Below are 49,989 nucleotides of genomic sequence, written 5' to 3'. Positions count from 1 at the left end.
ACAAGGACATCCTCGATCATTGCTGTGACGCGTGGAACAGGCTCACCGAGCAGCCCTGGACGATTATGTCCATCGGCTTGCGCGACTGGGCACACGGGTTCTGATCACCAGGACGTGGTATTAGACATGCGGTAATCCTGGATCGTGGCCGGAGCATTCGAGGGACAGTCGCGGAAGCCAATCCGCGTCCGCCCCCAGGGCGTTTGGCTCTTTGACATTATCTCGCGGGGGTGGACTTGGTGCTCGAAGGCACCTGCATCCTGCGACTGGTCAGAAGCTGCATGGTGGCGATCGTCACGATGCAAAGCCCAATCAGGACGTGCGCCCACATCGGCGTCTGCACCGATCCGAAACCAAGAAGGAATGGAGCGATCACTGTCCAGCAGCCCAGGATGATGTTGGACCATTCGGCCCAATCCCCATAGCGGTAGAGCGCGGCAGCGGAGCAGCACCCGATCAGCGTGCCGACGATCCCGGCATTCCAAGCGGCGGCAGGTAGCTCGGCGAGCATGAATCCTGCGCAGGCCAAACCTATGCCGAGAAGCAGGTTAGTCCACTCCAACCCCTTACTTGGTCCTTCATTTCTCATCTTGATCTTCTTATCTAGTCCGATACCGGACCACCTCTCCCCATCTGGGCCAGGGTGGCGGGTGTGAGAAGAATGCGGCAGTGCGGCACACCCGCCTATTCTACGCAGGCACCTGTTGGGCTATGCGAAGGCCTAGGGTGGCTAGACGCAGTGGTGGAGATGGGTATCCGAGCGCTAGGGGCGTACCCTGCTTTGGCATAGGAGAAACCGCCTTTTCGGTAGATAGCCGATCGCTGTCCGATATGGATAGATGATTATCAGAACGACGAAGCGCATGAGCGGCAGCCACTCCGATGCAATTGGGCACGGCGCAAGGAATTCCAAATGCCCCGCAATATTAATGGTGCACCCTAGTTGGCGTCGAACGAGGAACGTGCCTGTTTCTGGGCATCACGCGCTAGCGAACTCCATTCGCTCTTTACCCTCAGCAACACGTTCCGCGCCGAGTTGAAGTTCAACAATCGATGACCATGCGATTGGCTTGGGGTATTCCATCTGAAATGCCATTGGGAGGACCGGTAGTTGGTTTCCTACGGAGCACGGACGAGGCATGTGACTGAAGCCTGGCCAGCCTCCGCGGTTTGCCGGGTCCTGGTCGCCACGCTCGTCGTTGCGCTCGGCGCGTGTGTCGGACGGCCTGGTCCCGAAGTCCTGCAGCCTGCAGGAGCGGAGCGTGGTGACAGGAACGTTACCATCTTTGTCGCGACACTGCGAACGCCAGAGCCCGGATCGGGAACTGCATTCACCAGCGGTCACTCGCAGACACTTCGCTTCGCCCGGTACGTGATCTCGATCCCACCGACACATCGAACTGATGTGATCGAGTGGCCAAGTGACCCGCCTGATCGGGCCAATGATTTCGTCACCGTCGAAGCGGCACGTCTGTCGGAGGCCGAGTTCCGAGCCGTCATTGCCCGCGCAGAGGGCGACGGACGGTCCATTCGGCTTTTCGTTCACGGATACAATAACAGCTTTCAGGAAACAGTTTATCGGCTCGCCCAGATCACCGCGGATGCCCACGATAACCGGGTCGCAGTGCTGTTCGCCTGGCCGTCCAAGGGAAGGACACTTAGCTATAGTGCAGACAGAGCGGCGGCCGCAGCATCGACCGACGGCCTTGCGAGGACCATCGAAATCCTGGCTGCGCGGCCGCGGGTGCGGGTCGTGGTGCTTGCTCACAGCATGGGAGGATGGCTCACGATGGAGACGCTGGCCAAAATGAGCCGCGAGCGTCGTCGAGCGGTGTTCGACAGGTTTTCGAACGTCGTGTTGGCTGCTCCTGATATCGACGTCGTCGACATGGTTCGCCAGTTCGAGATCATCGGTCGACTTCCTCGTCCGCTCACGCTGCTGGTTTCGAGCGATGACAGCGCTTTGAACCTGTCTCGCATCATCACCGGTGGCCGGCGTGTCGGCGCCGACGATGTCCACGATCCGTGGGTTCAAGCTGCGGCTAAGCGATACGGCGCCCGCGTTGTCGACATCTCGGAGCTGACGACGTCCGACAGCTTCAAGCACGCGCGCTTCACCGCGATGGTAGCGCTCTACTCAAAATTTCAGGCGCAAATCGAAGACCCGTTGGGGAAGCGCTACGCTGGACCCGGCGTATTCGTGTTCAAGGCCGCTACCTCGACGTTAGAGCCGGTCGACCGATAAGCGGCCAATCCGATCAGCACACTTGAAGTTGGGTGAGGCAAGATGACTTCGTTGCAAGGAACAGAGAATGCATGCACTCCCACCCCCGCGCCCGGGGTGGACCAGCCTGCTGGGGCGCGGACCATGCTCTATGTCGGTCTTGCCCTGTGCCTGATCGCGCTGACAGTTGCCGTCCTACTCGCCATGGGCCGAACGGCGTTCTGCACCTGCGGAACGATCGAGCTCTGGCACGGGATGGTCAAGGATTCGGGCAATTCCCAGCACCTGACGGACTGGTACACCCCGTCCCACATCATCCACGGCTTCCTGTTCTATGGCGGCGCGTGGCTCGTCGGCCTCGCGCGAGGGCGGCCGCTGCCGCTGGATGTGGCGTTCCTGCTGGCTCTCGGCGTCGAATGCGCGTGGGAGGTCGCTGAGAACACGAACACCGTCATTGACCGCTACCGTGCGACGAATATCGCTCTCAACTATTATGGCGACAGCGTTATCAACTCGGTCACGGATGTCGGCGCCATGATCGTCGGATTCTGGTTTGCCCGGATCTGGCCTGTCTCGCTGACGGTGGTGGTCGCTCTGCTCATGGAGTTGATCGTCGGATACTGGATCCGGGATAACTTCATCCTCAATGTCATCATGCTGATCTGTCCCATTGAGGTCCTCAACCAGTGGCAAGCGGGGAGTTAGCGTGACGGGCCTAGTGAGGATTTCTCGCAGCTTTGTTTCGTCTAGCTGGAGATCTTGTGCAACCAACCGGTTATCAAACTGACCCACACTTCTTCATGCTCTCAAGCGGACAGCCGAGCAGGCCTAATCGCGTTTTCTCAGCTCGGCCAAAGCAGCAATCAAGCCGGATCGGCACTTCTCGCGCATGAGCGCCACAACATTGCTGGCGCTCTTCCCTCCAATTCTGTCGGTCAGGAAGCGTTTTAGACTGCCCTCTCTGGCACGGCATCGATCAAGCGCTTGCTCCGCTAGCCGCTCTTCCGTCTGACGCGTTTGGAGCTGCCCCCTGATAAAGGACGCGGCGCAAGCCTGCCATTGATCGTTCAGAACGCTCGCCTCTTCATAGACGATGAGAGGGTCAAACTCGTCAGCCTCGACAGAGGGACCAGCAATCAACAAGGTGACCAGGCATCCGGCAGCCAATGCGTTACGCCAGCCATTCATGCGAAAGATCTGACGCTTCTTAAGGATGCTCCGAAGATCAGAGGTTCGCCCATCGCCCGCAATAGGGATGTTCCCGAGCATGCTAAATCCCTAACACCTTGCGGGCGATGGGCGAACCTCTGCCCGCAATAGGGATGTTCCCGAGCATGCTAAATCCCTAACACCTGTCACGTGATGAGAGCGACACTGTCGACCACGGCAAGTGCCGTTGCCGGATAGGTCGCCCGCCCCATGGCCACAGCGATGCCAAAGATCTCGCCCGGCGTTACGAAGCGGACAACGACCTGTTGTCCGTCGGGCGTGACTTTCATGACCCGCAGGTGACCGTGAAGCAGGATGAAGAAGGAGCTGGCCTCCTCGTCCTGCTGGAAGACGCTCGAACCCTTTGGATAACGGATCGATTGCGCTTCCCGGAGAATCTCGCGGAGCGCATCCGTCTCTACTCCTGCGAAGATCGGGAGGTTGGCCACGAGTGACTTGTCCAGTTTCGACATTCTGCGAGTCCCATCTCCCACACAGGTGTCACGTCGATGGCTGCCCCCGGCGAGGAAGAATGTCGTGCCCTTCCGCCGCGCAAGGTTGTAGGGATCAACCCCGGACCATCATCGGACTTTCTCTCCAGTATCCTCTACAGGAACAACCGATTGCGGGAATTGATGTACCTCAAATGACATAGCCTTCCCGTGGCACTGATCCGGCAATGTCGAACCTTCCGAGGAAGAACGTCCGCGAGTTTGCGGCAGATCAAACAAGGCGCGACCGACGGGGATTATGACTTCTCCTCAAGAGTCGGTCCGGCTCGCAGGTATCACATCAGGAGAACAATCATGCGGAAGGTTATCGTGCTCGGCGCCCTCGTGGCAGCTCTCGGCTTCGCCGGCGCCGCCGGCGCCGCCGAGGTCGAGGTGAAGATGCTCAACAAGGGCACCGAGGGTGTCATGGTGTTCGAGCCGGCCTTCGTGAAGATTAACCCAGGCGACACGGTGAAGTTCGTTGCGGCCGATAAGGGCCACAACGTCGAAAGCATCGAGACGATGCTGCCGGAGGGTGGCAAGGCCTTCGTCGGAAAGATAAACGAAGAACTCGCGATCACCTTCGACAAGGCCGGTGTGTATGGCTACAAGTGCAAGCCGCACTATGGCATGGGCATGGTCGGCATGGTCGTCGTCGGCGAGCCGACGAATGCGGATCAGGCGAAGGCCGCCACCCACCCCGGTAAGGCCAAGCAGGCCTTCAGCAACCTCTTCGATAAGCTCGCTGCAACGAAGACCGCCGCGAAGTAACGGCGTGTCTGGAGAAGCCCTTGCGCCGCCGCGGAATGGTCACTGCGGCGGCGCCAAAATTCTCATTTTCATCGTGCCCGATGGCCACTCTCGACATTAGTTTCAAGCCCGAGCGGGCTCACCTGCGTACTCCGAAGCGCGGCACCATCACGGAACGGGTCGTTCCACAATCCGTCTCCGGCCGCTACCGACGCCTGAAGTGGATCGCGCTGATCGTCTGCTTGGCCGTCTACTATGCCTTGCCGTTCATTCGATGGGCCCGTGGCCCCGGTCAGCCTGACCAAGCAGTGCTTCTCGATCTGGAGCGTGGACGCCTCTACATTTTCTTCATCAAGATCTGGCCTCAGGAGGTCTACTACCTCACGGGCCTGCTAGTGTTGGCGACGCTGGTTCTCATCTGGCTCAATGCCGTCGCGGGGCGGATCTGGTGCGGCTACTTCTGCCCACAGACTGTCTGGACCGATCTCTTTCTGCTCGTCGAGCGTTGGGTCGAAGGCGACCGCAGGGAGCGGCTGAAGAAGAAAGGGGCACCGCTCACGTTAAGGCGCACTCTTGAGATAACACTCAAGCATGCGGTCTGGCTTCTGATTGCCATGCTGACCGGAGGAGCCTTCGTCCTCTATTTCATCGATGCGCCGACGCTTCTGGTCGACCTTGCAACAGGGCGCGCCTCCGCGATCGCCTATGCCTGGGTCGGCATACTGACCTGCACCACCTACACCTTGGCCGGCTTCGCGCGTGAGCAGGTCTGCACCTGGATGTGCCCCTGGCCGCGACTCCAGGGCGCGATCTGGGATCCCGAGGCGCTGACGGTCAACTATCGAGATCACAGGGGCGAACCCCGTGCCTCTGCCAAGAAGGCTCTTGAACTGAGGGCGAAAGGTGAGCCGGCGGGAGATTGCGTGGACTGCATGCAGTGCGTGAACGTCTGCCCGATCGGCATCGACATTCGAGAGGGCCCTAACTTCACCTGCATCAACTGCGGCCTGTGCGTCGATGCCTGCGACGGGGTGATGGTGAAGCTCGATCGCCCGCGCGGTCTTATCGACTACGAGGCTTGGACCAATATCGAGCGTGAGCGCAGGAACGAGTCTGTCCGACGGCGTGTGATCCGACCGAAGACCGTGTGTCTTGGGTTGTCCATCGTGGCGCTCGCCGGCGTCATGGGGGTGAGTTTGTCGATGCGGAGCGACACCAAGATCACTGTAATCCATGACCGAAACCCGATTGCCGTAAAGCTGTCGGACGGTCGTATCCGGAACGGCTACGCGGTGAGGCTTTACAACAAGGCGGATGTGGAACGCTCGTTTGACCTGACGGTATCCGGGCTGCGCGATGCATCCGTGGAGGTGGTCGGCGAGGACGGACCGGTGAGTGCGGCCTCCGATGCGACCCGTGAGTTGCGGGTGCTCGTCACGACCGCCGAGGTCGACAGGCAATCCATCACCTTCACGGCAATAGATGTCGAGACAAGACGCGCCGTGACAGCCCAGGACGTATTCATTCCAGCTGAAGGAGGTCGATGATGGCCCCGATCCCACGTCTGCGCGACTATACCGGACCCGCGCTCCTCTCCTACGGCTTTCGGCCGTTTTTTCTCCTCGGCTCCCTCTATGCTGGCCTCGCGATCTTGGCATGGCTGCCGATGTTCTATGGAGAGCTGGAGCTGTCGACCACCTTCGCACCACGCGACTGGCACATCCACGAGATGCTCTATGGGTATCTTCCGGCCGTGATCACGGGTTTCCTGCTGACAGCGGTTCCGAATTGGACCGGGCGCATGCCGCTTCAGGGACGGCCACTGCTCATTCTCGTGCTCGTCTGGGTGGCCGGGCGTGTCGCTGTCACCACCTCGGTCTGGATTGGCTGGGAGGCAGCGGCCGTTATCGACAATGCATTCCTACTGCTCGTCGCGGCCGCAATAGCCCGCGAGATCATCAAGGGAAAAAACTGGCGCAACCTCAAAGTTCTGATCGCACTCGGCATTCTCACGGTCGGCAACATCGCCTTCCACGCCGAGGCTCATCTTCTAGGGGCCGTGGATTACGGTCCCCGTCTCGGAATCGCAGCCACCATGATGCTCATCATGCTGGTCGGGGGCGCATCATCCCGAGCTTCACGCGCAACTGGCTCTCGCGGGAGAATCCTGGCCGTCTGCCAGCGCCGTTCGGACGGTTTGATTCGATCTCCATGATTGCAGCCGGCGTAGCTCTCCTGGCGTGGATCATCGTGCCGGAGGGGAGCGTGACCGGAGCGGCGCTGATCGCCGCAGGGCTGCTCCAGGCAGTGCGGATGGCGCGCTGGGGCGGAGAGCGGACATGGCGAGACCGGCTCGTTCTCATCCTCCATGTCGCTTACTTATTCGTGCCGCTCGGTTTCCTTCTGACGGGACTGGCTTCCTTAAGGCTTCTCCCGATTGCGGCCGGGATCCATGCCTGGACCGGGGGAGCCATGGGCGTAATGACGTTGGCCGTGATGTCCCGGGCAAGCCTGGGGCACACGGGCCGAGCGCTTGTCGCGTCTGCGCCTATGCAGGTGCTCTGCCTCGTGCTCGTCGTCAGCGCGCTCGCACGGGTTTGCGCGGCCATCCACCCTAGCTGGGGCGATACGCTGCTGCATGTCGCCGGAGGCGCATGGGCGGCCGCTTTCGTCGGCTTCGGGGTGATCTACTGGAACATCTTTACCCGCCCGCGCGTGACGTCGTGAAGCGGGCAGCGGGCAATGGGCTGGTCCGCGTCGCGCCGGTTTCGGTTGGACTGAGGCTTGTCCTGCTTTGGACGTTGTTTATGTCGGAAGGGATAGAACATGCAGTATCGTCGTTGTCTTCCACGATACCGGATTTGGATCCGCTGCTACTTCCATCTCGTGAGCGGTCACAATGTGATCGCCGACGATACCGGGGTTGACGTGGCCAACCTTCAAACTGCAGAAGCTGAAGCCCGCAAGGCCATCCAAGAGCTTCGCCGGGAGGGCGAAGAAGCTGACGAGATATGGGACGATTGGCAGCTTAACGTCGCCGATGCCGCGGGTCGCGTGTTGTTGTCCCTCCCGCTGAAGGCAGTACTCTAGTCACTCTGGATCGTTGCACCCCGTACCCACCACTTCGCTCTTGCCACTCATCTGTACCGCCTCAATGCTGTGGCGGAATGGAGAATCGCGGCGGGGATCATCGTTTGAGCCAGTTGAGCGGCCGAGTTGCCCTCAAAGCACCCGATGTCAGTTAATGTGACATCGCTTATGAGCCTTCGTTAACAACGCTCCCCGGCCATCATTGAACCGTGTCAGGTACAGTATCGCATAAGCAAGTCAGCAGCTCAGTAGTTGAGTACTATTCGATGACTGTATCGCTGCTATTCCTTGGAGCGACTGCTCCCGCGGTGAATGCGATACCGTGAGTGGTTCCGCGGCTCCACACCAAGTGCGCCGAAACTTGTACATCTCGGGTTGGGATTAATAATTCGAATTCTAGCGGAAGATTGAAAACTCCATCAAAAGAAACGGCCGCTCCTGCGTCTGAGAGGTCTTTCACAATACAGTCAAGGACCGAAGAGTTGTTGTTGAAGACAAGCTGTCCCTTCAGAAAGGTACGCCGGCGTCTGCTTGAACGACGCTCATTTCCGTCACTCATCAATCCCTCCAAATGTTGATCACAGTTTTGCGCAGGGATTGAAGCAATGACAAGTCACGGTTGTGGGGTGTCAACAACTTCTCCGAATACATTCTTCTCATCATTAATTTAGAAGAAGCTGTGAGCCTGCGGCCGCGACCGCGGCCCGTGATCTAGCCCCGAAGGCGCGGAACAGTGCTGCTATATGGATCTTGATCGTGCCTTCACTAAGCTTCAGAGCCCGTGCGATTTCCTTATTCGATTTGCCATGCATCAAAAGCCCAAGAACCTCTCTCTGGCGTGTCGGGAGACGGATGACCTGGTGCTTTCCCGCCGAGGTCTCATTTAGCGCTTCCTGCTCATCCGAAGGAGACGGGATCGCCGTGACCGACGATGGGATGTAGATTATCTCGTCCATGATCAGTTTCAGCGCCGCCGTCAGATCCGCGGGGCTGATGGTCTTCAGCACAAAACCGTGAACGCCAGCCTCAAGTGCTGCCAGAATGTCCTGTCTCTTGTCCGACGTCGATATGATTGCCAGCCGGAGAGCTGGGAAACGCTGACGCAATGCGGTTAAACAAGCAGGACTCTTGAGGCCGGGGAGGGTGCGTTCAAGTACCGCCATGGATATACTCGGTTCTTCTGAGAGATGTTTGACTGCCTCATCGAGAGAGGTTGCTTGTACGACTTTAGAGAATTCTAGCTGATCTGTGAGAATGCTCTGCATGGCTAGTCGGAAATACTCATTTCCATCAGCAATTATTGCTGTTCTGCTAACCTTACTCATTCGCCACCCCTTGTCAGACCTGCAAAGGCTGAGTTGTCGGGTAATGAGCCCTTACAAGGCGCATAGAGGATCAATGATGGTGCCGGATGGCTCCCCAAATAAAGCTTCTTGTTAACCTTGGAACCAGCGTAATCAAACCATCGCCAGACCATCCATCGTCCTACCCTTCGGGGTAAATCATAAGATTCAGCGGCTAAAATTTGCAATGAAATCTCACACTCTCTTAAGGAGTAGTCCCGGACCGGAGACCGATATCGGTTCTTGTTGCCGCAGCGCTGAGGATTTTTCGATGGCGTGGATGATTGTATCTCCGTGTGAGGAGTAGATCGATTGTTCCCTCGACCTGAACCCATATTCGGTCGCCGCAATGCGTCCAAGCCAGAGCGAGCGCGGGTCGGAGGGTGTCGACGGTGTCCGAGCAAGTTGCGGTCGCTTATGAAGGCAGACCCCCAATCTGGGAAAAGCCACTAGGGTTTCTTTGGTAATACCAAGCAAACGATGCGATCGCAGGAATACTAACCTAATGGTGCTGCAGATAAGCAGAGCAGCTTAACCATGTAAAAACTAAGTAGATTTACATATAGGCGACAGTTTGGTGCTATAGTATAGGAATATGCGGTTGGGCCGTTTGCCGGGTTTTGCTGTGTTCGATCGGGATCGGTATGGTATTTTCATATTGAGGTCGATGGGGCACGATCGAACCAGAATAATGCCAAGAATGGAGTGAAGTTCTTCGGTTAACGGTCGGACGATTTCTTTGTGGGGGCAGAGTTATGAGTTCGTCGGGGCGCGTCGGTCTGGTGGCGGATGATGATGCGTATTTCCGCATGGCAGTTGGGACAATTCTTAACCGCCAGTTCGGATTTGCAGATGTTGTCGAGGCGGCGTCGCTCGATGAGGCGCTGGACTGCTTGAGCGAAAACGCCAGCATTTCGACCGCTTTGTTTGACCTCTCCATGCCAGGAATGCGAACCCCTGCAAATCTGCGGGCGGTTCGAGAGTGTTTTCCTGATACCCGAATTGCCGTAATCTCGGGCTCAAGTTCGCGTAGGGACATCCTTTTGGCTCTCGAAGCAGGCGTCCATGGCTATATGCCCAAGAGTTTGAGCATCAAAGACCTGGCAGGGGCCCTTAAGACCGTTTTTGATGGCGGAATATATGTTCCCGCATCACTGGCCGATATTTCGTCCGTGCCAGTGCAGCCGATGGTCCAAGAGCCCTCCGAGACTGCGCTCCCTGATGACTCGAAAGCTGTTCCACCACTGACACCACGTCAGCAGGACGTGCTCGATCTTTTGATCCGAGGCAAGAGCAACAAGGAGATTGCGCTGGCCCTCGGCCTTGGAGAGGGCACCGTCAAGATCCACATGGCAGCCATCTTCCGCTACTTCGGTGTGAATAACCGCGCCGCAGCCGCTGTTGCAGGTGCGCGCCCTTATCCGAACCGCAAGCGCAATTTGCTCGGCGGCTGATAGTCGCAAGCGTTCCTGACCCCAGAGGATCACCATGCGAGCACGGTTGCGGCTTCGGTGGCTCGATCGGAACAGTCTCCTGTGGCGCTTTCTTCTGATCGGTATCGCCGCTCTCGCGCCTTTGAGCGCGGCCCTGGTCCAATTTGCCAGCAATGAGCGCAGGGTGGCTGTTACCGCGACCCGAGAGCGGACCGAACTTCTGGCGTCGTACGCACTGGATCGACAGAATCAGGTCGTTGACGAGGCTCGGGCCGCCTTGCGCTTTCTGAGCCACTCATCCGAGGTGCGCTCCTTGGGGGCAGAATGTGAGCAATTCCTGCAGCGCTATATTTCGCTGCATCACTGGATGAACTCGTTACGTCTGTCAAACCCGGACGGAAGCGAAGCTTGCAGTGCTCGGAGTACGGCGAGCACCTTCAATCCGGCTGGGCGGGAGTTCTTCGTCAAAGCCCTGCACGAGCGGCGATTCGTCCTCAGTGACTTGGCTGCCGATCAAGAGACAGGTGCTCTCCAGATGACAGCTGCAGCACCCGTGTTGGACGGCAATCAGACTGTCGGAATCCTGTCTGTTGGAATGACAGTAGACATTCTTGGGAACCACCATCCGGTTCCGCTCGGCTCGGTCCCTGAAACCACGGTACTTGTTGTAGATCGCAAAGGATATCTGATTGCGCATCAGCCTCCGAACCTGGATCTCGTAGGGGCTTATATCGGCGATAAGCCATTGATTCAGAAGGCTCTTGAGTCCTCCCAAGAGGATGCAGAGGTTCCGGATCTGTCGGGCATTTCGCGATACTTCGTCTTTCGCTCCCTGCCTGAGACCGATGCTGTCTTGGCTGTTGGCCTGAACCAGGCCTCCGTCGTCGGAGCTATTGATGAAACGCTGCGTTATCGGGTTGTCCTGATCACTCTCATCATCGGTGGATCCCTCCTGCTTGCGATGCTCGGGGTTGAATGGCTCATCCTTAAACCATTGCGGATGCTCGCGCGAACAGCCGAGGCTCTTGAGTATGGCGATATTGGCGGCCGCTCCCCCCACAGGGGGGTTGGTGAAGTCCGGCTTCTTGAGCGTGCGCTCAACCGCATGGCAAAAGCTGTCGCGGATCGCGAGCGTGATCTGATGGCGGCCAAGGATATTGCAGAAAAAGCTTTGAGCCAAGCCAACAGCGCTAGCATGGCCAAAACGAACTTTCTCGCATCCATGAGCCATGAGATCCGAACGCCTCTGAATGGCATTATCGGCTATACTGAGCAACTGCTCAGCGAACCGCTGAACCCGAAGCAGCGGCGATATACCGACCTCATTCAAGTCTCTGCTTCGGCCCTGCTCACAGTGGCGAATGACATTCTGGATTTCTCGAGCATAGAGACTGACCAGATCAAGCTGCAGCTTGAGCCGTTCCCACTGGTTGCGCTGGTGGACAATACGGTGTCCATCGTGAGCAGCGGCGCTGGTAAAGAGGGAGTTCCAATCAAAGTTGACCTGGATCCGCGAATTCCCAGGTTGCTCATAGGTGATGAGGCGAGACTTCGCCAGGTCCTGCTCAACTTGCTGAACAACGCCGTCAAGTTCACGCGCGAGGGGCATATTACAGCAGTTGCACGACATCTAGGCAGTACCGATCGCGGAGAGCGAATCCGCATTGCTGTTGTTGATACTGGGATCGGGATTGCACCAGAGCAGCACGAACGCCTTTTCAAGCGGTTTTCTCAAGTGGATCCATCCGTCCGGCGAGAATTTGGAGGAACAGGGCTGGGCTTGGCCATCAGCAAGCGTTTGGTGGAACTAATGGAGGGCGAGATCGGGGTTGAAAGCCAACTCGGGAAAGGTTCAACCTTCTGGATTGAACTCGTACTGCCGAGCACCACGTCGATACCGTTGGAGCGGTATGAGGGCGAGATGCCTGTCGCTGTGGCTCCCGCTCGCGTACTCGTCGCGGAGGATATCGAGATCAATCAGGATCTCATGAGGATCCTTCTTGAGGACGCAGGTCACCGGGTGGATCTTGTTTCAAGCGGCGATGAGGCGATCGCCGCCGTTCAAGCGAGAGCCTACGATTTGATCCTTATGGACATCCAGATGCCCGGCATGGATGGCATTACGGCAACCAGGATCATCCGCGACCTCGATCACCCCTATAGCCGGACCTTTATCGCCGCTATGACGGCCAATGTCCTGCCGCAGCAGGTCAGGAGCTTCCTGGAAGCCGGTTTCGATGATCATATCGGTAAGCCCATCAGACGGGATCAACTCATTCGCAAGCTGAGCGAGTGGCTGCCGCAGATCAGGGAAACTGGCCCAATAGCTGCGATGCAGCCCCAGACGGATGCCTTTGACGAAGGGAACTTCAAGGATTTCGTCGATATGATGGGTCAGGACCGCGTCGGGCTTTGGCTCACACGTCTGGAGGAACAGCTGATGAGCAGCTTCCTCAACGACATGGATTATGAGCCGAATTTTCGGCAGATCGCCGACAACTCCCATGCAATCACATCGCAAGCGGCCCTCCTGGGTTTCTCTCAGTTGGCGGAGCTCTGTACGAAGCTTGAGCAAGCCTGTCTCGCCGGCGAGGACGTGATGCCGCTGCTTGAGGCTGTCCGCTGCGAGGCGAGGAGGGCCTGTGAAACGATTGAATGGCTCAGCAAGGCCGTGGCCTGATGGCTGGCCTAGGCCATTCAGTTGAATGGAGCAGCGCGGCCAAATCAGACACCATATGGAGAAACCTCGGCAACCCTCCTGACAACACCTTGCACCGATGATGCTCGAAAAGAAATTTGTGAACCGTCTGTGCTCCTGGGCTGGCGACGTGAAGTCGGGCCTCGGTAGGCTGAAAGCCGACGACCGCGGGGCCGCCGCGGTGGTTATGGGACTTGTCTCGCCCATTCTGATCGGCGGGATGGCACTTGGTGCGGAGACAGGCTACTGGTACTATACGCAACGCAAGTTGCAGCACGCAGCCGATGTGGCAGCCCATGCTGCGGGCATACGCAAGCGCGTTGGCGACAGTCAGATGCGTCTTGAGACGGCAGCGCTGCAGGTTGCCACCATATCTGGCTTCGTTCCCGTCAAAGTCGCTGAAGGACAAACGCAAACCGTCACCAATTTCGCAGTCCACAATCCGCCGCAGAGCGGGGCCTATACGAAGCAGTCCACAGCAGTTGAGGTCAGTCTCTACGAAACACATCCGCGGATGCTCTCATCGATCTTCTCTGACGACCCGATCCGCATTGCGGCTCGCGCCGTCGCCAAGCTGGAAGGCGGATCGCCAGCCTGCGTCCTGGCGCTATCCGAGACCAAACAGAAGGCGATTGAAGTCTCCGGCAGTTCCTCGGCAACTCTGAAGGACTGTAGTGTTGCAGCGAACTCTGTCCAGCCCGATGCCTACTACATGCCCAACTCAACGGCCTATCTGTCCGCCGATTGTATCAGCACGGTTGGAGAGGCTGCCATCAAGAACCCCAGTCCGGATCTTCTCGATTTGAAGGTCTGCACCAGCGTCCAGGAGAATGCACCGAAGACGCTGGATCCCTACGCTGACGTCTTGGAGCCGAACTTGAGCACAGCTCCGGCGTGCGAAGCGAAAAACAAGTTCGACGGTCCGGTGACAATTGCTCCGGCGACCGGAAACATCATGCGATTCTGTAACGGTTTGACGCTCAAGGGGGCAATCACATTCAAAGAAGATGTGCTCTACATTATCGATGGAGGGGAACTCAAGATCACCGGGGGGGAGCTCCACGGAGATAGAGTCACGTTCTTCTTTGCCAATGACGCGACAGCCGATCTCGCGGGACGACCTCTCCTTGATCTCTCTGCACCTTCGACCGGTCCCTATGCTGGTCTCCTGTTCTTCAGCTCCCGGTGCGATCTGTCCCCAACCACCTGCGGCGAGGTGTTCAAGATCACAGGGAATGTCGGCTCGACAGTTCAAGGGGCTCTTTATCTGCCAGGCTCGGCGGTCGAGTTTCTTGGAAACTCCGAGTCGACGAACGATTGCCTGCAAGTGATAGCCGACAAGGTGACCTTTACTGGTAGCTCGACTATCAAAATGGGTTCAGCATGCAGTGCGGCAGGAACGCGGGATATTGTGATGGGACAAGTTGTCAAGCTGGTCGAGTAGCTGCTTGATGCCCTTTTTCTTGGCTTGCGCTTCATTTGGGTGCGGACAAACCACGATTCAATCGCCCCGACCGTGGACCTTCGTTCGTTTCGAACTGGGCGCGAGCAGACAGCGGTATTTGGGCTTTACTTTACGCCCATGATCTGAATGACGGCAGGCGTGATGATGATAGCGAAGAGGACCGGCAGGAAAAACATGATCATTGGCACGGTCAACTTGGGAGGCAAAGCGGCCGCTTTCTTCTCTGCGTCGCTCATGCGCATATCTCTATTCTCTTGAGCCAGCACACGGAGGGAATGGCTCAAGGGGGTGCCGTACTTCTCAGCTTGGATCAAGCTTGTAACGACACCTTTTACTCCATCTAGGCCGGTCCTCTCCGCCAAATTCTCATAAGCCTTGCGACGGTCCTGCAGATAAGACAGTTCTGCGGTCGTCAGGCTCAGTTCCTCGGCCAGCTCTGGGCATTGTGTGCCGATTTCCTCGGCAACCTTGCGCAGGGCGCTCTCAATGCTCATGCCGCATTCGACGCAGATCAACAGAAGATCGAGCGCATTCGGCCAAGAACGGCGAATAGCTTCCTGGCGTTTGGCAATTCTGTTCTTCAGATAAACCCATGGAGCATAATAGCCGATCCATGCGACAGCCACGGTGATACCGAGCTTAATGAAGAGCGGCTGCTGAAGGCGCAGAATCACGAATACGTAGACGGTCGCGAGAAGAAACATCCCCAAAGGCATTAGAGCTCGTGTGGCCAGAAATGTGACGACCGGCCCTTGTCCGCGGTAGCCAGCGAGGCGAAGCTTCCGAACCAATTCTCCATCTTCGAGCTGCTCTTTGAGATTGAATCGGTCAACAATTTCCTTGAAGAACTTCCTTGGCTCTTGTCTCAAGGAAAGTTGCCCTTTGGCATGGTTGAGTCTTGCCCGCTCGCGCAAGCGGATGCGCTCCCGTTCACTCGCAACCTGCGCCATACGAGCGCTGAGCTGATCTCGGGAGAAATAGGGCCAGGATACTACGAGCACCGAAGCGGCGACGGAGATTCCGGCAGAGACCATCAAGAGCAGGTCATGGTTCATTGAGAGGAGACCAAGATCCATTTCGCGTCTCAGAAGTCGAAGTTGATCATTTTGCGCATGACAAGGATGCCGATCATCATCCAGAAGGCGGATATACCCAGAACGATATTGCCGATGAGGGTTGAGAACAGCAGGCCGATATAGGCGGGTGCGGTAAGATAGATGGCGCCAGCGACGACAAAGGGCAGGGCACCGATGATCCCAGCCGATGTCTTGGCTTCCGAACTAACGGCCTTAATCTTTGCCTTCATCTTCTTCCGCTCTCGCAGAACTTTAGAGAGGTTGCCAAGTGCCTCCGAGAGGCTTCCACCGGTGCGGCTTTGGAGGGAAATAACAATGGAAAAGAAGCTGGCCTCCGACAGCGGCACACGCTGCGGCAGGCGCTGCACAGCCTGTTCCATGGGCAGTCCCATAGTCTGGTCTTCCAGAATGAGCTTGAATTCGCCTCGCACTGGCTCTTGAGCCTCCTGTGAAATGATTCTCAGGCAGTCACCGAGCGGTAGACCGGCCTTGACGCCACGCACGATAACATCGACTGCATTCGGGAATTCTGACGAGAAGGTCGCGAACCGGCGACTGCGTCGAAAGCTCACGTAGAGGTGGGGCAGTAGGAGGCCGCCGGCGAGCGCAAAGCCCAGGGCAGGTAGGATCCCCAGCCCCGACAGAGCAAGGGTAAGCAAGAGACACAAAGCTCCGGCTCCGACACTCAGGGCACAGTAAGTTCTGCTACTCCAGCTGAGACCGGCTTGGCGTATGCGTCCAAGAAGCGTTGGCTTTGCCGCCTTCTGGGCTTTTTGTGCGTCTTCGATCTCGCGCAGGGTGCTCTCAATGCTCTTCTTGCGCGAGTTGAACGACTGACTGGAGACCTCTCGTGGGTTCCCAAGAGCTACAATCGTCGCGAGGCGTTTGCGGCTCTCCGAGCGCCGCTCGATGTAAGAGTAGAAGAGGGAAATGATGATCCCGCCGGCGCAGAAGGTCGCCAACAAAGCGATCACGAGGGGGGTAAATTCCGGGGCCAGCATCCTTCACCACACTTCAGGAGAGAGCCTATTTGTTGGATGCCTCAGCCGCGTCGAGTGCTGTGGCGAGACGCTTCTCTTCTCCATAGTACCGCGCCCGGTCCCAGAACCGGGGCCGCCCGATGCCTGTGGAGCGATGCCGGCCCAGGATGTTGCCCTGTGCATCCTCGCCAAGAATATCGTAGAGAAAGAGATCCTGCGTGATGATCACATCTCCTTCGAGCCCGAGAACCTCGGTGATATGCGTGATGCGCCGTGAGCCGTCACGCAAACGTGCCGCTTGGATAATCACATCGACAGACGACACGATCATTTCCCGAATTGTCCTTGACGGAAGACTGAATCCACCCATCGTGATCATCGACTCCACGCGGGAGATGGCTTCTCTCGGTGAGTTTGCATGCAGTGTTCCCATGGAGCCGTCATGGCCGGTGTTCATGGCCTGCAGCAGGTCAAAGGCCTCAGGGCCACGCACTTCTCCGACGATGATACGCTCAGGACGCATACGCAGACAGTTCTTGACCAGATCGCGCATGGTAATCTGTCCTTCTCCCTCGATGTTCGGTGGGCGGGTCTCCAGCCGCACGACGTGCGGCTGCTGCAATTGAAGTTCGGCAGCGTCCTCGCAGGTCACTACACGCTCCCCAGGTTCGATATAGCGGGTCAGGCAATTCAGAAGCGTCGTCTTTCCGGAGCCCGTACCGCCCGACACAATGACGTTGCAGCGGACGCGGCCAATGATCTCGAGCACCGTAGCGCCCTCAGGCGAGATGGTGCCGAAATTCACGAGTTGGTTGAGCGTAAGCTTGTCCTTCTTGAACTTGCGGATCGTGAGCGTCGGACCATCAATGGCCAGGGGAGGGGCGATGACATTGACACGGGATCCGTCCGAGAGGCGAGCGTCGCAGATCGGACTTGATTCATCCACCCGCCGGCCGACTTGGCTGACAATCCGCTGACAGATGTGCAGGAGTTGAGCGTTGTCGCGAAACTGAATGTCCGTCTTCTGAACCTTGCCCGCCACTTCAATATAGACGGTGTCCGCTCCGTTAACCATAATGTCGGCAATATCATCTCGGGCCAGCAGAGGTTCAAGCGGGCCATAACCGAGAACATCGTTGCAGATGTCCTGGAGGAGGTCATCTTGCTCAACAATGGACAACACGAACTTCTTGGCAGTCACGATGTCCCGGACAATGTCCCCGATGGCTTCCCTGGCCTGGTCGATATCCAACTTGCCGAGCTGAGCAACATCGATAGCCTCGACGAGAGCGGCGAACACTTGAGCCTTGAGGGAGTAGTACTCTTCAGTTTTGCGCGATGCCGATGGGCGGAGGCTATATGCTGTTTCGGCGTTGGGAGCCGCAGTGTTGGATGGAGCCTGCAGGATTCTGGTGTTGGTCTTGTGAGAGGATATCTCAGCCTGGGGAACGACCAGAGGTACAGGTGCCCGTGTCACGTGCTCGTCCTGCAGAACTCTCTTGCCAAACATCACTGAAGTCCTCGCTTGCCCTATCCTCCGCTCTGCCGGAAGGCGCGGCCGCCCGACACCGCAAGATGCTCATTAAAGCCCGTTGTAACCACCGGTCCATTCGGCCGCATGGCTTAGATGACGGGTGGGTTCCATCGGCTAAACGGTCTAATTGCCTGCTCGCCGGCAGACATGGTTTGAATAGGCTGGTGACTGAACGGGAGTTTCAGATGGTGAGTGCGTCTTGGAGGGCCGTTATCGCGACCGTTCTGGTTGCTGCCGGAACCGCCTCCACACAGGCGCGTGCCGACGAATTGGCCGGCCGCATCTCGGCGCCTCGGGAAGGATCAAGCTCGCTGGTCAGTCCGGTTGCCTCTAGCCTGCGTGTCGTGATCGATTTTGCCAAACTGCTGTCGTTTGGGCAGCCCGCCCGCACGATCATCATCGGAAACCCGGCCATTGTCGATGGGACACTGAACGACGAATATACCCTGATTCTGACGGGAAAATCCATTGGAACGACGAACATGATCGTTCTTGACGGAGAGGGGCAGGAGATCCTCAACACGGCCGTGAGCGTCGTCGGGAACGCGCGTCAGCTGACGACAGTTCACCAGGGTGCCGCGCAGCAGATTTATCTCTGCGACGGTTCGTGCAGGCCGCTCTCGGCGCCAGCGGCCCCGACAACCAGCAAATGAACATCTAGCTTGTACCTGACTGAGGCAGATTTCTCAGGTGATCTTCGGAATACGTCGTGTGACGCCGAGGGTGAATTGTTTATCAAGCAGGTCCGGGATCAATGGCTTGAACAACATCCGTGCCGAGAGCACCTTGAAGTCGAGGCCACTCGGAACATCGACAAAGGTAATCTCGACGGTTGGGTGCACGTCACTCAAGGTCCCTGAACCTGATGCTGCTCCGGATGTCACGAACTCAGCGAGAACCTCGTCGGTCAATTGCTGGTCGGTGGCCTCGGGATGAGTTATGCCGATGCGGACTGCGCGATCCACTGCAAAAGACATCCTGTTGTAGAGATAAAGCCCTCTGCCAAATTCGATGATGCCGAGGATGAGGAGGAGCATAGGCAGCGCAATAAGCGCGAACTCGGCAGCGGTCGATCCGCTCTCGCAGTTGGACAAGCGCAGGAATGGACCTGATGTCCTGGTCAACGGACCTCCACCTCGAGAGTTGGACTGAACCTGAGATTCGGAATGAGCATGCCTGTATAGGTGCTGGAGCCGGAAAGAGAGTAGAAGGCCAAGGTGGCCGGAGCCGTTCCCGTGCAAATGGTCGAACAGAGCACCTTAGCGCCCTGGTTGCTCGGACAGACGCAGTAGCGCTCAATCGTGAACGTCAAAGGCGGTTTGCCTCCGCTTGGTGTAGAGCTGCCGATCGCGAACGTATCCCCTGCAACGGTCTCGAGAACCGTCTGAACTGTGCTGGCCCCCGGATCCATCATGGCGCTCTGGGCCCCGGCACGCAGGACGTGGTCGATCGTCATACGCTGGTGGGCGGCAAGGCCGATGTCAGCTGTCATTACGAAGCCGATCACAAAGAGCGGAACGATCAATGCAAACTCAATCGCCGACAGTCCACACTCATTCTCCATCAGGGCCGCAAGTCTGGCCCTGGATCGATCGAGTCTGCTGCTCTTCTGCGCGCTCATCATGTGGTCCAAAAGCCTCCGCTGCTTATCGCGCTACATCGTCTTTACCTTGCCGATCAAAGAACTTAATCCGAGCAATCTCTTCCTTGAGCGATTCAATCCGTGCCGACCGGAGAGAGCGTCAGTAATGTTCGCAAACGCCTTGGTGGCCGCGCTCTTTCCGGAGGTTTCTGCAACCACCTTCCCCTTGTTCGCGGCATTGCCGAACAGGCTCGCGTCGAATGCAATGCAAGCAAGCGGCTCGATCTGCAGTGACTTGGCGAACTCCTTTGGCGAAATTTCCGGCCGCTTCGGCATTCCCACCTGGTTGAGGACGAGCTTCGGCGGTGGGTCGTGAGGGCGCGCTTGTTTTAGAACATGGATCAGGTTCTTGGCATTGCGCAGATTGGCGAGGTCCGGGGAGGCCGTGATGACAATGTCATCGGCTGAGACAAGCACGTTCTTGGTCCATGAGGTCCACTGGTGAGGCACGTCCAGAACCATGAACGGCACGTTCGCTTGCGCGACCTCGAGCAGAGGCCCCATGACATTTGAAGGCAGATCATAAGGCCTCTCAAGATGCGCAGGAGCGGCCAACAAACTCATATGATCATCATATTTCAGCAGCAGACGGTCGAGAAGGACCTCGTCGAGCCGGCCTGTATCTTGAATGGCGTCGGCAATGCCCTGATCAACGTCAAGATTGAAGTTGAGAGCCGCCGTCCCGAAGGGCAGGTCCATATCCGCCAGAACAACATCGCAGCTGAGTTGGTGCGCGATCGTCCAAGCAACGTTATGGGCTATCGTGGACGAGCCGACCCCGCCCTTCGCGCCGATGAAGGCATAGCTTCTTCCGAGCTTGCTCGAACTCTGCTCTTCGAAAGTTCTTGAAATGGAGGCAATGAAATCAACAGGGGAAACTGGGGCCAATAGGTAGTCGCTGACCCCTCGCTTGAGAAGTTCACGGTAAAAGGCGATGTCGTTCGTGTAGCCAATCGCCAGCACGCGCGTGCCGGCATCGCAGACCTGCGCAAGTTGATCCAAGTGCGCCAGAAAGGCGTCACCCGCGGAGCCGCTCTCGACGACCACGAGGTTGGGTGTCGGCGTCTGCTGATACTGCTTGATGGCGGCAGTGATACCCCCCATACGGCAGCTGACACGGGCACGATGCATCAGCCGGTCTTTCGCGGCACTTTCCAGGGTCGCGGCAATATCCGGAGTGTCGCAGAAGGCTTGAATGGCGATTCTCGGAATCTTGAGCGCCGGGCGAGGAGTGCCGGACACGTGAGCGCCGGTCTCCGCATGGAAAGCATGTTGATCCCGGCTATCGGTGTCCGCAATCTGCCGTGAGGAACCGTCGGCCAATTCGAGGGTCAAGTCCGTCATCGACAAGTCTCCGCTCACCAATCCTTCAGAACTTCACGATTTCGCTCTGTCCGGCGCGCAGGAAGCGTACGGACACATTGCTCGGGCGCTGAAGCATCGGCTCTTCCGAATTGTCGGAGGACGAGCGTAGCGCCAAAGAGAGAATGCCCGCAGCCTGCCCTGCTGCGATCGCCTCGGCCTGATCAGGGCTGAGCTCCAGGGTTGCCGTCTTGCCGACCACCGCTTGGCCTTTGGTTTCGTCAACCTTCTGATCGACGGCGAGCACCCGAATGTTGGTGAGAAGAGTGCGGCTCAGATTTTCGGTTTGCCCCTGACCAGGGCGTGCAACGGTCTGGATCACGTCAACCCTGTCATTGGGAAGGATGAAGCCGCCGGCCGTGCTTTCCACGGAAATCCTGATCGCGACCGCGCGCCTGCCTGGCGACAGCATGGCTGCGAGCAGATTTGAGCCACGGGACAGCTTGTCCTCCCGGATCGGTTCGCCGGAGACGAAGTGGCTTCGCACCATCAGGCCCGACATCTTTTTGACTGCTTCGGGCTGCGCGGTCCGGGTTACAAAACCCGGGCTGACGGCGCCGAGGGGCCAGGACTGCCAGCGAACGACCTTTTCCTCCAGTGTCCTCCCTTGCTCCAGGTCGGCGGCTGCGACCAGGACCTCTGTCATCGGTTGAGGAGGAGAGGGTGTCTCGATTGTGGTAACGGCGACGCCAGGCTGCATCGATAGAGCGAGCCAGCCCGCGAGGCTACCCGCACTGATGGCAACGATCAGAATGAAGACACGCAGCATGGTTCAAAGCCTCGTCTGTGGTTGGACGCCGATGGCCCGTCATGATCTGGCCGAGCGCCGGTCTATGACAGAGCCTTCAGCCAGGACGTCCCTGGAAAAATCAGCAGCGCCGCCGCTGCAATTGCGACGCCGTAGGGCACGCCCGAATCGCGGGCGTGCAGCCGAGTAATCCATGGGATCTGGCGAAACCCTGCCGGCAGCGCGATCGCACGGAACTGAAGCAGCAGAAGCGTCAGCACACTTCCGGCGACGGCCATATATAAGGCGAAGGGCAAGGCCCGATCCGCCCCGAGCCACAGCACGACGACAGCGGCCAGTTTGGCATCGCCGCCACCGATCCAGCCGAGGCCAAAGAAGATGAACATCCCGGCCAGGACGGCCAGAGCGGCGGCGGCATTGAGTCCGATCTCGACCGCTCCGAAACCTGCAAGGGGAGCGAAAGCGGCATAGGCACCGAGAAGAAACAGAACAAGTTCATTCCGGATCTTCATCGTCGTCAGATCCATGGCACCGGCCCAGAGCAGCGCGGACACGAAGCACAAGCTAGCCGCCAGCGCGGACAGGGCGGAAACTGTCATTAGCTTTCTCGCCGGTAAAGAGATGCACAACTCTGGAGAGGGCAGAGCAGAGGAAGCAGGGCTCCTCTGCGTCCTTGCATCCCATTACGGGGTGGCGGGTGGGGTCGTGCCGGCCGAGGTGACCTGACCAGCGGTTGTGGTCAGCCGAGTGCCAAGGTTTGTAAAGGTTTGGGTCAGTCCGGTCCCGAACGTTGACAGGGCAGTAATAACCAATACTGCCATCAGGCCCGCGATGAGGCCGTACTCGATGGCGGTAGCGCCGGATTCATTCTTGATAAAGCGGGTCGCAAGGGACTTCATGGTATTCTCTCCTCGACTAGTCCATTGAACAGCTGCATCTCCGATACAGCCCCCACAAGCCCATACGGGTGTGTCGCCTTGATAAGAGAATGGGACGCAGGAACAGTCCATTCAGCCTGATGGCCTAGAGCCTTGAGCGGCCGTGCTTCAGCCAAATGGCCTATGAGCTTGGAGCAGGCCGGGAGGATGCCAATGTGCTGCCGAAGGGAACGCTCGGAGGGGATTACTTTCGAACCTGCGACGTGCAGTTCTACCGGGACTTTCTCAAGCCGTCACGCAGGAGTTCGAGGTTGTTGTTGACGGTGACGCTTGTTGGATCGATCTCGTAAGCTTTTAGAAAGTTTGCGCGGGCTTTGACCGGATCTCCCCGGAGCAAGAACGAATAGCCGACATTGTTGTAGTATTCCGCGCGATCGCCAATCAATCGGCCAGCCTCCCGATAGGCGCGGTCTGAGAGATCGAATCGACGAACACGATCGTAGGAGGCGGCAAGACCGAGCCAGGCCTCCGGATCATTGGGTGAAATCTCGACGGCGCGCTCGTAGTAGCGGGCCGCGTGGCCATAATTGCCCTCGGAAAACTGCAACTGAGCGACTTGGAGAACTTCTCCATCAGGGTAGGGATCGACCGAGTCCGGCAGAGCCAGTTCGGCCGCACCATTGCCGAAGGCCGAGAGAGTGCCACCGGTGCTATTGCAGGCTCCAAGCAAGGGAACGGCACAGACAAGCAGACCAATCGCGGCGGTCCGTCCAATCAATCTCATCGCCACTTGCCCCCACTTCACTTTGTTCCGGGTGACCCGGAATCTCGTTGATTCCCCACGAGGCCCATGCTTACTCGGCCACTTGCGGGCCTTGTACGCCGCAGAGATTGCCTCCAGATCCTCCGCCGCGCTTCGCCATCGCGAGGAGATTGGAAAACCTATTCTAGGTAAGTTAGTCGAACAGTCCTTTACGTGGCGTTAACTATGATGGTCTTTCATGTATTGACGTCTAGGTCAGCTGATCGAGGAAGTATTTCCTGGGGGTGACCTAGAGAACGCGAATACCGGTAGGGGCGGGCTCTTCAAGATGCGAGTGAACTATGGCCTTGCGCGCCTTCGTGCTGCGCTGAGCGGGATCGTGTTCACGATGGTTGCTGGAATGCTCGTCCTGCCGACCTTCTCCGCACAGGCGCAAGAAAAGCTGCTGCGATTCAACAAGGGGCGGGCCACCGGCGAGATCAACGTTGCCCAGGGACAGTTCCTGACCGCTACGACTGTATCCGATGTCGGGCGCGTCGTTGTCGGAAATCCTGATGTTGCGACTGCCGTTCCGCTCACCGGACGCTCGTTCTACGTCTTGGGAAAGACGGAAGGGCGTACCAATGTTGCCGTCTATGACGGGAGCGACCAACTGTTGGGCATCGTCAATGTGGAAGTCGGCGCAGATACGCCCGATCTTGCTATGGCGATCCAAGAGGCCATCCCCAAGGCAAATATCAAGGTCGAAACGGTCAATGGCCGACTTCGGCTGAGCGGCACGGTTCCTGACGCCATCATGTTACGCAAGGCGCTTGAGATTGCAGAACAGTATGGATCTGATGGAGTCATCAATGCTTTACGCGTCACAGGCGGCCAGCAGGTCTTGCTGGAGGTGCGCTTCATCGAGGCGAACCGGAATGCGGGCCGCGAACTCGGCGTCAGCTGGTCGGCCCGCCGTGCCAATGACAAGAGCGGACGCGGGGTCACGACAGGCGGCTTCCTCCCCAACTCGAACAGCGGAGTCATCAGCTTCAATCCGCTTCTTCCTAGTGGAAGCGTCCCATTTGGGACCGTTCTGGCGCAGGTTCTCGGAGGAGGCATCAGCGCGGATATTCTGGTCCAGGCGCTCGAGGACAAGGGTCTCGCCCGCCGCTTGGCGGAGCCCAATCTCATTGCGCTGTCCGGCGAGAAAGCAAGCTTCCTGGCCGGCGGTGAGGTTCCGATTCCGGTTGCCTCTGACGACAACAACATCACTGTGACTTACAAGGAATACGGCGTCCGCCTGAACTTCACCCCGGTGGTGCTCGATAACGGCTTGATCAATCTCAAGCTTGAGCCCGAAGTCAGTCAGGTCGACGAGTCGATCAGGGTGAGCACGGGAGCGATTTCGATTCCTGGCTTCATCACCCGGCGTGCCAGCACATCGATCGAGGTGCGAGACGGACAGAGCTTCGCCATGGCCGGGCTCCTGCAGAGCGTCCACACCAAGAATCGCGAGCAGATCCCCTGGCTCGGTCAGTTGCCGATTATCGGCACGCTTTTCAGTTCCTCCTCCTTTCAGGAGGAAGAGACCGACCTGGTGATCATCGTGACCCCGCATCTGGTGAGGCCTGCGAAGCCAGGCCAGCCGATACGCACGCCGCTTGACGGCGCCAAGCCCAGCAATGACCCGGAGTTCTTCCTTCTCGGTGCCATGGAGATCGACAGTGACACGCAGAAGCGATTCGCCGAGGGTGCCGGAGTGATCGGTCCCTATGGTCACATCGTCGAGCTCAAATCTGGGAAGCGAAATGTCAGCAGAAAAGTCGTCAAAAACTAGGCGTTGGATTCAGGCGTCAGCTGGCTTTCTGATGCTGTCGGTGCTTGGAGGATGTGTCGATTATCTGGAGCATCGCGATACGATCACCCTCCGGGCAGGCGATGCGCAGGCGTGGAACAAAACGGTTCATACAGCCGATCCCTGGCCGCCCTACGTCATGAACAATCATATCCCGGGTGATGGGCAGCGCACAGCTGCCGTTATCCAACGCTACAGCACAGGCGATGCCGGTTCTGTCGATGGATATGCAGCCGCCGGCGCGGCAGCGGCTCGCCCTACGAAGTGATGGCTCAAGAGGGAGCCTGATTCCATACTTGTCGGTGCACCCCAGCGCCAATGTTAAGGAATGCCCAAAAGGCGGTCATCCCGGTCAACGCCGCGGAAGGACGAGGACGAAGCGGCGGCGCTGATATCGAGGAGATCGCTCTCGATCTCCTCGTTGAAGGTCTCAGCTCATCCCAGAGGTCGGCAAGTGTGCTGAGGACGCTCTAGTCCTGAGAGCTGTTGCTCATGAGACCTTTGAAATGGCGGATTGTGACCATCCTGGAAACTGGCAAGACTTGGTGGCGACGAGCTAACCCCAGCAAATTCGCTCGACAACCGCAGCTCGCCTCGTCATGAATCCTCGGATCAGAGAGTTGCTGAAACGCATAGTGGAACTATTCGACTCAGGGCGCTCCCGAGTTGCCCGGCTTGCCAGCGGTTCGCCTCCCACTGCACGCTATGCGTTGGTTCTGAAGTGATCTTGCTTGTCAGCCTGCGAATGAAATCCGCCCCGCAGGCGTCAAGCGGAAGGACACGATCAGGGAGCGTTGGTTCGATGTGAGACCAACCTTGCTCGCCGGCGACGCGTTCATCCTTCTGACGCGTGAACGAAGCGGGGTGGGACGATCCGGCGTGTTCCTGCCAGCGGACGAAAGTGACGAGTTGCCAGGGGGGCGCCGAATTGCGCAACGGTGTCGAGATGAGGAGCGAAAAGTCCGGGATGCGCCGGAGACGATTCGTGGCTTCGATCAGCTCGCATCGTAATCGCTTCACAGAACTGCTGGCACCACTCAAGAAGTTTTGTTGCCAGAGGCGGGGACGACGGTTGCGCCGGGGCATCGTCTCGGCCAATATCGACCCTGCCTCTGAGGGCCCACGTCGACGGATCGCTCGTCGGCTGCTCCTGAGGCCTCTGTGCGACCGCCCACCGGGTTTGTGCTTCCTGGTATCGGGTCGGCGAGCGGGTGTCCTGGCGTTCCAGGACCGTGCGAGCACTGAATTGGATTGCCGGATGGCTGCCGCCGAGAACCGGAACCACTGTCCGATCCTTTGAATTCACGGTCACCTGTATCCCCTTCATCGCTGGGCTAAAGCGAAGAGCGGTGGGATCGGAAGGTGTGGCAAAACTTATGGTGCAGCGGGGAAAATGGCGCTCGCATGCGGACTGCTCATCAAAGACCGGGACACTGTCCTCGAATTCGGCCTCCGCATTGGCAAAAGCATTACGGCACTCGGTGGGAGAGAGGAGGCCAGCGGCAAGGCACGCGCGCCTTGTGATATAGAAATCAGTTTGTGGTTGGGCCCGAACGGGTGCACCGAGGATAAGCCCTATGAGAGCGAGCACGATACGAGGTGAAAATATCGGGCAGAGGCGCATATGATCGATCTCGCGCGGTGGATTGCGGGCGGCTGAGCACTCACATCGAAGGTGGAAGAGGTCGAAACACCTCGTCGCAGGTTCCTACGTGATTCCTCCCCGCTTGTCCGACAATAGCCCACCGATCCTGCGCGAAGCTGTCGTCAAATGAGGTCGTGGTCCTTCGTTTGCCAGCGTGGGTAATGACACAAGCCGTTTGCGGCGCATCTGATCAGGCGAACACATCCCAGCTTTCAGGGCGCCAAACGGTTGGGACGGCGGCTATGATCCACCAAGCGCTTTTCCATCGGCCTCAAAGCGGCGCTATCACTTGCGCAACCATGGCTCGTGTGATCCTGGGCAACATCGAGATGATCCACACGATGTGGAAACGATAGGAGAAGTATACCTGTAAGCGGCCGCTATCCCTCGCCGAGCACTTTGCTCTGCTGGTCGCACGAGTTCTCTGCAAACACGTTATCCCTTCTCGTCCCCATTCCCGATTTGCGACGGAGCTTAACCGGCGTTTGTTCCATGTCCTGAGAGACCACACGTCTCTCAGGACTTTGGACAAGCACACCTGCAACAGGTCGCTTCCCACTTTACAGGATTACCAGGAAGTCTCTTGCGGCGACATTGTTGGGGCTTCCGGCAATCGTTGCAAACTGGGTCTGGCCTGCCCCTCCAACACCATCGGGGTCAAAATACAAGGCACCCGAGACCGTGTCGTAGATAATCCGGTCGCTGCTGTCGGCAGCGGCCGTGCCTACACGGAACGCGCTGCCCCGCAGCACCCCGGCGGCCAAGCCCGTGAACACATCGTTGTCCAGTACAATCGTATCAGAGCCCCGGAGGTCGTTGATCGTGTCGACATTCTCTGGGCTCAGGGCCGTGCTGAAGGTAAACTGGTCGAATCCTGACCCACCCGTCAGAAAGTCCGCACCCAGTCTGCCATCGAGGCGATCATTTCCGCTGTCTCCTCGCAGCCGGTCATCGCCCTCACCACCATTCAGGCGATCATGGCCTGAGCCCCCAAAGAGCCGATCATCGCCTGCGTCACCATCGGCTCGGTCATTGCCTGTCCCGCACCGGATCTCGTCATCGTCTCCCCCGCCGTTGATCCGGTCGTTACCATCGCCGCCGAACAGGCGGTCGTTGGCAAAGCCGCCTGACAGTCGATCATGACCCTCCTGCCCAAAGAGAATATCGGCGAACCTGCCGCCTGTGAGACTGTCGTTGCCGCCCTCACCAAAGAAAATTGCCGGCGCGTCCGCGGCTGTGAAGTTGTTTCGGGCGTCAGTGCCAAAGCGGATGTCATGCAAGGGCAGGGCGTCCCGAAGTAAGTCAACCTGGGCGCTACCCAGGTTGAATTGCATCCGATCCAGCGAGAAACTGGACACGCCCACCGGAAGAGCGGCTGTGAGGGTAAGCGTGAACCCGCTGAACGTAGCTTCCTGGTTCCCGTCGACAAGGTCGGGCAGCATCACGTACTCAAAGGCGTTCGGGTCTGATGAAACAATATTAGGTGCGGCAAAATCAGTGATGGGGTTTGCCGTCATAGTCGGGGGAGGAAGGGCTGCACCCAGCACCCCTGTGAGTGTCATACCTACAGTAAGCTCCGCACCGGCAGGAAGGTTCGGGCCGCCGAAGCTCAATCCGGGCGCGAACTTATGATTGTTTGGGAATACGGCCGGGGGCGGCTCCCCGAGTGTGGTGCCCACAAATGATGAGGGATTGTAGGGCGAACCGACACCCAGGTCCTTCAGCCGCAGGGATTGCTTGACGCCGCTTTCCCGATCAACGAAGTCGACATTGATAGTTAGCTGAGTGTCCCCTGCCGCGAAGGTCGCATCCGACAACGCAATCAGGCTTCCGAGGAAATTGTCCTGCTCGGCCGCTCCCGATGCACCGGAGCTTTGACTCCCCCGCTGAACGAGTGTTCCTGAGTCAAGGTCGTACCTGATTGTGATTGGAGCCGGCATTTCAACCTCCCGAGAGACCGTGGGCCCACGGTTGCCCACATAACGCCCCTGATGGAGACATCAGCCACAAGGCCGCCGTTCTTGATCGGGGTGCGGCTCGACGCTGCTCACAGGCTGATACAAACGAGAGGATCACAGGTTCGTGTCTCGAGTGCGGCAGGTGAACGGTTCTGGGGGAGTACCATCAGGCTCATCGGAGGGTGCCGGGTAGGGGCAATGTAGAGGGTGACGTCGCCCCGTCTCCCTCGCAATACCCGCCAGCGCTTCCCGGCTGAAGTGATCTCTCATGCCGTGTGGTTTTACTTCCGCTTCCCCTCGGGGGCACATAAGGATCTACGGACGAGACTCGCCCTGCGCCACTGTCCGCGGAAGTCTTCCGCATCATGCCGCAGTACCGGAACTGCCAGTATGTAATGGTGCGCGATGAGATCGTGATCGTCGAGCCGAGGATGAAGAAGATCGTAGAGGTGATCCACAAGTCGGGTGAATCGCGCAAGTCGGCATCGATCAGCCTAAGCAGCGAGCAGCGCGAGAGGTTCAAGACCTCGATGGAGACCACTGGATCTAAGCGCCACGCCTCATCCACCAAGATCGAGATCCGCGAAGGTGTGACGCCGCCAGAGGACGTCGAGATCATGGACGTTCCGCAGACCATCATCACAGAGGTGCCGGAGCTTCGCAGTTATCGGTATGTGGTGATCGGAGATGAAGTTGTGCTGGTTGAACCTGAAACCCGCCGTGTGATTGAAGTCATCGAACAAGCAACGAACGGCGAAGGGAGGCGATCTCCCTCCGCCACGTCTGTTCAAGATGTCTCGTCGGCTTGCCGGACGAAATCTGTCGCCCGTTTTTATGCCCGCCGCAGGCAGGACAGGGGCCGGTCATGGAAATCCTGTCTAGGATGCCGAATGAAACAGGTAGAAGCCGTTGGCTTCCGCAGAAACATGGGCGGCCTCGGCGTCGAACCCGGACAGGGTGCCGATGTCGAGCGAGCGGGCATATTCCCATAGCTCCTCCGTCACGAAGACCGGGACGGGGACGTTCTCGGGGACAGCACAGTACAGATCCGCTTCATCCTTGCGCCGGAACAGGTTGTAGGTGCGCATCGGTCAACCTCCTTGCGCTCTTCTGATGGGCCGGAGGTCCTAGAGGCTCCATGCGGCAGGAGTGTGGAGCTGTTAAGAACACGACGCCGCACGGCGGAACGGCACCGCCCGCCATACGTTTCCAGATCGAGTTTTGCAGGAGAGACATCATGGACCAAGATCGTATCGAAGGAAGCGTCAAGACCTTGGGTGGACGTGTGAAGGAGTTCTTCGGACGGATGTTTGGCGACAGCAAGCTGCGCGCCGAGGGCAAGATGGATCAGGCCGAGGGCCGAATCCAGAATGCGGTCGGCGGGCTGAAGGACAGCCTGCGTGACGAGGACAGGCGCGGGCCGTGATCGCGCGTTCCGGCGTGATCCTTGTCGCCGCCATGCTCATGGCGCAGGTGGCACTGGCGCAGACAGGCGGCACGCCCGTTGAAACCGCACCAGTGCTGCTGCCGCCGGACAAGCAGGCGACTATCAGGCAGCACTTGCAGCGGGAGAAGATGCCGGAGGCACAGATCGGCGCGCCCATCGCGGTCGGATCCGTCGTTCCGGACGAAGTGGAATTGTGGAGCTTGCCCCAGGACACGGTGACGGAAGTGCCGAGCGTGACGCGGTACAAGTTCTTTCGGGCAGGCAATACGATCGCGGTCGTCGATCCCGATAACCGCAAGATTATCCAGGTCATCACGGATTAGGTTTAGAGGCCGTCGGCCTCTATTGGGGGCATAGCGACCGCTGCATAGTCGCGCAAAATAGGAGCAAGCGGCGCGCATAAGGAAGAGCGGTGGCGCTCCTGCGGTCGCCGTGCGAGCTATCGGTACTAACCAACCTTCGCAGTTCGCCGACGGCTTCTTCCGGTTTATCAATCAACGTTGTGCAAGGGGATCAGTCGCGCGTTGATGAGGAAGAACCAAGATGAGACCCGCGTCAGTGGATCGGTGGAGTACTGCCATAGTGGCCGTTCTCGGAGGCGTGCTGGGCATGATGATGGCCACGGCGTACCATCTTCTGCATGATCACACGGGGCTTCCCTCCCGAGACTTGCTCGCGCACTTCATCCCGCAATTGATCGCAGGTTGTGTGGGTGGTGCACTGGTGCTCGGATCGGCCGCCGTAGTCCATAATCGCAAGAGGCAGGCAAGACGGTCGGATCCGCGGCCCTGGAAGCCCGTTTGAGCGGTAAGAGTGAGCTGGAGGGTCTCAGCACAGGACCTGCATATCGCATAGCTCACGCCGGACAGCGTGAGCGCGAGGACCAGGATAGCGGCAGCGTGATTCTCGAAGCGGTCGATCTCAGCGTTGCTGTCATCGATCCGGGCACGACGTCCCGGGCAGGAGCGCTTTCTGGTCGCCAACGCGTGAAATCCATAGGTGATACAAACGCCGCAGTAGTCCGTAAGATCCGGCGCGCCATGGTGAGAACGAACCTGGAGAGGGCTGGTCCCTGATGAGCGCTGCGCCGCGTGACGATACGCCCGTCATCCTCTGGTTGATCGAGGACGAGACACCACCCGAGCGCCCAGAGCCTGTGGGGTTTTGGACCGCCAACTTTAAGGCAGGTGTTGGCCATTGGCGCTTCTTCGGAGATCCGCCACGCTTTTGCTCTGACGCACAGATCCGCGGGTGGCGACCGCTTCTCTGCCCACCCTGCATCGACGCTGAGCTCGATCGAACGGCTCCGCACCCAAAAGTATAGTTGGGCGAGAATGCCTAAGCTTGGCCTTTATTCTGCCTTCGGGGAGACACGATCGGAACTTGCGATACAGGCTCTCTTGAGCTGGGAACAGAACACATGTCGCTGGATGAACCTTTTCCCCTGAGCCAGTTTTCGCCAAGGCTGCAATGTGCAATCCGCAACGAGTTCGAAGGGCGCTGTCCCAACCTGCAAGAGGTGGCTAAGATCACTGATGCTCAATGGCTCTCAACGCCGTCCATCGGCCCAGCCATCCTGAAAAAAATCCGGGCTCTAGGGCAATGTGACGAGTGCTCAATCGGGCAAATGACGGATGCCGAATTGCTTCAGCGCCTCATCGATTTGCAGGAGGAGATCAGGCTGATCCAGCGCACAGTCAGGATGACGATTCCTCAATCCTCTCGAGAAGGTCGACCGCGTTATCGGTCGCTAGCGGCTTCATCGGATCGCATTGCAAGATCGGAGCAATATGTCCGGACCGGGAGGTCTGTTGTAGGTCAGGGCATTTTCACGAGTGGCCCCTTGTAGGGCACGACAGATAGCTGTTTCGGAGCGGGCGCGATCGCGGGAGACGCCGCTGGTTGCTCACATAGGCCTGCCATCTGGATGAGGCCAAAGCCAACGTGGGATCCCGTCTGGGCAGGTTGACCGGATTGCTCGGCGCTGCGGTGTCTATCCCGCTCTGCACGGTCGTATCGACCGACGCGGACGCCCAGCCCCGCCCCGAACGTCGTCCGCCCCACCCGTCCGGGAGGGCCTCCCCCGCCGCGGCCGCTGGGTCTGGGTGTCCGGCCATTGGGTCCGCCGCAGAGGCCGGTGGGTAGGCCGTCGGACGCAGCCGACACCGTCCCATGATTGCGAGAGGGAGTTGAGGCATGGAACCGCTGAACCCGTTCCTGGATCCCAACACGTCCGCGGGATGTCCGCGGTCCGGAACAGCGCCTGCGCCATCGGGACGAGGATAAAGAAGGCGACGAACAGGGAGACACCGCCGTAGGTCACTAGGGCACCGGCCGGCACGACCGCGAGAATAGCCCGATCCCTGCCGAGCCGGGCCGTCATGACGTCAGCAATCGCCGTGACCGAGCCGCTGTCGTTCATGAACTTGCCGAAGGAAGCGCGCAGCGCTGCCCATGAAGATCTGCGTCCAGCTTGCGAGCAAGGGCTCACCGGCGAGCGCGGCCGCGACCAGGGCCGCTGCCAGCGCGAGCAACAGCACGCTCCAGCCGCGGAACGCGAGCCAGATGAGGAGGCCCACGGGTCACACGCTCCCGGGCAGCCAGTCGATGGCGAGGGGGAAGTGCGTCCAGATGGTCCGTGCGTCCGTAGCCAGGAAATCCTTTGCGGCCTGGCGTGCCTTGTCCCGCAGCATGGTGAGGAACTCCCATTCGGTATTGAGCTTCGAGGAATAACCGAATCCGATCCTCTGGTCGCTGCTCACGCGGTGGATGCACATGCCCGCCCACAGGACGCTCTTGCCGCCTAGAAGTTGACGCCCGTTGGTGATCGGAACGTGAGAATTTGCCCCCTGGCTGACATTATGGTGCCTGTATTCGCTCCCTAGTCAGATAAAAGGTCGTCGTGAAGGTGGCACTGAGCTATTGTTCTTCAGGCCCCGAGATTGATGCGCCACACCCATAACCGGCGGTGATATGATGACACCGTCCCAAGTGGAGTGACCAGTGATGGCTATCTCACGGGAGATGAACCCATGCACATCCTTGCGGCAACGGACTTCTCGACCCGATCGCAACGGGCCTTGCGGCGCGCCGGCCTGCTGGCGCGGGACAGCGGAGCCGAGCTCACCCTCGTGCACGTCGTGGACGATGACCAGCCGCCGGATCTGGTCGCGCTCGAACGCCGCGAGGCCGAGCGGATTCTCGGCGAGCAGATCGGTGCAATCGCTGAGCTGCGCGGACTCCCGTCGCGCGCCCTCGTCGTGGAGGGTGACCCGTTCGATGGCATCCTGCGCGCCGCCGCATCGGCGCGGGTGGACCTCGTCGTCATGGGAACCCACCGCAAGCAGCTCCTGCGCGATATCTTTGTCGGAACGACCATCGAACGCGTGATCCGCACAGGTCCGGTCCCGGTCCTGATGGTGAACCGGGAGGTGGATCAGCCCTACCGGACGGCGCTGGCCGCGGTCGACATGTCCGACCCGTCCGCGAATGCCATCAGGGTTGGCATGTCACTGGGATTGCCCGGCGCGACCCGGCTTGCGCTCGTTCATGCCTTCGAGCCGCTGGCGAAAGGAAAGCTGGTCTATGCCGGGCTCAGCCAGGACAGCATTGACGGGTATGTGGCCGACGAGCGTGACCGGGCCAGCAAGGGGCTGATCGCGTTCCTGGACGCGAACGGGCTCGATGCACGCGGGCGGTCGATGCGCATCGAGGAGGGGGCGCCGTTCGCGGTGATCGCCACGGCCGTGGCGCAATTGAAGCCCGATGTCCTGATCATGGGGACGCACGGCCGCTCGGGCATCGCCAAGGCGCTCCTGGGGAGCGTGGCCGAGGAGGTCCTGCGCTCCCTCGACATCGATATCCTCGCCGTCCCGCCCCTCCAGTAACGTTCAAGGATGCCGACGCGGTGAGCGGGCGTCTTGGCCGCCGCCCAAGGCAGTTGCGACGATGGCCAAGCCCGTCAGCGTTTCCGAATGCCCGCAATCATCGGCCGATTGGAAACCCACTTGCCAACCTCCACGTCCAGCCCCCGGATGTGGTGACGCGACGAGTGGGCATCGCGTAGCGCGTAGCCGCTTCAACTATTTCAGTTGGAGAATGACCGGACCTTCCGACACTTTCGGTGCACTCACGCCAATGTCCGACGCATTCTTGCCGATCCATTCCTTGGCTCTTTGCATACTCTCATCCGTGCCCGCCTTGTCCTGACAGACCGTGACGGAGACGCCGCCCTCGCCAGTGCGGATCAGTGAGTACCCGACAAATCCCTTGACCGTCCGTATCAGGCTCTCGACATCGGACTTACGCGTCTCCAGCAGATCGAAGAGTTCCTTGGCCCCTTCACCCGAATAGGTTCTGATCACGGCGTGCATGGCTCTGTCCTCCGTTCGGCGTCTCCTGTTGAATGATGCAGACGATTGCCCCGGATCGCGCAGCCAAATGTGCGCTTCCGAACAGCCCACGTCCACAACTATCACTCATGAAAGGGGAGGGCGATGATGGCAGCGCGGCATCTGGGGCTGGTCCTAGAATGGCGCTTATGGGCATGGGGCGGAAGTCGACCGAATGTCCGTATAATGTGGGCACACCGGACATTTATGAGAGGTCAGCAATTTCCTTGCACGACCCGTTCCGGAAATCGAGCCTGATAGACTCCTGATTGGAGTAGTTATAAAACTTCACGGTGCTGCGTTCTTTAAGAGCGATACCTCACGACCGACTAGGACTGCCTTGCATGCCACGAGCCGGTGCGCACCATGACCTCACACACCTCCGGGGTTATCCGATCCTGAAGAATTAGCCAGGAGGCGCTCATGCTCAAGATATTCGGCGCGGCCGGATCGGGCTCAGTTCCGATCGAGGCCACACTGACACTGCTCGGAATTCCCCACGAGGTGATCGAGGCGGTCACTTGGGAGGACGAAGCGGCGCGCAAGCTTGTCGAGACGGTCAATCCGCTGCGCCAAGTCCCGGCGCTGGCGCTGCCGTCCGGGGAGGTCATCACCGAAAGTGCTGCGATCCTGATCTATCTCGCCGATCTCTATCCACAGGGACGGCTGGCGCCAGGACTCAACGACCCCAAGCGCGCACAATATCTACGCTGGATGGCCTACGTTTCGGCGGCTATCTACGCGTTTGCCTGGATCAAGGACGACGCCATGCGCATCGCTGCCGGCAAAGAAGATGCGCCGCGCGTGATCGATCGCGTCCACGATCGGATCGCCGATTGCTGGCGCATAATGGACGGGCAGATCGCGCCCGGCCGTTACATCCTCGGCGACGAACTCTCCGTACTGGATCTCTATGTGACGGTGATTTCGCGCTTCGGTCCCTGGCGCACGCGCTTTTACAAGAGCGCGCCGAAGATGGCCGAAATCGTCCGCCGGGTCGATGCCGACCCGCGTCTCGAGGAATTCTGGGCGAAGCGGTTTCCATTTGATGTGGGGTGGGAGCGGTAAGCGTCACTCCACTCTCAACACGAGCTACGCACGTCCCTCAGCGCAGCCAAAACCCACACGACGGGTGACTGGGACGGCGCGTCCCGTAACTCCGATAGTCGCCTGGATATCAAGGTTTCGGCTCCGAGCGCTCCAGGCAGCGGCACCAATCCCGAGCAACTGTTCGCCGCCAGTTGGTCTACCTGCTTCGAAAGGGCGATGGCGTTTGCAGCCCGTAAAATGAGGATCGCGTTGCCGGCCGACCTGGCCCGCTACATCGAGAGCCAAGCTTAAGAACCGACAGCGACGACGAATGCAAATCGCCGCCAATGGTCTGCTACTGGCAATTTCGTTGAAAAAGTCGGCGTCCAGACGGGCTGGGAGAGCGATGCAGCCTGCCTTGTTGAAGTTGGGTCTGCGGTGAGGTGTGCTCCTTGAACCCCTTTAGGCCTCTTGGGTCACCCGAGGCCCTGTAGGCAGAACCAGCTTGGCAAGCTTCCTCAGGTTCTGGGCGGTGGCGGCCAGCAGGAACTCGTCCTGAGCGCCACAGGGACCGCGCAGCCGCAGGCGTCCCATCTTCAGGATCCGCTTGAGATGGGCAAACACCATCTCGATGCGCTTGCGCCCCTGCCGCGGCCGCTCGAAGGCCGCCGTGCCCCTCAATGAGCGCGCGACCTCGCGGGCCTGCTCATAGATGCTGCGCGGGGTCCTGCGGGCTGGCGTGTTGGGGCAGCAGCGCTCCTTCAGCGGACACGGGCCACAGTCAAAGGTGCTGCCCAGATAAAGCCTGTTCGTGCCTTCATTCACGATCCGGCCGCTGGTCGTCAGGGACTTGCCTTCGGGACAGGTGTAGGTGTCCATCTCGCGATCATACGCGAAGTCTGATCGCGCGAAGGTGCCGTCCTGACGCTCGGATTTGTCGATCACGGGAACATGGGGTTCGATCTTCTGCTCCTCGACGAGCCAGTGCAGCATCTCGGCCGAGCCGTAGGCGCTGTCAGCCGCCAGCCGCTCCGGCTTGAGGTCAAAGCGCTCAGCCGTGCGCTCGAGTATGGTGCGGGCGGCGCCCACTTCGGCCTGGCGCACCGCCCGGGACGCTTCCACGTCGACGATCACGGCTGCCTTGAGGTCGATGAGGTCGTTGTCCGCATAAGCAAAGAAGGCTGGACCACGCAGTGCTCCGGTCCACTGAGCTGCCGGATCGGAGGGTGAGACGAACTTTGGCTCAACCTCGGTGGCCGCATCCCAGGCGGCTTCGTCCAGGGTGGCGAGATACTCGCGCACAGCCCGCGGAGCCTCCTGCGTGTGATCCACGGCTCTCCAGTCGGAGCCTGCCAGGGAGCGCTGCTTGTTGGCATCGGCCTGGATCAGGCTGGCGACCACGCCAAAACCCTCACCACCGACCAGCCCCTCGCCGAGGCAGCGCTGCACCACCGCCTCGAACAGGTGACGGAACAGATCGCTCTCACGGAAGCGCCCATGCCGGTTCTTGGAGAAGGTGGAGTGATCCGGCACCTTAGCCTCCAAGCCCAAGCGGCAAAACCAGCGATACGCGAGATTGAGGTGCACCTCCTCACACAGGCGCCGCTCGGAGCGGATGCCGAGGCAGTAGCCGATCAGCAGCATGCGGATCATCAACTCGGGATCAACCGAGGGTCGGCCTGTGGTGCTGTAGAAGCCAGCCAGATGCTGGCGCAACCCGGAGCAGTCGACGAAGCGATCAATGCGCCGTAGCAGGTGATCGGACGGGACATGGTCCTCGAGCCGGAATGCGTAGAACAGGCTCTCCTGCATCACGAGACGCTCGCCCATCATGACCGGATCCTCCGCTGAGAATGCACCATCAGGGAATCATGATCCACCGCCAATCACGACGACTTTTTCAACGAAATCGGCACGAGGCTGACGAAGGCCGAACTTCCGTAGTCATAGGGTAAGCTGACCTTCATAAGGCCATGCCAAACGGCTCAGTTTGACCCCATGCAGACCTTGCGTGTTCAAAGCAGAAGAGCAGCTAGGCCTGAGTGCTGATGCGCACCCGAAAGCTTCCACGCACCTACCGAGTGTTCGGGCTTTGGAGGAATGCGAGCAGATCGAGCGCGACATCGTCCGGCGCCTCCCATTGGGGATCATGGCCGATCTCGGCGCTGATCTTGAGTATCGCACCGGGGATGCGCGTGGCGAGGTGCTCCTGCTCGTCCCGCGAGAAGACGCCGTCGCGGTCGCCGCCCAGGATCAGAACCGGGCAGCGGATCCGGGCGAGATCCGGTTCGGGATCGGCCGCGATAAGGCCAGACAGCGCCGCTTTCCAGACCCGCGCCGGGAGCTTCAGGCTCTCGGCCACGATTCGCTCGAAGAACGCCGCCGGTACCGGGCGGTGGATGGTGCTGGCCTGGAAGGCACGGACGAAGTCCTCGCCGATAGGATCGTCGAGCGCCTCGACCTCCCGCAGCAGGTCCTGAGTGATCGGGTTGCACGCTGTCGCGGCCGAGCCAACGAGGACCAAGCGTTCAACGCGCTGGGGAGCTTGAGCCGCGACCACGCGGGCGATGAAGCTCCCCATCGAATGGCCGACGAGGGCGGCCTCTGCGATACCAAGCCGATCCATGAGCTGGATGGCGTCCCCGGCGAGATCGGCGGGCGCATAGCCATCCACGGGCCGGTCGGATTCTCCATGCCCGCGCTGGTCCGGGACGATCATATGCCAGTCCGCCGGGAGGAGCGGGAGAATGCGGCTGAAGGATACCCAGGAGTCGGAATAGCCGTGCAGCATCAGCACGGCCCGGCCGTCCTCCGGCCCCTGCTCGGCCACATGCAGGCCAAGGCCAGACGGCAGGTGATATTTCGCGAACCGCAGATCGGTTGACATGGCCGCCAGTGTACCGTGGGGGAGAGAAGATGAGCAATGGTGGCCTGCTTATTCAGCCTTCAACTGATCTGGATGGTTCCGCTCTACGTAAGATTAGGATTGTCGCTCTGGCACTTCACGGAAGTTGGGCGAATGTCGACTAACGACAGGAACACGGGACGTTCTGAAGCCTACAACCGCGCTGCATTTTCAGCCTCGTGCCCCAAGAAATTGAACAGGGCTTGGGGCATGCCTTCTACCTCTGAACGTGGTGGCTCGTCTGCACGGAGCGTAAGGTAAAGGTCGATGGCAGCAACCAGACTCGCCTTCACTGATCCGAAATCATGGCGTGCGACGGTCGCGGCCAGTTGCCTCGTGTCATCAAGCCCATACGCCTCGATGCGTCGCACACCACGTTGTGGGCGCCCCGCACGGCGGTGGAGCATGGGGCCGAGAACCTGATCACGGAAGAAAGCGAGCATGCTGATGGCCTCGAAGAGCTCGCCTCGCAGCGCTCTGGCTGCTCCGTAGTGGAGCCAGATCCAGGCCCGGGCCTCAAACCAATCCGGATCCAGGTTTGGCCAAGATATGCCCGCCCGGTCCAATCTGTCCTCGACGGCCACCGTGTCCCTTGACCAGAGAACGACCGGACGCTCGATGAGCCGATCCAGGTCCGCCATCGTGACGAACTTCAAGTCGATATGAAGAAGCTCGGGCCCATAGAGGCAGATCAGAAGACGGGGCTCCCCCACATGCTCGCCCGTGAAGGCACTCAGCAATGGCCCGAGGCGGCGAGCAATACCCATTCTGGACGCTAGCACCTCAGGGTAGGCGTCCTCCTCGACGACGACAACGAAGTCGAGATCGGAGAACTCATCCGTGCCACCGTGGATCAGGGAGCCGCCGGCAAGCAAAGTGTGGATGCGAGGGTTGGTCGAGAGGATGCTGCGGGCCTTGTCGAGGAAGGCGGCATGAGATGCGGGGAGCGTGCCAGTCATATATCCCTCCGGGCCAGCATCGCAGGATACCTGAAAAGGTATGAGTTCCAGAAACGGTCTTCCGCGAAATCTCCCATGAGAAAACTGGAGCTCAGCCTGAGGAAAGTGTGAGCCTGGAAGGTCTTCTAATGGCACATCTCGGAAGAAGCGCTTTGGTCGGCTCATGAGGCGGTAAGCGGACCATCATTTCATTTGCTGTTCGTTACTCTTGACCCAGGCCGGCAATGATCTGCTCCAGTTGCGAGCGGTCCGGGGCTTGATGGCTCGAACCATTGTCCGCTTTGGCATGGACCCGATCAGCGGCACTGGCGGCAGCCATGGGCCTCGGACGCCGGCCATTGGTACGACCCATGTCTGTACCAGTCCTTGTCATGGGACGGCTCACTCTGCGTTTGCATGCCTCCGGGTTCAACGGGGAGCGACATTGCGGGTTTCACTCCGCCCGTCCATTCCCGTCCTGCTTGGCTCAAGCCCCTCCTTACTTCAGTGACGGCATGCAAGGTCACGCTGGGCCGCCGGGGATCCTCGGCTCTCTGGCGTCCAACACCACCGACGTGGCAAACGGCCTTAGGCAAGGGCATAAGCAGTCACCGTCCGATCATGCGGACCGCTTGCGCCTTTCGCCCCGAGTGGTGTTGCCCTCCGTGCCGCCCTGTCCACCTTTGCCTCCGGTGCTGCCCGCGCCGCCCTGATCGCTTTGGGTACTCTGACCGCTTGCACCGTGGCCCTGCACTTGGATGCGGCGCGAGCGCTCCGGCCGCCCCATCTTCGGCAGCGTCACAGTGAGCACGCCATTCTCGAAATTCGCCTGTACCTATTCCGGATTAACGGAGAAGGGCAGGTGCAGCGAGCGCTGGAAGGTACCGTAGGAGCGCTCGATAAAGTAGTAGGTTTCCTTCTCGTCCGTACGCTCGAACCTCTTCTCGCCCCGAATGGTGAGCACGTCGTCATCGAGGCTGACGTCGATGTCCTGCTCGGTCACGCCGGGGAGTTCCGCTGTGATGCGGATCTCCTTCGCGGTCTCCGATACGTTCATCTGAGCGTTGACGACGCTGCCGCCTTCACCCTGGCCTTGGCGGCCTGCCATGGCGGGCAGGCCGGCGCCACGCAGAACGTCATCGAACAAGCGGTTCATCTCGCGATGGAGCGACAGGAAGGGATCGCTCACGCCTATGAGACCGGAGCCGGAGCGAAAGGGGATGAGAGGATTGTGGGCCATGGTCATGTCCTCTATGGGATCAGGCCGTGGCGGTGATCGGGAGGTTCAGACTCATGCACCTGATCCATTTCGTTTCTTGGCAGCCTCGGTGCGGCCTGCATCAGCATCCCGGAACCGGATGTTGGGGATGAGCGGCAAGGCCGGGATGCCCTGACGCTCATCCGAGTGCCATGGTCACTCGATCACTTGGACAATCCTGCGAGTCTTGGGATCAACCAGCACGGTCTGGTCGTTCACCACTGTGTAGCGGTATTCGGTGCGCACGCCGGCATCGGCGGGAACAGAGTACATCTCGACGCTCGAGGGCAGCTCCTCGCCAACCGCGACCGTCTCGGATACCCGGACTGAGGGCCGCTTCTCCCGCACCACGTACTGCTTCACCTTGGTCGATTCGTCCGCCGAGAGGGCACCTCCGACAATGGCTCCCGTCACGCCACCGACGGCGGCTCCCGCGGGACCGCCCACGGCAGCACCGGCAGCCGCACCCCCAACGGCACCAGGCACCGCGCCACTACCTTGGGCATAAGCAGATAGAGGTAAGGCGGAGATGATCAGGACGGCGGCTGCGAGAACGATGCGTTTGCTCATTGAGCCCTCCTTTCCATATTTATACAAGTTAACTCGCAGAGGCCGAACTGGGTTCGAGGGGGCGGTTGGTCATGCTTGCGTCGGTTCGGGCCGACACATGATCCACGGCCGTCAGGCCACGGGTCGGTTGGTCTCGGCCGTTTTCTCATAATAAAAGGTCGGCTCCTGGCACATTTGCGAAGTAGACCAAATGTCTGCCGACGAAGGGGACAGCAGACATTCCTGAGGCGTTGGCAATTTCCTCGGTTGACCCAGCCTGTGTCAAAACGCGAACGGGTCCGATCTCGACGAATTATTTGTACAACAGCAACCCCATATGCCGTGGAATCCCCGGTCGAATTGGCCTCGCAAGTCATAGAAATTCTCCAGCGGGCGACACGTAAGAGTTCTTACACAGCCAAGACCCAAACCGGACGTCGTGCGGGTTCGATAAGTAGGCGCTCCTTTCGCGAAGCCAGATTGATGTGCGAGCCGCCGAAAGCATCGGCGTTTTGTGAAATGGGCTGCGGGTGGCCGCGCCCTACCTTCCTCACGGGCAAGTCACCACAGGGGAACTCGGCGATGACGGCTTCCGCTCACACTTACCTGACCCTGGTACGCAAGGCGCTGGACCTCGCTGGGGAGGAGCTTCGAGGTTACCGGGTGATTGGCGAGATCATGATCCATGGGCGAAGCGCAATCCTGGTCCGCTACAGCTGGTCCGACGATGGCACCCGCATCAAGGCTGACATCGCCCTCGAGGGCAGGCACGGAATCGTCCGGCAAGCGGTCGTGGGAGCGGGACGAAGCGTCGGGCTCCCCAACGATTGGGTCGAGGATGTCCTGCCGGCCGCGTTCGGTCACGGTCCATCCGCGTCGGCCGGGTTTCCGACGGGAATGTACCCGTCCTGGGAGCGCCCGGGACTTCGTGTTCTCTCCGCGCCGGCCAGCCTGCTGGTCCCGATGACGTTCCTCGCCTCGCTCCGCCTGAGAGACGACATCGGCTACGACGACCTCGAACCTGCTATCCGGATCGCGGCTCAGGCCGGCATAAAGAGTGCCAGGCGCCTGAAGCGCCTCGTCGCTCCTTACCTCGAGAGGAAAGCCAAGGACGAGGGCGACCTGGCTCGCACCATTGAGAAGAGGCTTTCCCAGTTTGAGCATGCGCTTGATCGCTTCGGCTGCGGGTTGGTGTTGAACTCGACGCCGAAGTCCCTGGCCGACGTCGCTGCGATGGCCAGGGACGATCGCGACTTCTTCGGGCCTGCCTCTGCTGAGTTCGAGGAGACCTTCTACCTGGAGGAGGACAAGGCAGTTCAACAGGCCATGGTCGATCCGGTGCCCATCCCGACCGGAGATCCGAGGGACGATGCGTGGCTCGGGGCGATCGGCGAGCACTTGGCCCAGCGCTGGGGACTCGAGATACCGCCGTGGACCCAAGAGGCTGCTTTCATGGGCGGGCAGAGGCCGTACTTCTGGCCAGATGAGACGCTGGCGCGCGACATTCAGATCGTCGAGACGCCCCCTGCTTTTCGGAGACGGCTGCTGTTTACCTATGCGGAGCCGCTGATGAACGCGAAGTTCCCCAATGACCGGAAAATCAGGATGCCATTCTGGCAATGAGAGAACCGCACCTCGGTGTTGCCCAGAAACGCATGAAAACGGCCCGAGGGTTCCATCGGGCCGCCATAGGGCTGTTTTCGGGCAGTTACAGGTGACAGGCAATAGAGGACTGATCACTCCACGGGCTGGCTCACGTCTACCGCAGGCTGCACCCTGTCATCGCTGTAATCAGCAGACGCGAATTTCGGAAACAGGCTGAGCGCATGGGCTCGGTCGACGCTCCTTTTGGTGGCCTCTCTGAACACGCTCAGGCCCTCGAAGGTGGTGATTTCCAGCGAGACGAGGGATGGCGGCGCAAAGGGGTAGTCACTGCCAAAGACGATCTGACCGGGATCGACGAGTTCACGCAGGGCCGCCATGGCATAGGGCGAGAGCGCGGTCTCGTAGTAGAAGCGGCGGACGTAGGTCAGCACATCCTGCGGCAGTCCGAGCCCGTACTCCGGCAACACATCGGCAAGCGACAAACCCAGGCCACGTAGGGCAAGAAGCCGCCCGCATGCGCCAGGATCCAGCGGATGCGGGCATACCGCTCCATGGTGCCGGACAGAATCAGGTTTGTGGCGGCACGCGTTGTGTCGCACAGGAACTCGATGAGAGCACCCGGGACCGCAAGGCCCAGTTCGGTGCTGGTCTTGTGCAGATTGGGATGCACGAAGACGACGGTCGCCCGCCGGTCCAACTCGGCCATCAGCTCGTCAAAGAGCGGGTCACCCAGGAACTTGCCCTCGCTGCTGCCGAGCAGGATGACGCCATCGGCGTGCAGGACATCGAGCGCATGAACGGCCTCCCGACAGGCATCCTCCGTGAAGGGCATCGGCAGCACGGCGAGCCAGCCGAACCGACCCGGGTGGCGGACGACCATCTCCGCGGCAAACTCATTGCAGGCTCGGGCGAGATCGCGAGCTTCGCTGCGGTCGCCGAAATAGACCGGGGCAGGGACCGAGACGATGGCTGTCGCGATACCGTTCGCGTCCATGGTCTTGATGGAAGCCTCCGGCGTCCAGGAGGCGGGCAGGGGAGCGCCGGCGACCTCGGTCAGCCCGCGTGCGGCCATCGCCGCGACAAAGGCTGGCGGAATCAGGTGGTGATGGACATCAATGCGGGCTGAGAAGGTCGACATGACGGTCTCCTTCGCGCTGGCGGGTCGAGGCCCATGCAGAAACACGGTGCGTGCGTTGGCAACGGTCCAAAGGGTGCCCAAGGCAATCCTTGGCCCATGCCCTCAGGGACCAGAGCCGAGATTTCAGAGTGACGGGAGGAGATCAATGAGCTTCCAGATTGATCCGCTGATCGCCCTCGGTGTCGTGCTGGCCACCGCCATGACCGATGCGGCCTATGTGTTCTTCAATGCGGCCGTGGTCGCCCGGCACCGGATCCGGGCGGCGAACTGGAGCGCCATCTGGTACCTGCTCTCGGCCTTCGCAGTGATCAGCTACACAGAACACGCCATTTATGTGGCCTTTGCTGCCCTTGGGTCCTGGATCGGTGCCTTCGTGTCGATTACTTGGCTGGTGCGGGTCCCGCGGCCGAAGGCGTAATAGGGCGGGATGAGGATCGTTCATGGTGTCTTGGGACAACAGCATGACAGTCCGCAAATAATGGACCTCTTGGACCGCTTTGAGCGTGCGGATTGGAGCGACGGTGAGCATTGGACAGGACACAGGACGACGGCGGACAGTGCCAAATGTCCTGAAGCGGCACTACCAAGAGCAAAGCTCAGGAGCGTCACATGACAGAGGCAATGGAGCGTTTCGCACCGGCCTGGAGCCGCCTTGACCCGCAACTCGCCGCCGTGATCCGGGCGATCTTTACCCAGTGGGGCGATAAGCCTCCGGTCTTTGAGCTCACCCCAGGCGAGGCCCGAAAGGCGGTCGCGACGCTCCAGATCTTCTGGAGCGCTGGAGCCCCGGCAATCCCGCATATCGAGGAGAAGACAATCGCCGGCGCCAGTGGCCCGATCCGGCTGCGGCTCTACGATCCCGGTGTCCTAGCACCTGCCCCAACGGTCATCTTCCTGCATGGCGGCGGCTGGGTGCTGTGTGACATCGATCTGTACGACGGTGTGGCCCGTCAGATCGCAACCCGCGCCGGCGCCCGGTGCCTGAGCGTGGACTATGGCCTCGCCCCTGAACACCCCTTTCCGGTCCCGGTCCATGATTGTGTTGCCGCCGTTCGCTGGGCTGCGACTGAAGGAAAGGGCTTCGGTATCGATCCGGACCGCCTGACACTTCTTGGAGATTCGGCGGGAGCCAATCTCGCCTTGGCAACCTGCTTGGTGCTGCGTGACGTTGGGGAGCCCCTGTTGCGCGGCGCGGGATTGATTTACGGCGTTTTCTCGGACGATTTCGCGACCCCTTCGCAGCAGGCGAATGGGGATGGCTCGTATCTGCTCTCCACAGCGGAGATGAAGTGGTACTGGAACTACTATGCCCCGGAGCCGACTGCGAGGCAGGATCCGTTGGCCGCTCCGATCCGGGCTGATCTCACAGGTTTGCCGCCGCTCTATGTCGCCGCGGCGGAATACGATCCCTTGCGCAGCGACTCGGAGGAACTTGTCGCCAGGTTGACGGCGCTCGGGGCGCCGGTCGAGTTCCGCCTTTGGCCCCGCATGACCCACGCGTGCCTGAACCTGATGGGATGGATCGATGCCGTCAGGCCCGAGGTGGATCGCATCGGCGACTTCTTGCAGCAGATCACCGACAGCTCAGGCGTACGGCGCCCCGGATAATCCTAACCGACATCATCACAACAACTCGGCCAGCATTCCGCGACCTTGTGCCGGATATGGCTGAGCCCGTCTCGTGAGCTGATTAAGGCCACTTGCTGCTTGCGGTGCTGGCGCGAATATCCGTTCCTGGCACTCCTGAGACATCAGCGCTTGCCCGTTTTGGCGCTCAAGAGCCGACGTTCGTTGAGCGGCTGGAATGTGGGGCCGGCTCTCCGGCGGCCAGCAGCAGCGCGTGGCGATCGCCCGCTCGCTCTGCATGAGCCCGAAGATCATGCTGTTTGACGAGCCGACCTCGGCTCTGGACCCTGAGATGGTGAAGGAAGTGCTCGACACCATGGTCGGCCTCGCCGACGAGGGCATGACCATGCTCTGCGTCACCCACGAAATGGGTTTTGCCCGTCAGGTCGCCGACCGGGTGATCTTCATGGATTACGGGCAGATCGTGGAAATGAACACGCCCGACGAGTTCTTCAAGAACCCACAGCACGAGCGCACCAGGCTCTTCCTGTCGCAGATCCTCCACTGAGCCCCCGTGAAAAGCCCTCTCAAAGAGGGGCTTCGTTAGGCCTTGTTGCACTGATCGGATTGTGCCTGCATCGAATGCACCGCTAAACCGATTTCAGGCGATGCGGACGGACTTCGGGTGCCCAAGTTCAAGCATGCGGTTCAGGGCATGAACGGCGATGGCGACCTCCGTCGTGCGACGCCGGTCCGTCCGCGAGCGCAATGCATCTCCGATCACACGTTTAAGCCGGCCGATAGCTGACTCCACGAGGGCACGACGAGTGTACCCGGATGCCTTCTGCCAACCCATGCGTCAATGCTCGGCGATGCTTTGGAGATGCCGGTCGCGCTGGGTTGGAGCGGTCTCCCCATCCTCGCTCAGCACTGCCGTTGATCGGAGTGGAACGATGACTTCAGCATCAGGATGGTGCTTGCCGACGGTGCCGTAGACACCCGCTTGATCGTAGGCTCCATTACCGGTGAAGGAGGCAAGTGGGCCTGTGATCTGGTCGAGCAATGGCTCGACCTGGGAGCCATCATCGACATCGCTGGTCGTCAGCTCTGAGGCGAGGATCTGTCCGGTCTCAGCATCGACGCCGATGTGCAGCTTTCGCCAGGCGCGCCGCCTTCGGGTGCCATGCTTCTCGACCAGCCATTCCCCGGGTCCGCATAGCCGCAGGCCCGTGCTGTCGACCAACAGACGCACCGAGCCGGTGCGTCTGTTGGTCTTGGCACCTCGAGGGTCTCGGCCCGATGGCTCAGGGTGGAATGATCCGGCTATGCGATCCGGTCTCGGCAGCCAAAGCGCCTATCCGTGCAACAGGGTGGGCGCTGCCTTGCATTTATTGGGATCTTGCATTTATTGGGATCTTATCTAAGTTTATTGAAATTTCATAAACTGGGTTAAACTTGCTATAAATGGACCCGAGACTGAACCCCTATGCGCCGGGAGCCGGCAATCCGCCGCCCGAGCTTGCTGGCCGCGACAGCATTCTCGAACGTGCCCAGATCGCGCTTGACCGCATTAAGGCGGGACGTGCCAGCCGCAGCTTCATCCTCTATGGCCTCCGTGGGGTCGGTAAGACCGTCCTGCTCAATCGCATCCGCCTCGACGCCGAAGCCAAGCAGTATGTGAGCGTGTGGATCGAAGCGCCCGAGGAGCGGTCGCTGCCTGCCCTCCTGGCCCCGGCCCTGAGGGCGACGTTGCTTAAGCTGAGCCGCGGTGAGGCACTGAGGGATAGCGCCAGGAGAGCGATGAGGGCCCTTGCGGGCTTCGCCAAGGCCCTGAAGGTGACGTACTCGGACATTGAGGTGGGGGTCGATCTCGACCCCGAGCCCGGCGTCGCTGACAGCGGTGATCTCGAGAACGACCTGTCCGACCTCCTGGGCGTGATTGGTGAGGCGGCAGCCGAGCGCGACACCATCGTCGTGATCTACATCGACGAACTCCAGTACGTGCCCGAGGCCCAGCTGGCCGCCCTCATCACGGCGCTGCATCGTGCATCGCAGAGGCAGCTTCCGGTCACCATGGTGGCCGCGGGGCTGCCGCAACTCCTCGGGCAGATGGGGCGCGCCAAGTCCTACGCAGAGCGGCTTTTCGAGTACATCCCGATCGACAAGCTGGACCCCGATGCGGCCCGCAAGGCCCTTTGCGTGCCCGCGGAGAAGGAAGGCGTGACTTTCGCCGATGGGGCCATTGCCGAGATCACCGAACAGACGCAAGGGTATCCCTACTTCCTCCAGGAATGGGGCAAGCACAGTTGGGATCTCGCCGAGGCGTCTCCCATTGATGTGGATGACGCCACCCGAGCGACCGTCTCGGCTTTGGCTGAACTCGACGCGAGCTTTTTCCGCGTCCGGTTCGATAGGCTGACCCCATCCGAGAAGCGCTATCTGCGGGCCATGGCGGAACTCGGCGAGGGACCGCATCGGTCCGGTGACATCGCCGACAAACTCGGCATGAAGGTCACCTCCGTCGCCCCCATCCGCAACTCGCTCATCTCGAAGGGTATGATCTACAGTCCCTCTCACGGCGACACGGCGTTCACGGTACCGCTGTTCGATGGGTTCGTGAAAAGGACGACGCAGGGTGCGGGAGTGTGAGCCCGTCCTGGAAACTCGACAACTGGCCATGGATATTCAGACCTGTTGAGCGCATCTGGTCGGAAATGATCGCGATGAGATCTCAGAGCGTCAGAATCCATCAGGCTGAGGCTTGCGGTGGCTCCTCCAGGGTGTCGTCCGCAACGTCGAACTGAAGCTCGTTGCCTCCGAGCGCCTTGGCAAAGTTCTTGCTCTTAAGTTCTTGCTCTCATTGCAACGCATTGAGGAAAACCTCATTCATGAGTGAGAGCTTCGGAGATCCGCCCTGCAACACGACAACAGTCTTCCTGCCATTGACGTGCTGACACGCGAGGAGGCCGAGCGCATCGTCGCCGAGGGTGCCCGCCGCTACTTCGAGAGCCGTCGGGCCAAGGTGGGCGAGTTCGTGGAACGGCACTTCTCCTTCTCAGGATCGCTTTCCATGCATTGCAAGGCAGTTGGATGGGACATGCTCAAGGCCCGGTCAACATTGCCCTTGCCGTTCCCCAACTCGCAACGAAACTGGCGGCCGCCGGGGCCAAGGCCGTCGGTGCGGACAAGGCCTCGGAGTACCTCGGATCGAAGAACCTGATGTTCGACACCGATCTCGGGCAGGAGATCGAGTGGCTGATTATCACCGAGCTCCTCGAGCTGCCCTTCCAGCAGGGGGAGCGCGTGTCCCACCGGGATGCCCTCGCGGAGACCATCCTGGCAGCGCCGGAACTCCGGGAGCGGCTTCAGCAGTCACTCGAAGTGATCGGGCGAAAGGGAGACGATGCCGATTTCAGGGAGCGCCTTGAGGTGTCCCTGGAGACCTATGCGGGGACGCGGGCGGCCGCCGCCGAGATCGCGATCTCACTGATGACCGTAGGTGCCGGAGCGGTCGCCTTGCAGAAGGTGACGCCCGGGGTCATGTCTCTGGGATCAGCCTTGGCAGCCGCCCTGGCACAGAATGCAGCCGTTGCCTCCTTTCCGCTGGGGGCTAGTGCCGGAGGCCTATGGTACGGTCTCTTTCCGGCGGCGGTATCCCCGGTCCTGGTCGGGGGAGTGACCGGGGGACTTCTGGCGATCACATCCGTCGCGGCCGCCTTCGCCGGGATCATCACCGACCCTGTCCAGAAGGGTCTCGGCCTTCATCACCGACGTCTCAACCGACTGATCGACGCCCTGGAGAAGCAGTGGAACCGGGAGTACGAGGACGCTGAGTTCAAGGCGCACGATCCCTATGTCGCCCGCCTCATGGACGTGTTCGACATCCTCGGTGCCGCTCACCGCATTGCCAGATCTTATACCAGGTCCCTGAAGGTCTGACTCGTTCGTGATTTCCAGGATTGCGGTGGGTGTGATTCAACTTGGTGAGCCAAGGAGGGTTGCCATGCCGATCCCACTCCGCTCTGACTTCGATGCTT

General features: G+C 59.8%; 52 protein-coding genes and 6 pseudogenes. 26 read left to right on the top strand and 32 right to left on the bottom strand.

The genetic code is table 11. From position 1 onward, the window contains the following. Window positions 1-217: 217 nt before the first annotated feature. Window positions 218-589 carry an SPW repeat protein gene (locus tag ACS5Q1_RS25825; RefSeq protein WP_473100859.1) on the bottom strand — a complete coding sequence of 124 codons (372 nt, stop codon included), beginning with the start codon at window positions 587-589 and terminating at the stop codon, window positions 218-220. Between the two features lie 552 nt (window positions 590-1,141). Between ACS5Q1_RS25825 and ACS5Q1_RS25820 the strand changes: the two genes are divergently transcribed. Both ACS5Q1_RS25820 and ACS5Q1_RS25815 read left to right on the top strand, forming a co-directional pair. Next, window positions 1,142-2,245, top strand: coding sequence for an alpha/beta hydrolase (locus ACS5Q1_RS25820; RefSeq protein WP_473100858.1), 1,104 nt, complete (start codon window positions 1,142-1,144; stop codon window positions 2,243-2,245). Window positions 2,246-2,368: 123 nt separating this feature from the next. Then, complete coding sequence (locus ACS5Q1_RS25815) at window positions 2,369-2,929, top strand: DUF2585 family protein (protein WP_473100857.1); 561 nt, start codon at window positions 2,369-2,371, stop codon at window positions 2,927-2,929. 123 nt (window positions 2,930-3,052) lie between these two features. On the opposite strand, the gene ACS5Q1_RS25810 is transcribed toward ACS5Q1_RS25815, so the two are convergent. After that, window positions 3,053-3,412 carry a hypothetical protein gene (locus tag ACS5Q1_RS25810; RefSeq protein ID WP_473100856.1) on the bottom strand — a complete coding sequence of 120 codons (360 nt, stop codon included), beginning with the start codon at window positions 3,410-3,412 and terminating at the stop codon, window positions 3,053-3,055. Between the two features lie 167 nt (window positions 3,413-3,579). Further along, window positions 3,580-3,906 carry a cyclic nucleotide-binding domain-containing protein gene (locus ACS5Q1_RS25805; RefSeq protein ID WP_473100855.1) on the bottom strand — a complete coding sequence of 109 codons (327 nt, stop codon included), beginning with the start codon at window positions 3,904-3,906 and terminating at the stop codon, window positions 3,580-3,582. A gap of 333 nt (window positions 3,907-4,239) precedes the next feature. On the opposite strand from ACS5Q1_RS25805, the gene ACS5Q1_RS25800 reads away from it, so the two are divergent. The 4 genes and pseudogenes from ACS5Q1_RS25800 (at window position 4,240) to ACS5Q1_RS25785 (ending at window position 7,764) form a co-directional block, all read left to right on the top strand. Then, window positions 4,240-4,695, top strand: a complete 456-nt coding sequence (locus tag ACS5Q1_RS25800) for a pseudoazurin (protein ID WP_473100854.1) — start codon at window positions 4,240-4,242, stop codon at window positions 4,693-4,695. A 20-nt stretch (window positions 4,696-4,715) separates the two neighbouring features. Beyond that, window positions 4,716-6,221: a cytochrome c oxidase accessory protein CcoG gene (ccoG, locus tag ACS5Q1_RS25795; RefSeq protein WP_473100853.1), complete on the top strand. Its 1,506-nt coding sequence runs from the start codon at window positions 4,716-4,718 to the stop codon at window positions 6,219-6,221. Beyond that, a pseudogene (locus ACS5Q1_RS25790) lies at window positions 6,221-7,401 on the top strand (NnrS family protein). Before ccoG ends, ACS5Q1_RS25790 begins: the two are co-directional and overlap by 1 nt. A gap of 99 nt (window positions 7,402-7,500) precedes the next feature. Continuing rightward, window positions 7,501-7,764, top strand: a complete 264-nt coding sequence (locus ACS5Q1_RS25785) for a DUF6894 family protein (RefSeq protein WP_473100852.1) — start codon at window positions 7,501-7,503, stop codon at window positions 7,762-7,764. 259 nt (window positions 7,765-8,023) lie between these two features. On the opposite strand, the gene ACS5Q1_RS25780 is transcribed toward ACS5Q1_RS25785, so the two are convergent. Next, window positions 8,024-8,323, bottom strand: coding sequence for a PilZ domain-containing protein (locus ACS5Q1_RS25780; protein ID WP_473100851.1), 300 nt, complete (start codon window positions 8,321-8,323; stop codon window positions 8,024-8,026). A gap of 103 nt (window positions 8,324-8,426) precedes the next feature. Continuing rightward, on the bottom strand, window positions 8,427-9,089 hold the full coding sequence (locus ACS5Q1_RS25775; protein WP_473100850.1) for a response regulator transcription factor: 663 nt from the start codon (window positions 9,087-9,089) through the stop codon (window positions 8,427-8,429). A 773-nt stretch (window positions 9,090-9,862) separates the two neighbouring features. Between ACS5Q1_RS25775 and ACS5Q1_RS25770 the strand changes: the two genes are divergently transcribed. The 4 genes and pseudogenes from ACS5Q1_RS25770 to ACS5Q1_RS25755 all read left to right on the top strand — a co-directional run bounded on the left by ACS5Q1_RS25770 (window position 9,863) and on the right by ACS5Q1_RS25755 (window position 14,682). Continuing rightward, complete coding sequence (locus tag ACS5Q1_RS25770; RefSeq protein WP_473100849.1) at window positions 9,863-10,561, top strand: LuxR C-terminal-related transcriptional regulator; 699 nt, start codon at window positions 9,863-9,865, stop codon at window positions 10,559-10,561. Between the two features lie 256 nt (window positions 10,562-10,817). Next, window positions 10,818-13,220: an ATP-binding protein gene (locus ACS5Q1_RS25765; RefSeq protein ID WP_473100848.1), complete on the top strand. Its 2,403-nt coding sequence runs from the start codon at window positions 10,818-10,820 to the stop codon at window positions 13,218-13,220. 97 nt (window positions 13,221-13,317) lie between these two features. Further along, window positions 13,318-13,533 (top strand): annotated as a pseudogene (locus ACS5Q1_RS25760) (TadE/TadG family type IV pilus assembly protein); the annotation flags it as partial. Between the two features lie 39 nt (window positions 13,534-13,572). Next, entirely contained in the window at window positions 13,573-14,682 is a 1,110-nt protein-coding gene (locus ACS5Q1_RS25755; RefSeq protein ID WP_473100860.1) for a pilus assembly protein TadG-related protein, read from the top strand. A gap of 125 nt (window positions 14,683-14,807) precedes the next feature. On the opposite strand, the gene ACS5Q1_RS25750 is transcribed toward ACS5Q1_RS25755, so the two are convergent. From ACS5Q1_RS25750 to ACS5Q1_RS25740, 3 genes are read right to left on the bottom strand one after another with little or no spacing between them, the layout of a single operon-like run. Next, on the bottom strand, window positions 14,808-15,779 hold the full coding sequence (locus ACS5Q1_RS25750) for a type II secretion system F family protein (RefSeq protein WP_473100847.1): 972 nt from the start codon (window positions 15,777-15,779) through the stop codon (window positions 14,808-14,810). Between the two features lie 8 nt (window positions 15,780-15,787). Then, window positions 15,788-16,780, bottom strand: a complete 993-nt coding sequence (locus tag ACS5Q1_RS25745; RefSeq protein ID WP_473100846.1) for a type II secretion system F family protein — start codon at window positions 16,778-16,780, stop codon at window positions 15,788-15,790. Window positions 16,781-16,805: 25 nt separating this feature from the next. After that, window positions 16,806-18,269 carry a CpaF family protein gene (locus tag ACS5Q1_RS25740; RefSeq protein ID WP_473100845.1) on the bottom strand — a complete coding sequence of 488 codons (1,464 nt, stop codon included), beginning with the start codon at window positions 18,267-18,269 and terminating at the stop codon, window positions 16,806-16,808. Between the two features lie 209 nt (window positions 18,270-18,478). Between ACS5Q1_RS25740 and ACS5Q1_RS25735 the strand changes: the two genes are divergently transcribed. After that, window positions 18,479-18,946, top strand: a complete 468-nt coding sequence (locus ACS5Q1_RS25735; RefSeq protein ID WP_473100844.1) for a pilus assembly protein N-terminal domain-containing protein — start codon at window positions 18,479-18,481, stop codon at window positions 18,944-18,946. A gap of 33 nt (window positions 18,947-18,979) precedes the next feature. Here the strand turns inward: ACS5Q1_RS25735 and ACS5Q1_RS25730 are convergent, their stop codons facing one another. The 7 genes from ACS5Q1_RS25730 to ACS5Q1_RS25700 form a co-directional block, all read right to left on the bottom strand. Then, window positions 18,980-19,417 carry a TadE/TadG family type IV pilus assembly protein gene (locus ACS5Q1_RS25730; protein WP_473100843.1) on the bottom strand — a complete coding sequence of 146 codons (438 nt, stop codon included), beginning with the start codon at window positions 19,415-19,417 and terminating at the stop codon, window positions 18,980-18,982. Beyond that, window positions 19,414-19,917, bottom strand: coding sequence for a TadE/TadG family type IV pilus assembly protein (locus tag ACS5Q1_RS25725; protein ID WP_473100842.1), 504 nt, complete (start codon window positions 19,915-19,917; stop codon window positions 19,414-19,416). Before ACS5Q1_RS25725 ends, ACS5Q1_RS25730 begins: the two co-directional genes overlap by 4 nt. Window positions 19,918-19,947: 30 nt before the next feature. After that, complete coding sequence (locus tag ACS5Q1_RS25720; protein WP_473100841.1) at window positions 19,948-20,982, bottom strand: CpaE/TadZ family protein; 1,035 nt, start codon at window positions 20,980-20,982, stop codon at window positions 19,948-19,950. Window positions 20,983-21,304: 322 nt separating this feature from the next. Beyond that, on the bottom strand, window positions 21,305-22,066 hold the full coding sequence (gene cpaB, locus ACS5Q1_RS25715) for a Flp pilus assembly protein CpaB (protein WP_473100840.1): 762 nt from the start codon (window positions 22,064-22,066) through the stop codon (window positions 21,305-21,307). Window positions 22,067-22,128: 62 nt separating this feature from the next. Further along, a complete protein-coding gene (locus ACS5Q1_RS25710; RefSeq protein ID WP_473100839.1) occupies window positions 22,129-22,644 on the bottom strand; it encodes an A24 family peptidase in 516 nt (171 codons plus the stop codon). 84 nt (window positions 22,645-22,728) lie between these two features. Further along, on the bottom strand, window positions 22,729-22,944 hold the full coding sequence (locus ACS5Q1_RS25705; protein WP_473100838.1) for a Flp family type IVb pilin: 216 nt from the start codon (window positions 22,942-22,944) through the stop codon (window positions 22,729-22,731). A 250-nt stretch (window positions 22,945-23,194) separates the two neighbouring features. Further along, entirely contained in the window at window positions 23,195-23,707 is a 513-nt protein-coding gene (locus ACS5Q1_RS25700) for a tetratricopeptide repeat protein (RefSeq protein WP_473100837.1), read from the bottom strand. Between the two features lie 307 nt (window positions 23,708-24,014). Here ACS5Q1_RS25700 and ACS5Q1_RS25695 point away from each other — a divergent pair, with 307 nt between their 5' ends. Together ACS5Q1_RS25695 and ACS5Q1_RS25690 are read left to right on the top strand one after the other, a co-directional pair. After that, on the top strand, window positions 24,015-25,505 hold the full coding sequence (locus tag ACS5Q1_RS25695) for a type II and III secretion system protein family protein (protein ID WP_473100836.1): 1,491 nt from the start codon (window positions 24,015-24,017) through the stop codon (window positions 25,503-25,505). 31 nt (window positions 25,506-25,536) lie between these two features. Continuing rightward, entirely contained in the window at window positions 25,537-25,791 is a 255-nt protein-coding gene (locus tag ACS5Q1_RS25690) for a hypothetical protein (protein WP_203439728.1), read from the top strand. Window positions 25,792-26,358: 567 nt separating this feature from the next. Here ACS5Q1_RS25690 and ACS5Q1_RS25685 read toward each other — a convergent pair. Beyond that, a complete protein-coding gene (locus tag ACS5Q1_RS25685) occupies window positions 26,359-27,147 on the bottom strand; it encodes a DUF1190 domain-containing protein (protein WP_473100835.1) in 789 nt (262 codons plus the stop codon). Window positions 27,148-27,728: 581 nt separating this feature from the next. Next, the gene (locus tag ACS5Q1_RS25680) at window positions 27,729-29,108 is read right to left on the bottom strand and encodes a calcium-binding protein (RefSeq protein WP_473100834.1); all 1,380 of its coding nucleotides are present in this window, start codon (window positions 29,106-29,108) and stop codon (window positions 27,729-27,731) included. A gap of 225 nt (window positions 29,109-29,333) precedes the next feature. Here ACS5Q1_RS25680 and ACS5Q1_RS25675 point away from each other — a divergent pair. Both ACS5Q1_RS25675 and ACS5Q1_RS25670 read left to right on the top strand, forming a co-directional pair. Beyond that, window positions 29,334-29,423: pseudogene (locus ACS5Q1_RS25675) on the top strand (IS6 family transposase); the annotation flags it as partial. Between the two features lie 68 nt (window positions 29,424-29,491). Next, window positions 29,492-29,854 (top strand): annotated as a pseudogene (locus tag ACS5Q1_RS25670) (DUF1236 domain-containing protein); the annotation flags it as partial. Between the two features lie 150 nt (window positions 29,855-30,004). Here ACS5Q1_RS25670 and ACS5Q1_RS25665 read toward each other — a convergent pair. Then, a complete protein-coding gene (locus ACS5Q1_RS25665) occupies window positions 30,005-30,214 on the bottom strand; it encodes a hypothetical protein (RefSeq protein WP_203439724.1) in 210 nt (69 codons plus the stop codon). A gap of 149 nt (window positions 30,215-30,363) precedes the next feature. Here ACS5Q1_RS25665 and ACS5Q1_RS25660 point away from each other — a divergent pair, with 149 nt between their 5' ends. The 3 genes from ACS5Q1_RS25660 to ACS5Q1_RS25650 all read left to right on the top strand — a co-directional run bounded on the left by ACS5Q1_RS25660 (window position 30,364) and on the right by ACS5Q1_RS25650 (window position 32,422). Further along, complete coding sequence (locus ACS5Q1_RS25660; RefSeq protein ID WP_473100833.1) at window positions 30,364-30,552, top strand: CsbD family protein; 189 nt, start codon at window positions 30,364-30,366, stop codon at window positions 30,550-30,552. Beyond that, the gene (locus tag ACS5Q1_RS25655) at window positions 30,549-30,896 is read left to right on the top strand and encodes a DUF1236 domain-containing protein (RefSeq protein ID WP_473100832.1); all 348 of its coding nucleotides are present in this window, start codon (window positions 30,549-30,551) and stop codon (window positions 30,894-30,896) included. Before ACS5Q1_RS25660 ends, ACS5Q1_RS25655 begins: the two co-directional genes overlap by 4 nt. 1,097 nt (window positions 30,897-31,993) lie before the next feature. Further along, a complete protein-coding gene (locus ACS5Q1_RS25650; protein WP_473100831.1) occupies window positions 31,994-32,422 on the top strand; it encodes a hypothetical protein in 429 nt (142 codons plus the stop codon). A 384-nt stretch (window positions 32,423-32,806) separates the two neighbouring features. Here the strand turns inward: ACS5Q1_RS25650 and ACS5Q1_RS25645 are convergent. Both ACS5Q1_RS25645 and ACS5Q1_RS25640 read right to left on the bottom strand, forming a co-directional pair. Beyond that, window positions 32,807-33,152, bottom strand: a pseudogene (locus tag ACS5Q1_RS25645) (GntT/GntP/DsdX family permease); the annotation flags it as partial. A 3-nt stretch (window positions 33,153-33,155) separates the two neighbouring features. Next, a complete protein-coding gene (locus ACS5Q1_RS25640) occupies window positions 33,156-33,335 on the bottom strand; it encodes a hypothetical protein (RefSeq protein ID WP_473100830.1) in 180 nt (59 codons plus the stop codon). A 270-nt stretch (window positions 33,336-33,605) separates the two neighbouring features. On the opposite strand from ACS5Q1_RS25640, the gene ACS5Q1_RS25635 reads away from it, so the two are divergent. Further along, complete coding sequence (locus ACS5Q1_RS25635) at window positions 33,606-34,460, top strand: universal stress protein (protein ID WP_473100829.1); 855 nt, start codon at window positions 33,606-33,608, stop codon at window positions 34,458-34,460. Between the two features lie 195 nt (window positions 34,461-34,655). On the opposite strand, the gene ACS5Q1_RS25630 is transcribed toward ACS5Q1_RS25635, so the two are convergent. Next, window positions 34,656-34,946 (bottom strand): hypothetical protein, encoded by a 291-nt coding sequence (locus tag ACS5Q1_RS25630; RefSeq protein ID WP_203439718.1) that lies wholly within the window; start codon window positions 34,944-34,946, stop codon window positions 34,656-34,658. Window positions 34,947-35,387: 441 nt separating this feature from the next. On the opposite strand from ACS5Q1_RS25630, the gene ACS5Q1_RS25625 reads away from it, so the two are divergent. Continuing rightward, window positions 35,388-36,032 (top strand): glutathione S-transferase family protein, encoded by a 645-nt coding sequence (locus ACS5Q1_RS25625; protein WP_473100828.1) that lies wholly within the window; start codon window positions 35,388-35,390, stop codon window positions 36,030-36,032. Window positions 36,033-36,455: 423 nt separating this feature from the next. Here the strand turns inward: ACS5Q1_RS25625 and ACS5Q1_RS25620 are convergent, their stop codons facing one another. The 6 genes from ACS5Q1_RS25620 to ACS5Q1_RS25595 form a co-directional block, all read right to left on the bottom strand. Next, window positions 36,456-37,826, bottom strand: coding sequence for a transposase (locus ACS5Q1_RS25620; protein WP_473100827.1), 1,371 nt, complete (start codon window positions 37,824-37,826; stop codon window positions 36,456-36,458). Window positions 37,827-38,067: 241 nt separating this feature from the next. After that, the gene (locus ACS5Q1_RS25615) at window positions 38,068-38,880 is read right to left on the bottom strand and encodes an alpha/beta fold hydrolase (protein WP_473100826.1); all 813 of its coding nucleotides are present in this window, start codon (window positions 38,878-38,880) and stop codon (window positions 38,068-38,070) included. A gap of 170 nt (window positions 38,881-39,050) precedes the next feature. Beyond that, entirely contained in the window at window positions 39,051-39,857 is an 807-nt protein-coding gene (locus ACS5Q1_RS25610; protein ID WP_473100825.1) for a hypothetical protein, read from the bottom strand. 598 nt (window positions 39,858-40,455) lie between these two features. Next, window positions 40,456-40,647, bottom strand: a complete 192-nt coding sequence (locus ACS5Q1_RS25605; RefSeq protein WP_473100824.1) for a hypothetical protein — start codon at window positions 40,645-40,647, stop codon at window positions 40,456-40,458. Between the two features lie 24 nt (window positions 40,648-40,671). Beyond that, the gene (locus ACS5Q1_RS25600) at window positions 40,672-41,076 is read right to left on the bottom strand and encodes an Hsp20/alpha crystallin family protein (protein ID WP_473100823.1); all 405 of its coding nucleotides are present in this window, start codon (window positions 41,074-41,076) and stop codon (window positions 40,672-40,674) included. Between the two features lie 174 nt (window positions 41,077-41,250). Next, the gene (locus ACS5Q1_RS25595) at window positions 41,251-41,664 is read right to left on the bottom strand and encodes a DUF1236 domain-containing protein (RefSeq protein ID WP_473100822.1); all 414 of its coding nucleotides are present in this window, start codon (window positions 41,662-41,664) and stop codon (window positions 41,251-41,253) included. A 561-nt stretch (window positions 41,665-42,225) separates the two neighbouring features. Between ACS5Q1_RS25595 and ACS5Q1_RS25590 the strand changes: the two genes are divergently transcribed. Next, window positions 42,226-43,266 (top strand): hypothetical protein, encoded by a 1,041-nt coding sequence (locus tag ACS5Q1_RS25590; RefSeq protein WP_473100821.1) that lies wholly within the window; start codon window positions 42,226-42,228, stop codon window positions 43,264-43,266. A gap of 113 nt (window positions 43,267-43,379) precedes the next feature. Here ACS5Q1_RS25590 and ACS5Q1_RS25585 read toward each other — a convergent pair whose 3' ends face one another. Next, complete coding sequence (locus tag ACS5Q1_RS25585; protein WP_473100820.1) at window positions 43,380-43,679, bottom strand: hypothetical protein; 300 nt, start codon at window positions 43,677-43,679, stop codon at window positions 43,380-43,382. Next, entirely contained in the window at window positions 43,673-44,386 is a 714-nt protein-coding gene (locus tag ACS5Q1_RS25580; protein ID WP_473100819.1) for an amidohydrolase family protein, read from the bottom strand. The genes ACS5Q1_RS25585 and ACS5Q1_RS25580 overlap by 7 nt, the downstream gene beginning before the upstream one ends. A gap of 145 nt (window positions 44,387-44,531) precedes the next feature. On the opposite strand from ACS5Q1_RS25580, the gene ACS5Q1_RS25575 reads away from it, so the two are divergent. The 3 genes and pseudogenes from ACS5Q1_RS25575 to ACS5Q1_RS25565 form a co-directional block, all read left to right on the top strand. Next, the gene (locus ACS5Q1_RS25575) at window positions 44,532-44,804 is read left to right on the top strand and encodes a hypothetical protein (protein ID WP_473100818.1); all 273 of its coding nucleotides are present in this window, start codon (window positions 44,532-44,534) and stop codon (window positions 44,802-44,804) included. A gap of 191 nt (window positions 44,805-44,995) precedes the next feature. Next, window positions 44,996-45,994 carry an alpha/beta hydrolase gene (locus tag ACS5Q1_RS25570; protein WP_473100817.1) on the top strand — a complete coding sequence of 333 codons (999 nt, stop codon included), beginning with the start codon at window positions 44,996-44,998 and terminating at the stop codon, window positions 45,992-45,994. A gap of 202 nt (window positions 45,995-46,196) precedes the next feature. Continuing rightward, window positions 46,197-46,520: pseudogene (locus ACS5Q1_RS25565) on the top strand (amino acid ABC transporter ATP-binding protein); the annotation flags it as partial. A gap of 93 nt (window positions 46,521-46,613) precedes the next feature. Here the strand turns inward: ACS5Q1_RS25565 and ACS5Q1_RS25560 are convergent. Together ACS5Q1_RS25560 and ACS5Q1_RS25555 are read right to left on the bottom strand one after the other, a co-directional pair. Beyond that, window positions 46,614-46,808, bottom strand: a complete 195-nt coding sequence (locus ACS5Q1_RS25560) for a hypothetical protein (protein WP_473100816.1) — start codon at window positions 46,806-46,808, stop codon at window positions 46,614-46,616. A gap of 3 nt (window positions 46,809-46,811) precedes the next feature. Next, window positions 46,812-47,195 carry a transposase gene (locus ACS5Q1_RS25555; protein ID WP_473100815.1) on the bottom strand — a complete coding sequence of 128 codons (384 nt, stop codon included), beginning with the start codon at window positions 47,193-47,195 and terminating at the stop codon, window positions 46,812-46,814. 221 nt (window positions 47,196-47,416) lie between these two features. On the opposite strand from ACS5Q1_RS25555, the gene ACS5Q1_RS25550 reads away from it, so the two are divergent. Continuing rightward, on the top strand, window positions 47,417-48,601 hold the full coding sequence (locus ACS5Q1_RS25550) for an AAA family ATPase (RefSeq protein WP_473100814.1): 1,185 nt from the start codon (window positions 47,417-47,419) through the stop codon (window positions 48,599-48,601). A gap of 208 nt (window positions 48,602-48,809) precedes the next feature. Here the strand turns inward: ACS5Q1_RS25550 and ACS5Q1_RS25545 are convergent, their stop codons facing one another. Further along, window positions 48,810-48,998, bottom strand: coding sequence for a hypothetical protein (locus ACS5Q1_RS25545; protein WP_473100813.1), 189 nt, complete (start codon window positions 48,996-48,998; stop codon window positions 48,810-48,812). 44 nt (window positions 48,999-49,042) lie between these two features. Between ACS5Q1_RS25545 and ACS5Q1_RS25540 the strand changes: the two genes are divergently transcribed. Continuing rightward, a complete protein-coding gene (locus tag ACS5Q1_RS25540) occupies window positions 49,043-49,891 on the top strand; it encodes a DUF6635 family protein (protein ID WP_473100812.1) in 849 nt (282 codons plus the stop codon). Window positions 49,892-49,989 lie beyond the last annotated feature (98 nt).

It is taken from the genome of Microvirga sp. GN3 (assembly GCF_055792825.1).
This window is presented reverse-complemented; position numbering and strand designations above follow the sequence as displayed.

Excerpts from the sequence above, each read along its gene's own strand:
- ACS5Q1_RS25615 (WP_473100826.1), bottom strand. The coding sequence starts at position 38,880 with ATGTCAACCGATCTGCGGTTCGCGAAATATCACCTGCCGTCTGGCCTT.
- ACS5Q1_RS25660 (WP_473100833.1), top strand. The coding sequence starts at position 30,364 with ATGGACCAAGATCGTATCGAAGGAAGCGTCAAGACCTTGGGTGGACGT.
- ACS5Q1_RS25610 (WP_473100825.1), bottom strand. The coding sequence starts at position 39,857 with ATGACTGGCACGCTCCCCGCATCTCATGCCGCCTTCCTCGACAAGGCC.
- ACS5Q1_RS25635 (WP_473100829.1), top strand. The coding sequence starts at position 33,606 with ATGCACATCCTTGCGGCAACGGACTTCTCGACCCGATCGCAACGGGCC.
- ACS5Q1_RS25770 (WP_473100849.1), top strand. The coding sequence starts at position 9,863 with ATGAGTTCGTCGGGGCGCGTCGGTCTGGTGGCGGATGATGATGCGTAT.
- ACS5Q1_RS25810 (WP_473100856.1), bottom strand. The coding sequence starts at position 3,412 with ATGAATGGCTGGCGTAACGCATTGGCTGCCGGATGCCTGGTCACCTTG.
- ACS5Q1_RS25705 (WP_473100838.1), bottom strand. The coding sequence starts at position 22,944 with ATGAAGTCCCTTGCGACCCGCTTTATCAAGAATGAATCCGGCGCTACC.
- ACS5Q1_RS25665 (WP_203439724.1), bottom strand. The coding sequence starts at position 30,214 with ATGCGCACCTACAACCTGTTCCGGCGCAAGGATGAAGCGGATCTGTAC.
- ACS5Q1_RS25750 (WP_473100847.1), bottom strand. The coding sequence starts at position 15,779 with ATGGATCTTGGTCTCCTCTCAATGAACCATGACCTGCTCTTGATGGTC.
- ACS5Q1_RS25735 (WP_473100844.1), top strand. The coding sequence starts at position 18,479 with ATGGTGAGTGCGTCTTGGAGGGCCGTTATCGCGACCGTTCTGGTTGCT.
- ACS5Q1_RS25725 (WP_473100842.1), bottom strand. The coding sequence starts at position 19,917 with ATGATGAGCGCGCAGAAGAGCAGCAGACTCGATCGATCCAGGGCCAGA.
- ACS5Q1_RS25755 (WP_473100860.1), top strand. The coding sequence starts at position 13,573 with ATGCGTCTTGAGACGGCAGCGCTGCAGGTTGCCACCATATCTGGCTTC.
- ACS5Q1_RS25600 (WP_473100823.1), bottom strand. The coding sequence starts at position 41,076 with ATGGCCCACAATCCTCTCATCCCCTTTCGCTCCGGCTCCGGTCTCATA.
- ACS5Q1_RS25650 (WP_473100831.1), top strand. The coding sequence starts at position 31,994 with ATGTCGCTGGATGAACCTTTTCCCCTGAGCCAGTTTTCGCCAAGGCTG.
- ACS5Q1_RS25570 (WP_473100817.1), top strand. The coding sequence starts at position 44,996 with ATGACAGAGGCAATGGAGCGTTTCGCACCGGCCTGGAGCCGCCTTGAC.
- cpaB (WP_473100840.1), bottom strand. The coding sequence starts at position 22,066 with ATGCTGCGTGTCTTCATTCTGATCGTTGCCATCAGTGCGGGTAGCCTC.
- ACS5Q1_RS25680 (WP_473100834.1), bottom strand. The coding sequence starts at position 29,108 with ATGCCGGCTCCAATCACAATCAGGTACGACCTTGACTCAGGAACACTC.
- ACS5Q1_RS25595 (WP_473100822.1), bottom strand. The coding sequence starts at position 41,664 with ATGAGCAAACGCATCGTTCTCGCAGCCGCCGTCCTGATCATCTCCGCC.
- ACS5Q1_RS25815 (WP_473100857.1), top strand. The coding sequence starts at position 2,369 with ATGCTCTATGTCGGTCTTGCCCTGTGCCTGATCGCGCTGACAGTTGCC.
- ACS5Q1_RS25550 (WP_473100814.1), top strand. The coding sequence starts at position 47,417 with ATGGACCCGAGACTGAACCCCTATGCGCCGGGAGCCGGCAATCCGCCG.
- ACS5Q1_RS25580 (WP_473100819.1), bottom strand. The coding sequence starts at position 44,386 with ATGTCGACCTTCTCAGCCCGCATTGATGTCCATCACCACCTGATTCCG.
- ACS5Q1_RS25590 (WP_473100821.1), top strand. The coding sequence starts at position 42,226 with ATGACGGCTTCCGCTCACACTTACCTGACCCTGGTACGCAAGGCGCTG.
- ACS5Q1_RS25700 (WP_473100837.1), bottom strand. The coding sequence starts at position 23,707 with ATGAGATTGATTGGACGGACCGCCGCGATTGGTCTGCTTGTCTGTGCC.
- ACS5Q1_RS25690 (WP_203439728.1), top strand. The coding sequence starts at position 25,537 with ATGCTGTCGGTGCTTGGAGGATGTGTCGATTATCTGGAGCATCGCGAT.
- ACS5Q1_RS25775 (WP_473100850.1), bottom strand. The coding sequence starts at position 9,089 with ATGAGTAAGGTTAGCAGAACAGCAATAATTGCTGATGGAAATGAGTAT.
- ACS5Q1_RS25805 (WP_473100855.1), bottom strand. The coding sequence starts at position 3,906 with ATGTCGAAACTGGACAAGTCACTCGTGGCCAACCTCCCGATCTTCGCA.
- ACS5Q1_RS25695 (WP_473100836.1), top strand. The coding sequence starts at position 24,015 with ATGCGAGTGAACTATGGCCTTGCGCGCCTTCGTGCTGCGCTGAGCGGG.
- ACS5Q1_RS25800 (WP_473100854.1), top strand. The coding sequence starts at position 4,240 with ATGCGGAAGGTTATCGTGCTCGGCGCCCTCGTGGCAGCTCTCGGCTTC.
- ACS5Q1_RS25625 (WP_473100828.1), top strand. The coding sequence starts at position 35,388 with ATGCTCAAGATATTCGGCGCGGCCGGATCGGGCTCAGTTCCGATCGAG.
- ACS5Q1_RS25540 (WP_473100812.1), top strand. The coding sequence starts at position 49,043 with ATGGGACATGCTCAAGGCCCGGTCAACATTGCCCTTGCCGTTCCCCAA.
- ACS5Q1_RS25560 (WP_473100816.1), bottom strand. The coding sequence starts at position 46,808 with ATGGGTTGGCAGAAGGCATCCGGGTACACTCGTCGTGCCCTCGTGGAG.
- ACS5Q1_RS25630 (WP_203439718.1), bottom strand. The coding sequence starts at position 34,946 with ATGCACGCCGTGATCAGAACCTATTCGGGTGAAGGGGCCAAGGAACTC.
- ACS5Q1_RS25575 (WP_473100818.1), top strand. The coding sequence starts at position 44,532 with ATGAGCTTCCAGATTGATCCGCTGATCGCCCTCGGTGTCGTGCTGGCC.
- ACS5Q1_RS25825 (WP_473100859.1), bottom strand. The coding sequence starts at position 589 with ATGAGAAATGAAGGACCAAGTAAGGGGTTGGAGTGGACTAACCTGCTT.
- ACS5Q1_RS25620 (WP_473100827.1), bottom strand. The coding sequence starts at position 37,826 with ATGATGGGCGAGCGTCTCGTGATGCAGGAGAGCCTGTTCTACGCATTC.
- ACS5Q1_RS25685 (WP_473100835.1), bottom strand. The coding sequence starts at position 27,147 with ATGCGCCTCTGCCCGATATTTTCACCTCGTATCGTGCTCGCTCTCATA.
- ACS5Q1_RS25710 (WP_473100839.1), bottom strand. The coding sequence starts at position 22,644 with ATGACAGTTTCCGCCCTGTCCGCGCTGGCGGCTAGCTTGTGCTTCGTG.
- ACS5Q1_RS25780 (WP_473100851.1), bottom strand. The coding sequence starts at position 8,323 with ATGAGTGACGGAAATGAGCGTCGTTCAAGCAGACGCCGGCGTACCTTT.
- ACS5Q1_RS25740 (WP_473100845.1), bottom strand. The coding sequence starts at position 18,269 with ATGTTTGGCAAGAGAGTTCTGCAGGACGAGCACGTGACACGGGCACCT.
- ACS5Q1_RS25745 (WP_473100846.1), bottom strand. The coding sequence starts at position 16,780 with ATGCTGGCCCCGGAATTTACCCCCCTCGTGATCGCTTTGTTGGCGACC.
- ACS5Q1_RS25785 (WP_473100852.1), top strand. The coding sequence starts at position 7,501 with ATGCAGTATCGTCGTTGTCTTCCACGATACCGGATTTGGATCCGCTGC.